Annotated in this window: 57 protein-coding genes and 2 tRNA genes (2 of these 59 only partly in view); 18 read left to right on the forward strand and 41 right to left on the reverse strand. The window is 67.1% G+C overall.

The genetic code is table 11. The annotated features are described in order from the left end of the window. The 3 genes from ligD to KX816_10505 all read right to left on the reverse strand — a co-directional run. On the reverse strand, positions 1–164 hold the 5' end (the start) of the coding sequence (gene ligD / locus KX816_10495) for a DNA ligase D (protein ID QXQ04745.1). It extends 2,422 nt beyond the left edge of the window; 164 of the gene's 2,586 nt are visible here — the first part of the coding sequence; its start codon is at positions 162–164; its stop codon lies beyond the left edge, outside the window. Next, a complete protein-coding gene (locus KX816_10500) occupies positions 161–1,042 on the reverse strand; it encodes a Ku protein (protein ID QXQ04746.1) in 882 nt (293 codons plus the stop codon). Before KX816_10500 ends, ligD begins: the two co-directional genes overlap by 4 nt. Before the next feature lie 81 nt (positions 1,043–1,123). Continuing rightward, positions 1,124–1,375 (reverse strand): hypothetical protein, encoded by a 252-nt coding sequence (locus KX816_10505; protein ID QXQ04747.1) that lies wholly within the window; start codon positions 1,373–1,375, stop codon positions 1,124–1,126. Positions 1,376–1,535: 160 nt separating this feature from the next. On the opposite strand from KX816_10505, the gene KX816_10510 reads away from it, so the two are divergent. Then, complete coding sequence (locus KX816_10510) at positions 1,536–2,810, forward strand: dipeptidase (GenBank protein QXQ04748.1); 1,275 nt, start codon at positions 1,536–1,538, stop codon at positions 2,808–2,810. Positions 2,811–2,818: 8 nt separating this feature from the next. Beyond that, positions 2,819–3,508 carry an ATPase gene (locus KX816_10515; GenBank protein ID QXQ04749.1) on the forward strand — a complete coding sequence of 230 codons (690 nt, stop codon included), beginning with the start codon at positions 2,819–2,821 and terminating at the stop codon, positions 3,506–3,508. Positions 3,509–3,619: 111 nt separating this feature from the next. Here the strand turns inward: KX816_10515 and KX816_10520 are convergent, their stop codons facing one another. After that, positions 3,620–4,168: a hypothetical protein gene (locus KX816_10520; GenBank protein ID QXQ04750.1), complete on the reverse strand. Its 549-nt coding sequence runs from the start codon at positions 4,166–4,168 to the stop codon at positions 3,620–3,622. A gap of 104 nt (positions 4,169–4,272) precedes the next feature. On the opposite strand from KX816_10520, the gene KX816_10525 reads away from it, so the two are divergent. The 4 genes from KX816_10525 to KX816_10540 all read left to right on the forward strand — a co-directional run bounded on the left by KX816_10525 (position 4,273) and on the right by KX816_10540 (position 9,324). Continuing rightward, entirely contained in the window at positions 4,273–5,799 is a 1,527-nt protein-coding gene (locus KX816_10525) for an acyl-CoA carboxylase subunit beta (protein QXQ04751.1), read from the forward strand. A gap of 234 nt (positions 5,800–6,033) precedes the next feature. Continuing rightward, positions 6,034–6,927 (forward strand): hypothetical protein, encoded by an 894-nt coding sequence (locus tag KX816_10530; protein QXQ04752.1) that lies wholly within the window; start codon positions 6,034–6,036, stop codon positions 6,925–6,927. Between the two features lie 33 nt (positions 6,928–6,960). Further along, entirely contained in the window at positions 6,961–7,251 is a 291-nt protein-coding gene (locus KX816_10535; GenBank protein QXQ04753.1) for a hypothetical protein, read from the forward strand. Between the two features lie 84 nt (positions 7,252–7,335). Continuing rightward, a complete protein-coding gene (locus KX816_10540; protein QXQ04754.1) occupies positions 7,336–9,324 on the forward strand; it encodes an acetyl/propionyl/methylcrotonyl-CoA carboxylase subunit alpha in 1,989 nt (662 codons plus the stop codon). A gap of 14 nt (positions 9,325–9,338) precedes the next feature. Here the strand turns inward: KX816_10540 and KX816_10545 are convergent, their stop codons facing one another. The 4 genes from KX816_10545 to KX816_10560 form a co-directional block, all read right to left on the reverse strand. Then, the gene (locus tag KX816_10545) at positions 9,339–9,821 is read right to left on the reverse strand and encodes a VOC family protein (protein QXQ04755.1); all 483 of its coding nucleotides are present in this window, start codon (positions 9,819–9,821) and stop codon (positions 9,339–9,341) included. A gap of 34 nt (positions 9,822–9,855) precedes the next feature. Then, entirely contained in the window at positions 9,856–10,968 is a 1,113-nt protein-coding gene (locus tag KX816_10550) for a methylated-DNA--[protein]-cysteine S-methyltransferase (GenBank protein QXQ04756.1), read from the reverse strand. A 75-nt stretch (positions 10,969–11,043) separates the two neighbouring features. Continuing rightward, positions 11,044–11,889: an LOG family protein gene (locus KX816_10555; protein QXQ04757.1), complete on the reverse strand. Its 846-nt coding sequence runs from the start codon at positions 11,887–11,889 to the stop codon at positions 11,044–11,046. A 151-nt stretch (positions 11,890–12,040) separates the two neighbouring features. Then, on the reverse strand, positions 12,041–12,688 hold the full coding sequence (locus KX816_10560; GenBank protein ID QXQ04758.1) for a hypothetical protein: 648 nt from the start codon (positions 12,686–12,688) through the stop codon (positions 12,041–12,043). 162 nt (positions 12,689–12,850) lie between these two features. Between KX816_10560 and KX816_10565 the strand changes: the two genes are divergently transcribed. The 5 genes from KX816_10565 (at position 12,851) to KX816_10585 (ending at position 18,572) form a co-directional block, all read left to right on the forward strand. After that, positions 12,851–13,975, forward strand: a complete 1,125-nt coding sequence (locus KX816_10565; GenBank protein QXQ04759.1) for a phosphoserine transaminase — start codon at positions 12,851–12,853, stop codon at positions 13,973–13,975. Between the two features lie 145 nt (positions 13,976–14,120). Further along, complete coding sequence (serA, locus tag KX816_10570; protein ID QXQ04760.1) at positions 14,121–15,701, forward strand: phosphoglycerate dehydrogenase; 1,581 nt, start codon at positions 14,121–14,123, stop codon at positions 15,699–15,701. Beyond that, complete coding sequence (locus tag KX816_10575) at positions 15,698–16,798, forward strand: ATP phosphoribosyltransferase regulatory subunit (protein QXQ04761.1); 1,101 nt, start codon at positions 15,698–15,700, stop codon at positions 16,796–16,798. Before serA ends, KX816_10575 begins: the two co-directional genes overlap by 4 nt. Before the next feature lie 12 nt (positions 16,799–16,810). Beyond that, positions 16,811–18,100: an adenylosuccinate synthase gene (locus KX816_10580; protein ID QXQ04762.1), complete on the forward strand. Its 1,290-nt coding sequence runs from the start codon at positions 16,811–16,813 to the stop codon at positions 18,098–18,100. A 28-nt stretch (positions 18,101–18,128) separates the two neighbouring features. Then, entirely contained in the window at positions 18,129–18,572 is a 444-nt protein-coding gene (locus KX816_10585; protein QXQ04763.1) for a hypothetical protein, read from the forward strand. On the opposite strand, the gene KX816_10590 is transcribed toward KX816_10585, so the two are convergent. The 5 genes from KX816_10590 to KX816_10610 form a co-directional block, all read right to left on the reverse strand. Beyond that, the gene (locus KX816_10590; GenBank protein QXQ04764.1) at positions 18,569–18,838 is read right to left on the reverse strand and encodes a TM2 domain-containing protein; all 270 of its coding nucleotides are present in this window, start codon (positions 18,836–18,838) and stop codon (positions 18,569–18,571) included. The genes KX816_10585 and KX816_10590 overlap by 4 nt on opposite strands. 52 nt (positions 18,839–18,890) lie before the next feature. After that, complete coding sequence (gene aroC / locus KX816_10595) at positions 18,891–19,964, reverse strand: chorismate synthase (GenBank protein ID QXQ04765.1); 1,074 nt, start codon at positions 19,962–19,964, stop codon at positions 18,891–18,893. Next, entirely contained in the window at positions 19,964–22,846 is a 2,883-nt protein-coding gene (locus KX816_10600) for an SLBB domain-containing protein (protein QXQ04766.1), read from the reverse strand. Before KX816_10600 ends, aroC begins: the two co-directional genes overlap by 1 nt. A gap of 52 nt (positions 22,847–22,898) precedes the next feature. After that, positions 22,899–23,180 carry a hypothetical protein gene (locus tag KX816_10605; GenBank protein QXQ04767.1) on the reverse strand — a complete coding sequence of 94 codons (282 nt, stop codon included), beginning with the start codon at positions 23,178–23,180 and terminating at the stop codon, positions 22,899–22,901. Between the two features lie 137 nt (positions 23,181–23,317). Continuing rightward, on the reverse strand, positions 23,318–24,202 hold the full coding sequence (locus KX816_10610) for a branched-chain amino acid aminotransferase (protein QXQ04768.1): 885 nt from the start codon (positions 24,200–24,202) through the stop codon (positions 23,318–23,320). Positions 24,203–24,272: 70 nt separating this feature from the next. Between KX816_10610 and KX816_10615 the strand changes: the two genes are divergently transcribed. Then, positions 24,273–24,776, forward strand: a complete 504-nt coding sequence (locus KX816_10615; protein QXQ04769.1) for a MarR family transcriptional regulator — start codon at positions 24,273–24,275, stop codon at positions 24,774–24,776. On the opposite strand, the gene KX816_10620 is transcribed toward KX816_10615, so the two are convergent. The 17 genes from KX816_10620 to nadC all read right to left on the reverse strand — a co-directional run bounded on the left by KX816_10620 (position 24,773) and on the right by nadC (position 40,171). Further along, positions 24,773–25,354: a hypothetical protein gene (locus KX816_10620; protein QXQ04770.1), complete on the reverse strand. Its 582-nt coding sequence runs from the start codon at positions 25,352–25,354 to the stop codon at positions 24,773–24,775. The genes KX816_10615 and KX816_10620 overlap by 4 nt on opposite strands. 9 nt (positions 25,355–25,363) lie before the next feature. Beyond that, positions 25,364–26,158 (reverse strand): pyrroline-5-carboxylate reductase, encoded by a 795-nt coding sequence (gene proC, locus KX816_10625; GenBank protein ID QXQ04771.1) that lies wholly within the window; start codon positions 26,156–26,158, stop codon positions 25,364–25,366. Positions 26,159–26,203: 45 nt separating this feature from the next. After that, positions 26,204–27,643, reverse strand: a complete 1,440-nt coding sequence (locus tag KX816_10630; protein ID QXQ08511.1) for an esterase-like activity of phytase family protein — start codon at positions 27,641–27,643, stop codon at positions 26,204–26,206. A 107-nt stretch (positions 27,644–27,750) separates the two neighbouring features. Continuing rightward, on the reverse strand, positions 27,751–28,269 hold the full coding sequence (locus KX816_10635; GenBank protein QXQ04772.1) for a YbjN domain-containing protein: 519 nt from the start codon (positions 28,267–28,269) through the stop codon (positions 27,751–27,753). Between the two features lie 100 nt (positions 28,270–28,369). Then, entirely contained in the window at positions 28,370–28,654 is a 285-nt protein-coding gene (locus KX816_10640) for an accessory factor UbiK family protein (GenBank protein ID QXQ04773.1), read from the reverse strand. A gap of 2 nt (positions 28,655–28,656) precedes the next feature. Next, a complete protein-coding gene (locus KX816_10645) occupies positions 28,657–29,181 on the reverse strand; it encodes a tryptophan-rich sensory protein (protein QXQ04774.1) in 525 nt (174 codons plus the stop codon). Between the two features lie 39 nt (positions 29,182–29,220). Continuing rightward, a complete protein-coding gene (locus KX816_10650) occupies positions 29,221–29,790 on the reverse strand; it encodes a glycine zipper 2TM domain-containing protein (GenBank protein ID QXQ08512.1) in 570 nt (189 codons plus the stop codon). A gap of 180 nt (positions 29,791–29,970) precedes the next feature. Further along, positions 29,971–30,045, reverse strand: a tRNA-Val gene (locus tag KX816_10655). Positions 30,046–30,109: 64 nt separating this feature from the next. Further along, positions 30,110–30,382: an HU family DNA-binding protein gene (locus KX816_10660; GenBank protein QXQ04775.1), complete on the reverse strand. Its 273-nt coding sequence runs from the start codon at positions 30,380–30,382 to the stop codon at positions 30,110–30,112. A gap of 111 nt (positions 30,383–30,493) precedes the next feature. Further along, positions 30,494–32,884, reverse strand: a complete 2,391-nt coding sequence (lon, locus tag KX816_10665; protein ID QXQ04776.1) for an endopeptidase La — start codon at positions 32,882–32,884, stop codon at positions 30,494–30,496. A 138-nt stretch (positions 32,885–33,022) separates the two neighbouring features. After that, complete coding sequence (locus tag KX816_10670) at positions 33,023–34,207, reverse strand: CoA transferase (GenBank protein ID QXQ04777.1); 1,185 nt, start codon at positions 34,205–34,207, stop codon at positions 33,023–33,025. Positions 34,208–34,223: 16 nt separating this feature from the next. Beyond that, positions 34,224–35,870, reverse strand: a complete 1,647-nt coding sequence (locus KX816_10675; GenBank protein QXQ04778.1) for an MFS transporter — start codon at positions 35,868–35,870, stop codon at positions 34,224–34,226. Between the two features lie 30 nt (positions 35,871–35,900). Next, positions 35,901–36,593 (reverse strand): amino acid racemase, encoded by a 693-nt coding sequence (locus tag KX816_10680; GenBank protein ID QXQ04779.1) that lies wholly within the window; start codon positions 36,591–36,593, stop codon positions 35,901–35,903. After that, the gene (locus tag KX816_10685; GenBank protein QXQ04780.1) at positions 36,590–37,582 is read right to left on the reverse strand and encodes a D-cysteine desulfhydrase; all 993 of its coding nucleotides are present in this window, start codon (positions 37,580–37,582) and stop codon (positions 36,590–36,592) included. Before KX816_10685 ends, KX816_10680 begins: the two co-directional genes overlap by 4 nt. 43 nt (positions 37,583–37,625) lie before the next feature. Next, entirely contained in the window at positions 37,626–38,660 is a 1,035-nt protein-coding gene (locus KX816_10690; GenBank protein QXQ04781.1) for a DUF2855 family protein, read from the reverse strand. A 22-nt stretch (positions 38,661–38,682) separates the two neighbouring features. Continuing rightward, positions 38,683–39,348, reverse strand: coding sequence for a ribonuclease T (locus KX816_10695; protein QXQ04782.1), 666 nt, complete (start codon positions 39,346–39,348; stop codon positions 38,683–38,685). Beyond that, the gene (gene nadC / locus KX816_10700; protein ID QXQ04783.1) at positions 39,341–40,171 is read right to left on the reverse strand and encodes a carboxylating nicotinate-nucleotide diphosphorylase; all 831 of its coding nucleotides are present in this window, start codon (positions 40,169–40,171) and stop codon (positions 39,341–39,343) included. The genes KX816_10695 and nadC overlap by 8 nt, the downstream gene beginning before the upstream one ends. Before the next feature lie 81 nt (positions 40,172–40,252). Between nadC and KX816_10705 the strand changes: the two genes are divergently transcribed. Then, the gene (locus KX816_10705) at positions 40,253–41,479 is read left to right on the forward strand and encodes a TCR/Tet family MFS transporter (GenBank protein ID QXQ08513.1); all 1,227 of its coding nucleotides are present in this window, start codon (positions 40,253–40,255) and stop codon (positions 41,477–41,479) included. Here KX816_10705 and KX816_10710 read toward each other — a convergent pair. The 9 genes from KX816_10710 to KX816_10750 all read right to left on the reverse strand — a co-directional run bounded on the left by KX816_10710 (position 41,442) and on the right by KX816_10750 (position 50,363). Further along, positions 41,442–41,600 (reverse strand): DUF3309 domain-containing protein, encoded by a 159-nt coding sequence (locus tag KX816_10710; GenBank protein ID QXQ04784.1) that lies wholly within the window; start codon positions 41,598–41,600, stop codon positions 41,442–41,444. The genes KX816_10705 and KX816_10710 overlap by 38 nt on opposite strands. 171 nt (positions 41,601–41,771) lie before the next feature. Beyond that, positions 41,772–42,530, reverse strand: coding sequence for a PepSY-associated TM helix domain-containing protein (locus KX816_10715; GenBank protein ID QXQ04785.1), 759 nt, complete (start codon positions 42,528–42,530; stop codon positions 41,772–41,774). 8 nt (positions 42,531–42,538) lie between these two features. Further along, complete coding sequence (locus KX816_10720; GenBank protein QXQ04786.1) at positions 42,539–43,210, reverse strand: Fe2+-dependent dioxygenase; 672 nt, start codon at positions 43,208–43,210, stop codon at positions 42,539–42,541. Continuing rightward, positions 43,207–43,953: a sel1 repeat family protein gene (locus KX816_10725; protein ID QXQ04787.1), complete on the reverse strand. Its 747-nt coding sequence runs from the start codon at positions 43,951–43,953 to the stop codon at positions 43,207–43,209. Before KX816_10725 ends, KX816_10720 begins: the two co-directional genes overlap by 4 nt. A 1-nt stretch (position 43,954) precedes the next feature. Continuing rightward, a complete protein-coding gene (locus tag KX816_10730; protein QXQ04788.1) occupies positions 43,955–46,456 on the reverse strand; it encodes a TonB-dependent receptor in 2,502 nt (833 codons plus the stop codon). Positions 46,457–46,538: 82 nt separating this feature from the next. After that, entirely contained in the window at positions 46,539–47,603 is a 1,065-nt protein-coding gene (locus KX816_10735) for an acyltransferase (protein QXQ04789.1), read from the reverse strand. 79 nt (positions 47,604–47,682) lie between these two features. Then, positions 47,683–47,757 (reverse strand) — tRNA-Thr (locus KX816_10740). 237 nt (positions 47,758–47,994) lie between these two features. After that, a complete protein-coding gene (locus KX816_10745) occupies positions 47,995–48,537 on the reverse strand; it encodes a glutathione peroxidase (protein QXQ04790.1) in 543 nt (180 codons plus the stop codon). A gap of 17 nt (positions 48,538–48,554) precedes the next feature. Continuing rightward, positions 48,555–50,363: an aminopeptidase P family protein gene (locus KX816_10750; protein QXQ04791.1), complete on the reverse strand. Its 1,809-nt coding sequence runs from the start codon at positions 50,361–50,363 to the stop codon at positions 48,555–48,557. A 91-nt stretch (positions 50,364–50,454) separates the two neighbouring features. Between KX816_10750 and KX816_10755 the strand changes: the two genes are divergently transcribed. Next, on the forward strand, positions 50,455–50,655 hold the full coding sequence (locus tag KX816_10755; GenBank protein QXQ04792.1) for a hypothetical protein: 201 nt from the start codon (positions 50,455–50,457) through the stop codon (positions 50,653–50,655). 451 nt (positions 50,656–51,106) lie between these two features. Continuing rightward, positions 51,107–51,883, forward strand: coding sequence for a PEPxxWA-CTERM sorting domain-containing protein (locus KX816_10760; protein ID QXQ08514.1), 777 nt, complete (start codon positions 51,107–51,109; stop codon positions 51,881–51,883). A 68-nt stretch (positions 51,884–51,951) separates the two neighbouring features. On the opposite strand, the gene KX816_10765 is transcribed toward KX816_10760, so the two are convergent. Beyond that, complete coding sequence (locus KX816_10765; protein ID QXQ08515.1) at positions 51,952–52,161, reverse strand: PEPxxWA-CTERM sorting domain-containing protein; 210 nt, start codon at positions 52,159–52,161, stop codon at positions 51,952–51,954. 898 nt (positions 52,162–53,059) lie between these two features. Here KX816_10765 and KX816_10770 point away from each other — a divergent pair. After that, positions 53,060–55,129, forward strand: coding sequence for a S9 family peptidase (locus KX816_10770; GenBank protein ID QXQ04793.1), 2,070 nt, complete (start codon positions 53,060–53,062; stop codon positions 55,127–55,129). 127 nt (positions 55,130–55,256) lie between these two features. Beyond that, on the forward strand, positions 55,257–55,898 hold the full coding sequence (locus KX816_10775; GenBank protein ID QXQ04794.1) for a PEPxxWA-CTERM sorting domain-containing protein: 642 nt from the start codon (positions 55,257–55,259) through the stop codon (positions 55,896–55,898). A 67-nt stretch (positions 55,899–55,965) separates the two neighbouring features. Here the strand turns inward: KX816_10775 and KX816_10780 are convergent, their stop codons facing one another. Further along, complete coding sequence (locus KX816_10780; protein QXQ04795.1) at positions 55,966–56,160, reverse strand: hypothetical protein; 195 nt, start codon at positions 56,158–56,160, stop codon at positions 55,966–55,968. Between the two features lie 99 nt (positions 56,161–56,259). Between KX816_10780 and KX816_10785 the strand changes: the two genes are divergently transcribed. Beyond that, positions 56,260–56,797, forward strand: partial view of a methyltransferase gene (locus KX816_10785; protein ID QXQ04796.1) — the 5' portion only. It continues 254 nt past the right edge of the window; the window shows 538 of its 792 coding nt (coding positions 1–538); it begins with the start codon at positions 56,260–56,262; its stop codon lies off the right edge, out of view.

Genomic DNA, 56,797 nt, shown 5'->3' on the forward strand with positions numbered 1-56,797 from the left:
AGCAGCACGCCGTCGAGTTCCAGGCGGAAGTCCCAGTGCAGGCGGGTCGCCGCGTGCTTCTGGACCATGAAGCTGTTGCCGGTCGCGCGCCCGGCCTCGCCGGCGGGCTCGCGCGTCTTCTTGAAGTCGCGCTTGGCGTTGTAGGTCGCGAGGCTGTCGCTCACGCCCGCTTCCGCGCCGGTGCCTTGGCTGGAGTGCGCCGCGCCGGGGTTTTCACCGGCCTGGGCTTGATATTCGGCGCGGCGGGCGCATCGCTGCCGCCGCCCTTTTCGATCGACGCCTTTAGCGCCGCCATCAGGTCGATGACGTTAGACGCCCTTGGAGCGGTCTCGTCGGTCTCGACGGTCGCGCCCTTCTTGCCTCGCTTGACGTCGATCAGCGCCTTGAGCGCGTCCTCGTAGCGGTCCTTGAACACCGACGGGTCGAACTTCTTTGTGCGCTTGTCGATCAGCGCGCTGGCCAGCTCCATCAGCTCCTCGGGCGGGGCCTCGTCGGAGATAGCGCGGAAGAAGCCGCTCGCCTTGTTGACCTCCTCCTCGTAGCGCAACGTCTCGAGGACCATGCCGCGCCCGCAGGGCTTGAGGCTGACCAGATACTCATGTCCGCGCATCGCGAGCTGGCCAAGGCCAATCTTTTTGGCCGAACGCATCGCGTCACGGACGACACGGAAGGCTTCCTCCGCTAACTCGTCCTTGGGCACGACGAAATACGGCTTCTCGAAATAGATCGCGTCGATCTCGCTGGCATCGACGAACTGGACGAGCTCAAGGGTGCGCTTGCTTTCGAGCTTAAGGCCCTCGACCTCCTCGTCCGAGATCAAGACGTACTGGCCCTTCTCGACCTGGTAGCCTTTGACGATCTCGTCGGGGTCGACCGCGCCGATGCCGGGGACGGTCTTCTCGTACTTGATACGCTTGCCGGTGGGTTCGTGGATCTGGTTGAGGGCGATCGTCGCCGCCGACTTGGTGGCGGAATAGATCTCGACCGGGATCGAGACCAGCGCGAGCCGCAGTTGTCCCGACCAATAGGCACGTGCTGCCATTGCAACTCCTCCAGCCGGCCCAAACGGACGACGGCGCGCTCTCGTTCCGATAGTGGACCGTTAGCGCGCCGTATCCGGCGACTACCGGTAGCGCCAGCCGTTGTGGTGACGGTAGCGGTGCTGATAATAGCGCCGCCCGTCCCAATAACCACGGCCAGGATAGAACACGCCGACGGCCGGGCGCACGACCACGACCTCGCCGCCGCGGTTCGGTCGGCAGTGGCCTGCCGGGCCGCGGTGGCCGTCGCGACCGCAGCCATCACGGGCGCTCGCTGCCGAGGTGCCGCCGACGACAACCGCTGCCGCAAGGGTGATGGCAAATAGCTTGTTCACGCTGTCTCCTCCCAATCCTTCGATCCGGCCGTTACGCGCCGGTCCCATGAAAACACCTGTATCGCCTAACCGTTCCGGGCGCGGCACGGCGTTGCGGCGGAGCAACCTTGCCACGCGCCCGCGACACTGTGACAAGACCGACATCAAGCTGGGAGCGACGATGCGCACGATTGGAATTCTGGCTCTGGCACTCGGCCTGGCAGCCCCGACGATGGCGGCGACGCCCTATGACACGCGCATCGACCGGGTGCTCAAGGCGACGCCGCTTATCGACGGGCACAATGACTGGGCCGAGAACCTCCGCGAGGACTTCGGCGAGGGCTGGTGGGCGGTCGACCTCAGCGCCGACAGCCGGACGTTCAAGCACCCGCTGATGACCGACATCCCGCGCCTTCGCGCCGGCCACGTCGGTGGGCAGTTCTGGTCGGTCTATGTCGACGCGCGGCTGAGCGGTGCCGAGGCGATCAAGGCGACGCTCGAACAGATCGACATCGTCCGCGGCATCGCCGCGCGCTATCCCACGGTGTTCGAGATGGCCTACACCGCCGCCGACGTACGCCGCATCCACAAGGCCGGGCGCATCGCTTCGCTGATCGGAGTCGAGGGCGGCGCGCAGATGGGCGAGTCGATGCCGGCGCTGCGGGCCTATTACGCCCTCGGCGCGCGGTACATGACGCTTACCCACGCGCTGACGACGAAATGGGCGGACAGCGCCACCGACAACCCGCAACACGACGGCCTGACGCCGTTCGGCAAGGCGGTCGTGGTCGAGATGAACCGGCTCGGCATGCTGATCGACCTCAGCCACGTTGCGCCGTCGACGATGCGCGCCGCGCTGGCGGTGTCGAAGGCTCCGGTGATCTTCTCGCACTCGTCGGCGCGCGGCCTCGACGACCACCCCCGTAATGTCCCCGACGACGTGCTCAAGCTGCTCGCGGCGAATGGCGGCGTGGTCATGGTCAACTACGCCACGACCTATGTCTCGGCGGAGCGCAACGCGTGGGACTCGGCGCGCGCCGGGGCCAAGGCGAGCTTCAACACGCCGCCGTTCTCGGGGCTGTACATCGGCCAGCCCGAGCGTGCAGCAGCGGCGCTCGTGGAATGGGAGAAGGCGCACCCGAAGCCGCCGGTGACGCTGGCGCAGGTCGCGGACCACATCGAGTACATCGTCAAGGTTGCCGGCCACGACCACGTCGGCATTGGCGGCGACCTGGACGGCATCCCGGAGACTCCCGAGGGGCTGAACGGCGTCGACACCTACCCGGCGCTGTTGGCCGAGCTGATGAAGCGCGGCTGGAGCGACGTCGACATCGCCAAGCTGGCGGGCGGCAATGTGCTGCGTGCGCTGGAGGGCGCCGAGAAGGTCGCGGCGTCGATGAGGGGCACCGCGCCGACCACCCGCACCATCGCGACGCTCGACGCGCCCGCCAAGTAGGCTGGCCGATGAAGCGCTTCTACACCGCGGCGGCGGCGGTTCCCGTCGACGGCGGCTGGAGCATCGCCCTCGACGGCAAGCCGGTGCGCACCCCGGCGCGGGCGACGCTGGTGCTGCCGACGCCGGCGCTGGCCGACGCCGTGGTCGGCGAGTGGGCGGCACAGGGCGACCGGGTCCAGCCCGCGACGATGCCGCTGACCGGGCTGTCGAACGCCGCCATCGACCGCATCGCGCCCGAGCATGCCGCCTTCGCCGCCAGCCTCGCGGCCTATGCCGGGACCGACGTGCTCGCCTACCGTGCCGAGGGGCCGGCGCCGCTGGTAGCGCGGCAGGCGGAGCTGTGGGACCCGCTGCTGGCGTGGCTCGCGCGCCGCTACGACGTCGCGCTGGTGCCGACCACCGCCATCGCCCACCAGCCGCAGCCACCGGCGACGCTGGCCCGGATCGGGACGGCGTATGCGGCCTTCGACGCCTTCCGGCTGGCGGCGCTGTCGCAGGTGGTGACCATCACCGGGTCTGCGGTCATCGGGCTGGCGTTCGCGGAAGGGGTAATCGAGCCGGATGCGGCTTGGGCGGCGGGCGAGCTCGACGAGCTGTGGCAAGCCGAGCAATGGGGGGCCGACCCGCTTGCCGAGAAGCCGCAAGCCGCGCGCCGGGCGTCACTGGCGGCGGCCAGAGCCCTGCTGCGGCTCCTGTAGGTCGGCCCAGAATTGTCAGAGTTGACACCCATGATGGGTCTGTTCAAGTCGATGGCTTGAGTGTTATCAATATGTTAGGATGCTTACTGTTAACACCCGGTTAGGGTCGCCCTAGCGCAGCCCGGTCGACCGCCGAGTCACGAACCAGCGTGCCATGACCAGCCCCCCGGCGCTTAGGATGACGAGGTCCGCTACCGACTTGAACACCGCGTTGCGCCAGTCGGCGTGATACCAGACCGGGTCCGCGAGGTGGATGTAGACCACCGCCACCGCGGCCAGCCCGATCACCACCCGCGCCTGCCCGATGAAGTCGACCCGCGCGCCGAGGCCGTGCAGCAGCCAGCCCAGCATCGCCGCGACGACCGCGAACTGCACGAACCCACCGATGAACGTCGCCGGGTCGACCATCGGGTACCCGCGAGCGTTGTAGACGACCTGCGCAATCGGTCCGGACGCATGGGCGGCCATCATCGCCGGGGTCTCGCCCATAGGGATCGCGTAGCTGCCGGTGTGTGGGAGCGCTTTCAACGCCGACTGGATCGCCAGTTGCGTCGCCTCGGGCGCCGTCGCCCAGCCGACATCGAACAACAGCCCGTAGAACACGAAGCCGAGCAGCCACATCACCGCGCCCGCGACCAGACTGCCGATGACGAACCGCATGACCCGTTCCCCGAGACCCGAGCATCAAAGACCCGAAACAAGTCTGCCGCACGCGTGACAATTCCGCCAGCCCCCTGCTAAGCCCCCTGCACACAGGAGGCCCGATGCTCAAGACCCTCGTCGAACTCGAACGCCGCCGCGAAGCCGCTCGCATGGGTGGTGGCCAGGTCCGCATCGATGCGCAGCACAAGAAGGGCCGCCTCACCGCCCGCGAGCGCCTCGACGTGCTGCTCGACCCGAACAGCTTCGAGGAGCTCGACATGTACGTCGAGCACAACTCGGTCGACTTCGGCATGGAGAAGCAGAAGATCCCCGGCGACGGTGTGGTCACCGGCTCCGGCACGATCAACGGCCGACTAGTGTTCGTGTTCAGCCAGGACTTCACCGTCTTCGGCGGCTCGCTGTCGGAACGCCATGCCCAGAAGATCTGCAAGATCATGGACATGGCGATGAAGGTCGGCGCGCCCGTCATCGGCCTCAACGACTCGGGCGGCGCGCGCATCCAGGAGGGCGTCGCCTCGCTCGGCGGCTATGCCGAGGTCTTCCAGCGCAACGTGCTGGCGTCGGGCGTCATCCCGCAGCTCAGCCTGATCATGGGGCCGTGCGCCGGCGGCGCGGTCTATTCGCCAGCGATGACCGATTTCATCTTCATGGTGAAAGACTCGAGTTACATGTTCGTCACCGGTCCTGACGTGGTCAAGACCGTGACCAATGAGATCGTCACGCAGGAGGACCTCGGCGGCGCGATCACCCACTCGACCAAGTCCGGCGTCGCGGACCTCGCGTGCGAGGACGACATCGACGCGCTGCTGCGGACTCGGACCTTCTTCGACTATCTGCCGCTCAACAACCGCGACGGGACGCCCTTCCGCCCGTCCGCCGACGACCCCGAGCGCATGGTGCCGAGCCTCGACACGCTGGTCCCGGCGTCGGCCAACCAGCCCTACGACATGCACGAGCTGATCCAGAAGATCGCCGACGAAGGCCAATTTTTCGAGGTCCAGCCCGCCCACGCCGCCAATATCATCATCGGCTTCGCGCGCATCGACGGCCATTCGGTCGGCATCGTCGCCAACCAGCCGATGGTGCTGGCCGGCGTCCTCGACATCAGCAGCGCCAAGAAGGCGGCACGCTTCGTGCGGTTCTGCGACGCCTTCAGCATTCCGATCGTAACCTTTGTCGACGTTCCCGGCTTCCTGCCCGGCGTGGCGCAGGAGCTTGGCGGGATCATCAAGCACGGTGCAAAATTGCTTTTCGCCTACGCCGAGGCGACCGTCCCCAAGATCACCGTGATCACCCGCAAGGCCTATGGCGGCGCCTACGACGTCATGGCCTCCAAACACCTGCGTGGCGATTTGAACTACGCCTGGCCGACCGCCGAGATCGCGGTGATGGGGGCGAAGGGCGCGGTCGAGATCATCTTCCGGGGCAAGTCCAAGGAAGAAATCGCCGAGCGCACCGCGGAGTACGAGGCGCGCTTCGCCAACCCGTTCGTGGCGGCCAGCATGGGCTTCATCGACGAGGTCATCATGCCCCATTCGACCCGCCGGAGGATCGCAGTGGGCCTGCGCAAGCTGCGCACCAAGAAGCTCGAGAACCCTTGGAAGAAGCACGACAATATTCCGCTTTGAGTGCGTCAACTCACGCGGTTAGTGTGCAAGGCGTACCGCGCCGGGGCCGAACTGGAGTTATCTGACCCGGCTCAACCCGGGGAGATATCGATGCCTGCACGGACCATGAAACCGACTGTGCTGCTCCTGACCGCGGCGCTGCTGGCGGGCTGCGCGACGAACGCCACTCGGCTCGACCGGGGCCAGACACTCGGGGCCGCGGGCGCGGCTGCGACCAACGCCACGAGCGGGTTCATGGACCGCGTCCGGACTGCGCGCGAAAACGCCAATATTGCCCTGGTGGCGAATTCTCCGACCTGCGCTTGGACGGAAGAAATCATACTGCGGGGGGACGAGGTCGCGTCGCGCCACGCCTCGAACGCGCTTACCTGCCGCCCCTTAGGTACAGCGGCCGCAGCCGGTGACGAGACGGTTTCGCTCCGGCCTATCCGCGAACAGGCATTGAAGCCGACCACCGAGACGATTGCCGCTCTTGCGGCCTATCTCGACGCGGTCAATGCCATAATGAGCGCCGAAGCACCCGATGTCGGTGCCCGGCTCGGCGAAGCCTTTGGCTATGCGACCAAGGCGCAGGCAGCGCTCAATGCCGTCACCAAGGGCAAGTTGGCGGTCATCCCGACGCTGACCGCCGAGCAGGGGAACGCGATAAAAGACCTGGTCAAGCTGATCGGCGACCTCGCCGCCGAGCAGCACAAGGTGCGCGAACTCGGCCATGTCGTGGCCTTGCAGAATAAAACGGTGGGCAAGTTGATCGCCAGCCTCAAGAAGCAGGTTGCGGAGTGGGGCAATGCCAGCCTTACCGGCGACCTCCAGCTCAACGATGCAGCGCTGACCGAACTCGGCCGCGGACTCGCCGGTGGACGGCCGCCCGATCCGGAGAGCCGCGCGGAACTGATCCGGACAATTATCGAGGCAAAACGCACCACCGACGCGGTGCCGACCCTGCTCGCGGCAGTCGATACCTCGCTCGACGACATGGCCACGGCGCAGGCGGACCTGTTCAAGGCGTACAGCGATCATCCCGACTGGACCAAGGCGGAGCGAACCAAGCAGGCAAAGCTCAATCGTGAACGGCTGCTCGGCGCGCTCGAAGCGGTGGCCGCCGTCGCCGGCACATTCGTTCTTTAAGGGGACACTGGGATGACCACGCTAGTTGCACTGATGACCCAAGTTCGCGCCCTGCGCGACGAGCTTCACGACCGGCTCGACGACAACGTCACCAACCGGGTGTTCAAGCAGCTTCGGCTCCGGCACGTCGCGGCCGTGATCCAGGCCCGCCGGGAGGTCGAAGATCCGTCGTTGCCCAGCCAGAGCCCGAAATATACCGCTCCTCAGGCCGATTTGACCGCGGCAACCTCAGCGGTTGCTGCGGCTATCAGCACCGACGAGCCCGCGATGCTCGCCGCCATCAGCCTGGCGCAGGCTGCGCTCGCCCTGGTTGCCGCCCTGTAACGACGATTGCGCACGGGGGCCGCGCGCGCTCGCTTGACGCGTCGGGCGCGACCCGCTTCAACGGCGGCGCAAGGGAGCCGCCAGTTGTTCACCAAGATTTTGATCGCCAACCGCGGCGAAATTGCGTGCCGCGTTATTAAATCCTGCCGGGCAATGGGGATCGCGACCGTCGCGGTCTATTCCGATGCCGACGCCGGCGCACTCCACGTCGAGATGGCCGACGAGGCCGTTCGCCTCGGGCCACCGCCCGCCGCCGAAAGCTACCTGCTGGCGGATGCGATCATCGCGGCGTGCGTGTCCACTGGCGCGCAGGCCGTCCACCCGGGCTATGGGTTCCTGAGCGAGCGTGCCAGCTTCCGCGAGGCGTGCGACAATGCCGGGATCGCTTTCATCGGACCGCCAGCCAAGGCGATCGCCGCGATGGGCGACAAGATCGAATCGAAGAAGCTCGCCAAGGCCGCCGGCGTGTCGGTCGTGCCGGGCTTCATTGGCGAGATCGACGGGACCGAACACGCCGTGCGCATTGCCACCGAGATCGGCTTCCCGGTGATGATGAAGGCGTCGGCAGGCGGCGGCGGCAAGGGCATGCGGCTGGCGTGGAGCGAGGCCGATGTCCGCGAAGGCTTCGAGGCGACCAAGCGCGAGGGGCTCGCCAGCTTTGGCGACGACCGGGTGTTCATCGAGAAGTTCGTCGAGCAACCGCGCCACATCGAGATCCAGGTGCTCGGTGACCAGCAGGGCAACATCGTCTACCTGAACGAGCGCGACTGCTCGATCCAGCGCCGTCACCAGAAGGTCGTCGAGGAGGCCCCCTCCCCGTTCGTGACCCCCGAGATGCGCAAGGCGATGGGCGACCAGGCGGTCGCACTCGCGCGCGGCGTCGGCTATTTCTCCGCCGGCACGGTCGAATTCATCGCCGGCGCGGACCGCTCGTTCTACTTCCTCGAGATGAACACCCGGCTACAGGTCGAGCATCCAGTCACCGAACTGATCACCGGGCGTGACCTCGTCGAGGACATGATCCGCGTTGCCTACGGTGAACCGCTGGGGTTCGAGCAGGCCGACGTCCAGCTCGACGGCCACGCGATCGAGACGCGAATCTATGCCGAGGACCCGTACCGCGGCTTCCTGCCCTCGACCGGCCGCCTGACCCGGCTGGTGCCACCCGAGGGCCACGGAATCCGCGTTGACACCGGCGTCGTCGAGGGCAGCGAAATCAGCCGCTTCTACGACCCGATGGTCGCCAAATTGATCACCCACGCCCCGACCCGCGAGGCCGCGATCAAGCTGCAGGCGGCGGCACTCGACGCCTATCTGGTCCGCGGCATCAGCCACAATATCGACTTCCTCGGCGCGCTGATGCGCCACCCGCGCTTCGTCGCCGGCGAGGAGGTAACCACCGCCTTCATCGCCGAGGAATATCCGGACGGGTTCCACGGCCGTCCGGTCGACGATGCCGCGCGCTCTGCACTGATCGCCACGGCGGCGGTGATCCACGCTACCATCGCCGAGCGCGCCCAGCTCATCGACGGCCAGCTCGACGGCAGCGGCGCGGTGTTTGGCACCGACTGGATCGTCCAGCTCGAAGGCACCGACCACGCAGTCAATGTCGAGGATGCTGGCGACGGCTTCGCCCTGACCATCGACGGCGAAGAGCATAGGCTCAGCACCTCGTGGCGCGTCGGCGAGCCGCTGTTCACCGCTCGCCTAGACCGCCGCACTATCGCCGTCGCGGTCGACGGGCTCGCGGTCGGCTACCGGTTGACGACCGCCGGCGCGAGCCATGTCGTCCGCGTCCTCAGCCCGCGTGCCGCTACTCTCGCCAAGTATATGATCGCCAAGGTAGCGCCCGACATGTCGCGCTACCTGCTGTGCCCGATGCCCGGCCTGATCGTGAAGCTCGACGTCGTCGCCGGTGACAAGGTCGAGGCCGGCCAGCCGCTCGCCACCGTCGAGGCGATGAAGATGGAGAACATCCTCCGCGCCGAAAAGTCGGGCGTGATCAAGGAGGTACGCGCCAAAGCCGGCGACTCGCTGGCGGTGGATGCGGTGATCCTGGAGTTCGAGGTCTAGGCTTCCCCTGCGCCCTAGTGGCCGTTCGCTGCCGTCTCGAGCGCGGCGATGTCGATCTTCACCATGTCCATCATCGCGAGCATGGCGCGTTTCGCCCGGGCCGGGTCCGGATCGTTCATCAACTCGGTCAAGCGTTTCGGCACGATCTGCCACGGGATACCCCAGCGGTCGTTGAGCCAGCCGCACTGGATTTCCTTGCCGCCATCGGCGGTCAGCGCGCACCACAGCCGGTCGGTTTCGGCCTGGTCGGCGGTTTCAACGGAGATAGACGCAGCGCTCGAAAACTCGGCCATCGGCTTGCCGCCGTTAAGCCCCTGCATCGCGTGCCCGCCAAGGGTGAACCGCACCAGGAGCGGGTCGCCCGCCTTGCCCGCCGGATAGTCGGTGGCGGCGCGCTGGACGTGATCGATGCGCGAGTCGGGCAGGAGCGAGCAGTAGAGTTCGGCTGCGGCCTCGGCATCCTTCTCGAACCACAGGCACGTCGCAACTATCGGCATGCCAATTCCTCCCCAGGATTGTTGCCTCGACGTATCAGATCATGGCCCGGTTGGGCAGCGCGCCTTCGTGCTCCAGCAGCCATTTCTTGCGCTCGACACCGCCTGCATAACCGGTCAGCGCACCGTTCGCGCCGATGACGCGGTGGCACGGCACGACGATGCCGATCGGATTCGAGCCGTTGGCCAGCCCGACCGCCCGCGCCGCTCCGGGACGCCCGAGCATCGCCGCCAGCGCGCCGTAGCCGGTGGTCGTGCCTGCGGGAATTGCGCGCAGCGCTGCCCACACACCGCGCTGGAAATCGCTGCCGCCGGTGCGGACCGTGAGTCCGTCGAGCGCCGTCAGGTCGCCGTCGAAATAGGCGTTCAGCGCCTGGCCGATGGCGGGCGGGATCGGGCCATCGCTCAATTCGAAGCTGCCGTAGTGGCGCGCCAGCAACGTCCGCATCCGCGCCTCGTAATCGACGAAATCGAGCGCGCGGAGGGCGCTGTCGGCATCGCTGACGACGAGCAGGTCGCCGACGGGGGACGCATAGGCTGACAGGACGAGTTGCATGGTCGCTCCTTCTTTGGCCCGGCGGCGGCGCTGGCCCGGGGTTTCGCCGTAGATGCCGGCGTAGACTTCGTTGAAGCGGCGGATGCTGCCGAAGCCCGCGGCGAGCGCGACTTCTGCCATCGTCAACGCGCCGTCGTCGAGCAGCGCAGCGGCAGCAGCGAGACGGCGGGCCTGTGCAACCGCGACCGGTGAGGCACCGAGGTGGCGCTTGAACAGGCGGCGGACCTGCCGCTCGCCGAGCCCGAGCTTGTCGCCGAGGCCTTCGCTGCGCCCATCGTTCTCAGCATCGAGCGCGCCGCCCTCGATCAGTTTCAATGCGCGGCTCACGCTGGATGCGCTACCGACCCACGCCGGGCTGCCGGGGACACTGTCTGGGCGGCAGCGCTTGCAGGAGCGGTAGCCGGCAGCGACCGCTTCCGCAGCCGTAGCGACGAAGCTGCAGTTCTTGAGGTAAGGCGGCCGCGCCGGGCAGACGCTGCGGCAGTAGATGCCGGTGGTTTTCACGCAGGTGAAGAACTGCCCGTCGGTCGCCGGGTCGCGCGCCAGGATTGCGGCGTAGCAGGCGTCCCGGTCGGTGTGGAGGGCGGTTTGCATACCGGTGTTCTAGCGCCGCTAAGCTGGCGAGTCTGGCGGTTTTCGGACAGGGTTGGTCGTGCTCGCCCTGCCCCTTCAGATCCCGTAATGCTCCCGCACCACCGCCCAGCCCTCGGCCGCGGTGTCGACGATCTTGAACAGGTCGAGGTCGCTGCGCGCGATCACACCCTCCTCGGCCATCGCCTCCCAGTTGATGATCCGCGCCCAGAATTCGCGGCCGTACAGCAGGATCGGCAGCGCCGCGATCTTGCCGGTCTGTACCAACGTCAGCAGCTCGAGGAACTCGTCGAGCGTGCCGAAGCCGCCGGGGAACACCGCGACGGCGCGCGCGCGCATCAGGAAATGCATCTTCCGCAGCGCGAAATAGTGGAACTGGAAGCTCAGGCCGGGGGTGACATAGGGGTTCGGTACCTGCTCGAACGGCAGCACGATGTTGAGCCCGACAGACGGCGCGCCGACGTCCGCCGCACCGCGGTTGGCCGCCTCCATGATCGACGGGCCACCGCCAGAGCAGACGGTGAACCAGCGCTCCTCCTCGCCCTCGCCCGACGCGAGCCGCGCCAGCTTGCGCGCTTCATCGTAATAGCGCGAGTTCTTCGCCAGCCGCTCGGCGATGACGAGTGCCTCGGGCGTTTTTGCGGCGTCGATCAAGCCCTGCGCATCCTCGGGTGCCGGGATGCGGGCCGAGCCGTAGAACACGAACATCGACTTGATGCCCGCCTCCGACAGCGCGAGGTCGGCCTTCGCCATCTCGAGTTGAAGCCGCACCGGCCGCATCTCGTCCTTGAGCAGGAAGTCCTTGTCTTGAAAGGCCAGTTCGTACGCCGGATGCTCGGTCTGCGGCACGCTGGTCGGGTGCCCGGCCTTGGCCACTTCGGCGCGAGCGGTCGGGAACAGTCGATCGGGAAGATTGGGATGCATGGCGGGCTCGCGAGCGGACGGGGCCGCGGGGTCTAGGCTTTTGGCGAGCGGAGGCCAAGTCTAGGGGCGCTTCTGTCGCCATCTCGCGCTTTGCCCATTTCGCGAAGGAGTCGAGACCCAGGCGGAGAAACGAGCAGCGCGGTCGCTGCTGTCAGGGTACGGCGGAGGCGTTCGCGACAATCGCCCCACTTGCGAAGACCGGATCGCCCGCCATGTCGTTGAGCGCGTGCGCCAGGCTTTGCTCGACGATCGTCTTGATCGCGATCACGTCGCTCTTGACCTTGTCGGCGTGCTGCGGCGCAGCTTTGGCCCCGAGCCTGGTGTAGATCGCGTGCTCGACCGAGCGCGTAATCGGCAGCGACGATGACACCGGCAGGTATTCGACGGTGGTGCGATACTGGTCGGTGACCACGGTGCCGACCAGTCCGAACGTCATCCCGACGACGGCGCCCCTGGCGACCGCGCCCTTCTGCGGCATGTTGTTGACGGTCACCCTGAGTATGCCACCGCTGGTGACCGGCGCGCCGCTGACCGCCGAGAACATGCCACTGCCGCGAACATCCGCCTCGACCGCCGCCTGCAGGAACTGGGTCGCCTCGTTGTCGGGCTTACCGTTAGTCTGGAAGAGGAAGACGAGCTGGGCCGGCTGCGGCGCCGTGATGACGACGCGCTTTTCCGCCGCCACGACACCGAGCCGGTTGTCGACGTAGACGGATGTGTTCGCAGGAACTGCGGTGCCGAGCACGACGAACGCCAGCGCCGAACAGCGACTCCAAAAGCCCTTGCGGTGCCGATTCATTCCGTGTCCCCCGATTAACCTCGGCGCAACTATAGCTAAGGATCGGAGACAAACAATACGGATACGTAACGTTCTTGCGCTTGACCGCAGCGTCCGCGTCTCTACAAACGCCGACGGGCCACGCCGCCCCAACGCGGCGCGTGCTCTCTGTGAGGAGAGACCATGATTGAACGTCCTACCGTGCGCCCCGCGCGCGCAAACTTTTCGTCCGGGCCTTGTGCCAAGCGTCCCGGCTGGTCCGCCGCCGGATTAGCCACCGACAGCCTCGGGCGCTCACATCGCTCCAAGATCGGCAAGTCGCGGCTCAAGCTCGCGATCGACCTGACCCGGGAAGTGCTGCAGGTCCCCGACACGCACCGCATCGGCATCGTGCCCGGCTCCGACACCGGCGCCTACGAGATGGCGATGTGGACGATGCTGGGCGCGCGCCCGGTCACCATGCTGTCGTGGGAAAGCTTCGGTGAAGGCTGGGTCACCGACGCGCTGAAGCAGCTCAAGCTGCCCGCGGAAACGATCTCAGCGCCCTATGGCGAGCTGCCCGACCTGACCCGGGTGCCGCAGAGCCACGACGTCTGCTTCACCTCGAACGGCACAACGTCGGGGGTACGCATTCCCAATTACGACTGGATCCGCGACGACCGCGAAGGCCTGATGCTCGCCGACGCGACCAGTGCGGTGTTCGCGCAGCCCGTCGACTGGACCAAGGTCGATGTGCTGACCTTCAGCTGGCAGAAGGCGCTCGGCGGCGAGGGCGCGCACGGCGTGCTGATCCTCGGGCCGCGCGCCGTCGAACGGCTGGAAAGCTACACGCCGGCATGGCCGCTCCCCAAGGTCTTCCGCCTGACCTCCAAGGGCAAGCTGGTCGAGGGCGTGTTCAGCGGCGAGACGATCAACACGCCGTCGATGCTCGCGGTCGAGGACTGCATCGATGCGCTCGAATGGGCGAAGTCGATCGGCGGCCAGGTCGAAATGGCCGCGCGTGCCGACGCCAACGCCGTCGCGCTCGACCGCTGGGTCCAGGCGACGCCGTGGGTCGAGCATCTGGCGGCTGATGCGCACACGCGCTCCAACACCAGCGTCTGCCTGACGCTGCCGGGCGCGGGCGAGGACGTCCCCAAGGCGATCGCCGCGCTGCTCGAGAAGGAGGGTGTGGCCTTCGACATCGGCGGCTACCGCGACGCGCCGCCGGGGCTTCGGATCTGGTGCGGCTCGACGGTCGACACGACCGATATCGAGGCGCTCGGGCCGTGGCTCGACTGGGCGCATGACCAGGTGACCGGCGCGTAGCCTCACCCTCCCCTTCAGGGGAGGGTCTGAGAGACGGCGCGCTTGCCCCGGCCCGCGGGTGGAGCCTTCCCACCCACGAAAGAAGCAAGTTCCCACCCCCGGCCCCTCCCCTGAAGGGGAGGGGAGCAGGAAGAAAGATCACCCAATGCCCAAAGTCCTCATCTCCGACCAGATGTCCCCCAAGGCCGCCGAAATCTTCCGTGCCCGTGGCGTCGAGGTCGACGAAATCACCGGCCTGTCCAAGGACGAGCTGCTCAAGATCATCGGCAACTACGACGGTCTCGCGATCCGCTCCTCGACCAAGGCGACCCGCGAGGTCATCGCCGCCGCCATCAATTTGAAGGTCATCGGCCGCGCCGGCATCGGCGTCGACAATGTCGACATCCCCGCCGCGTCCGCGGCCGGCGTCGTCGTCATGAACACCCCGTTCGGCAATTCGATCACCACCGCCGAGCACGCCATCGCCCTGATGTTCGCCCTCGCCCGCCAGCTGCCGGAGGCCGATGCTTCGACCCAGGCCGGCAAGTGGGAGAAGAACCGCTTCATGGGGGTCGAGCTGACTGCCAAGACGCTCGGCCTGATCGGTGCCGGCAACATCGGCAGCATCGTCGCCGACCGCGCGCTTGGCCTCAAGATGAAGGTCATCGCCTACGATCCGTTCCTGACGCCCGAGCGCGCCGAGACGCTGGGCATCGAGAAGGTCACGCTCGACGAGCTGCTGGCGCGCGCCGAGTTCATCACCCTCCACACCCCGCTGACCGATTCGACCCGTAACATCCTGTCGGCCGAGAACCTGGCCAAGACCCGGCCCGGTGTGCGGATCATAAACTGCGCGCGCGGCGGCCTGATCGACGAGGTGGCGCTGAAGGCCGGCCTCGACTCGGGCCACATCGGCGGTGCGGCGCTCGACGTCTTCGTTGAGGAACCTGCCAAGGCCTCGCCGCTGTTCGGCACCCCGAACTTCATCTCGACCCCGCACCTCGGCGCCTCGACCGACGAGGCGCAGGTCAACGTCGCGATCCAGGTCGCCGAGCAGATGAGCGACTTCCTGCTCACCGGCGGCGTCACCAACGCCCTCAACGTGCCGTCGTTGTCGGCCGAGGAGGCGCCGCGGCTGCGTCCGTACATGGCGCTGGCTGAGAAGCTCGGGCTGCTCATCGGCCAGCTCAGCGGCGAAGGCCTGAGCGCGGTTACCGTAGAGGTCGAGGGCGCAGCGGCCGAACTCAACATCAAGCCGATCACCGCAGCGGTGCTGGCGGGACTGATGCGGCCGCACTCCGACACCGTCAACATGGTCAACGCGCCGTTCCTGGCGCGGGAACGTGACATCGAGATCGCCGAGGTCCGCCACGAGCGCGACACCGACTATCACACGCTGGTCCGGGTCACCGTCCGCACTCCGGACGGCGAGCGCTCGGTCGCGGGGACGTTGTTCGGCAACCGCGATGCGCGGCTGGTCGAGATCATCGGCATCAACATCGAGGCCGAGCTGAACGGTGCGATGCTGTTCGTCGTCAACGAGGACAAGCCGGGCTTCATCGGCCGCATCGGCACGACGCTGGGCGAGGCCGGGGTCAACATCGGCACCTTCCACCTGGGTCGCCGCAATGCGGGATCGGAGGCGGTGCTGCTGCTCTCGGTCGACGGCAATATCTCGGAGCCTCTGCTGTGGAGCGTCTGCCGCCTGCCGGGCGTGAAGACCGTCAAGGCGCTGTATTTCCCGTGAGCCAGGGCCTCCTCCCCGAGGGTATTCGCGACCGGCTCGCCCCGCAGGCGGACGCGGCGGTGGCACTGACAGCGACGCTGATGAGCGTCGTCGGCAGTCACGGCTACGAACGCGTCCAGCCGCCGCTGGTCGAGTATGAGGAGAGCCTCGCCGGGCGCCTCGGGGTTGGATCGGGGCGGCGCGCGCAGCTGATGCGCTTCGTCGATCCGGTCACGCAGCGCACGCTCGCGGTGCGGTCCGACATCACCGGGCAGGTCGGGCGCATCGCAGCGACCCGGCTGGGGCACGTCGAGCGGCCGCTGCGGCTGAGCTACGCCGGCCCGGTGCTGCGGGTTAAAGGCACGCAACTGACGCCTGAGCGCGAGATGGTGCAGGCGGGTGCTGAGCTGATCGGCAGCGACAGCGTCGCCGCGGTGATCGAGGTGCTCGGCGTCGCGGTCGAGGCGCTCGCCGCTACCGGATTGAGCGGGATTTCGGTCGACATCACGATGCCCGATATCGTCCCGACGCTCGCCGACACGGTCATGGAGCCGGAGCGGATCGAGCGGCTGCAGGCGCTGCTCGACATGAAGGATGCGGGGGCGATGGCGGCGGAGGGCTTCGGCCACTGGCTGTCGCTAACCGCGGCGACCGGCCCGCTGCAAAGCGCCCTGCCCCAGCTTCGCGCCTTCGATCATGCCGGGTTACTGAAATCGCGAATCGACGGGATCGCCGCACTGGCAGCAGCGCTGAGCGGCGTCCGCCTGACCCTCGACCCGACTGAGCGCCACGGCTTCGAGTACCAGAGCTGGATTGGTTTCTCGATCTTCGCCGATGGCGTTCGTGGCGAAATCGGACGCGGCGGCAGCTACGCGGTAGTGGCCGGCGACGGGGCGCGCGAGCCTGCGGTCGGCTTCTCGCTCTACATCGACGGGCTGGTCGACGCCGGGCTCGGACAGGTCGAGCCGCGCCGGGTCGCGCTGCCGTTCGGCGCCGCGCCGGATATCGGGGAACGCCTGCGCGGTGAAGGCTGGACGACGGTCGCGGCGCTTTCCGAGGACGCGACCGTTCCGGGCTGCACCCACCGCTGGAACGGTGTAGAGCCGACCGCGATCTAACAAGGATACAGAATGGCCAACGTCGTCGTCATCGGTGCGCAGTGGGGCGACGAAGGCAAGGGCAAGATCGTCGACTGGTTGTCGGAACGCGCCGACGTCGTCGTGCGCTTCCAGGGCGGCCACAACGCCGGGCACACGCTCGTCATCGACGACAAGGTCTACAAGCTCAGCCTACTGCCGTCGGGCATCGTCCGCGGCGCGCTGTCGGTGATCGGCAACGGCGTCGTCTTCGACCCTTGGCACTTCAAGGCCGAGGTCGAGAAATTGCGCGGCCAGGGCGTCACCATCACGCCGGAGAATTTGCAGGTCGCCGAGACCTGCCCTTTGATCCTGCCGCTCCACTCCGAACTCGACGGGCTGCGCGAGGATGCCAGCGGCGCCGGCAAGATCGGCACGACCCGGCGCGGCATCGGCCCGGCGTACGAGGACAAGGCCGGGCGGCGCGCGCTGCGGGTCTGTGATCTCGCGCACCTCGACAAGGCCGGGCCGCAGCTCGACCGGCTGCTCGCGCACCATGACGCGCTGCGCGTCGGCTTCGGCGTGCCGCCGGTCGACCGCGAGGCACTGGTCGCCAGTCTCGCCGAGATCGCGCCGTTCGTGCTGCCGTTCGCGGCGCCAGTGTGGGCGGCGCTCGGCGACGCACGACGGGCGGGCAAGCGCATCCTGTTCGAGGGCGCACAGGGCGTGCTGCTCGACGTCGACCACGGCACCTATCCGTTCGTGACCTCGTCGAACGTCGTCGCTGGGACGGCCGCCTCCGGATCGGGCCTTGGGCCGGGGGCGCTCCAGTATGTGCTCGGCATCGTCAAGGCGTACACGACGCGGGTCGGCAGCGGGCCCTTCCCGACCGAGCTCGACGACGCTGTCGGGCAGCGCCTTGGCGAGCGGGGGCATGAGTTCGGGACGGTCACCGGGCGCAAGCGGCGGTGCGGCTGGTTCGACGCGGTCCTGGTGCGCCAGTCGGTCCAGGTCTCGGGCGTCCGCGGCATGGCACTGACCAAGCTCGACGTCCTCGACGGGTTCGAGGAACTGCGCATCTGCACAGGCTACAAGCTCGGGGGCCGCGTTCTCGACCACTTCCCGGCCCATGCTGCCGACCAGGCCGCGGTCGAGCCGATCTACGAAATCTTCGAAGGCTGGAGCGAGTCGACCGCCGGTGCCCGCAGCTGGGCGCAACTGCCGGCGCAGGCGATCAAGTACATCCGCCGGATCGAGGAGCTGACCGATTGCCCGGTGGCGATGGTCTCGACGAGTCCGGAGCGGCAGGACACGATTTTGGTGCGCGACCCGTTCGTGGATTAGGGAGGCCCCAGTGTCCGACCACGAGAAGTTGCTCGAAAGCGAGTATCTCAAGCTTCAGGACATCGTCGAGCGCAACGACGACCGTGCGCTGCAGATCAAGGGCTGGAGCGTCACGGTATCGCTGGCCGGTGCTATCGCGGCGATCGTCTCCGACAAGATTTCAGATCAGCAGCGGGGTTATGCGCTGATCGCCTGTGCAGCGGCGGCGGCGGGATTCTGGTTGATCGAGACCTATTGGAAGCTTTTCCAACGCGCCTTCTTCGGTCGCATCAACGAAATTGAGGACGCCTTGCGCGCTGGCACAGCTGACACGGTACGGTCATTCCAGATCGGTCGGAGTTGGCAAACCTCGTTCCAGCAATACGGCGTTGCGATGTTCCTCCACGTCGCGCTCACGGCCTCGGTGGCGCTGCCTCATGTCCTGATCTTGTTGATATCGTCGCTTGGAGCCGCGAACTATCTGCTCCGCTAGCGCCGCTCCCGCACCCAGCCCGGGATAAGCAGCGCATCGAACAGCCACCAGATGCCGACGAAGCCCCAGATCAGGAAGCCGAGGCCAAACCACCAGGTCAGCCAGCCAAGTCCGTGAAGGAGCAGCATCACGAGGCCGGAGCCGACACGACCGGTAATGAAGCGGTGGCCGCCGAGGTTGCCGAGAAAGAACCACACGACATAGGTCAACAATGTCGAGACGACCGGGTCGCCGACGGGGTTGGTGCGGTACTGGTCGATCGCCATTGGCGGCACTCCGAGTGTGTTACTCGACTAACATAGTGGAGCGGGTGCGGATTTAAAGCCCTGTCTGCGCCCGGTGCTGCAGTTTCGCGTCCGCCAGCACCAGCGCGACCATCGCCTCCATTACCGGAGCGGCGCGGATGCCGACGCAGGGATCGTGGCGGCCCTTGGTGACGATTTCGGAGGCGGAGCCGTCGCGGGTGATGGTTTCGACGGGAGTCAGGATCGATGAGGTCGGCTTCAGCGCCATCCGCACGACGACCGGCTGGCCGGTCGAGATCCCGCCCGCGGTGCCGCCGGCGTGGTTGGCGAGAAACTCCGGCCGGCCGCCCGCGCCCGGTCGCATCGGGTCGGCGTTCTGTTCGCCGCGCAGGCGGGCGGCCCCGAAGCCATCGCCGATCTCGACGCCCTTCACCGCGTTGATGCCCATGCAGGCGGCGGCGAGGTCGGCGTCGAGCTTGCCGTAGACCGGGCTGCCCCACCCTGCCGGAACTCCGGTGGCGACACACTCCACGATCGCGCCGAGCGACGAGCCATCCTTGCGGGCGGCGTCGAGAGCCGCTTCCCACTGCGCGGCGGTGCCGGCGTCGGGGCAGAAGAATGGGTTGGCGTCGATCTGGGCATCGTCGAAAGCCGTGCGGTCGATCGCGATGCCGCCGAGCTCGACCAGATAGGCGCGGAGGCTTACCTCGGGCATGACCAGACGCGCGACCGCTCCCGCGGCGACCCGGGAAGCCGTCTCGCGCGCCGAGGAACGACCCCCGCCGCGCGGGTCCCGGAAGCCGTATTTCGCGTCATAGGCATAGTCGGCATGGCCCGGGCGATAGGCGCGCGCGACCTCCGAATAGTCCTTCGAGCGCTGGTCGACGTTGTCGATCATCAGGCTGATCGGCGTGCCCGTCGTGCGCCCTTCATAGACGCCGGACAGAATGCGGACCTGATCGGGCTCCTGGCGCTGGGTGGTGAAGCGCGAGGTGCCGGGGCGGCGGCGGTCGAGCCACGGCTGGACGTCGGCCTCGCTCAGTATCAGTCCCGGCGGGCAGCCGTCGACCACCGCGCCGATCGCCGGGCCGTGGCTCTCGCCCCAGGTCGTAAAGCGAAAGACGCGCCCGAAGCTGTTGAAACTCATCAGTTCGTGGCGAGAATCGCCAAGGTCGCCAGCGACGAGAAGAGGGTACCGACGATCGAGGTGACATCGCGCGCCACATCGAGCGTGAACAGCGGATCGATGTTCTTGGGCACGATGATCGTCGAGCCCGGCGGGATCACGCCGATCGCACCGCTGCGGGCCCAACGGCCCTTCCGCAGCGGTTGCGACGAGCCGTTCGGCAGCACCACGAAGATGCGCTTTTCGTCGGCGGTCCACTGGGTGCCACCGGTCTCGGCGAGATAGTCCTTGGCGTACTTGCCCGAGATGAACTGGAGCGCGCCGGGGTTGTTGACGTCGCCGAGCGCGAGCACGAAATTCGGGCGCTTGGGCACGTAGATCGCGTCGCCGGACTCGAGCACGGTGTCGAGGTCGGGGCGCAGACCGAGGACGCGCGGGTCGGCTTCGACCACGACCCGCCCCGGGGCCTCGGCGGACGACAACTGGCTGATCAACGACTGGGCCGCGAGCAGGGAGTCGCCGGTCTGGCCGGTCTTGCGTGACGATGCGGCAAGTAGCCCGTTGGTCAGCTCGCGCCCGGTGCGGCGGAAGCCCTCCTGCTGGAGTTCCTTGACGCTGCGGCGGGTAAAGATCGTGCCGTAGGGATAAGCCAGGGTCGACAGGCCGCCGGCGCGAGCCATCAATTGCGACAGCGTCTCGCCCTTGCGGATCGAATACAGGCCAGGCCGCGCGAACTCGCCGGTCAGCAGTACGCCACCGGGTTCGGATTGCGGCTGCGAGCCATTGAAGCGCAGGTCATCACCGGCGCTGACGCGGGTCAGCGACAGGGCATCGGCGGCGACGCCCGGGGCGATGCGCTCCTGGGTGCTGGTGTCGCCGTCGCTGCGGGTAACGTCGAGAGTCAGGCGGCTGGCGTTGACCAGCAAACCTTCGGCAGCGGCGGCGAGGTCGCGCGCGGTCTCGCTGCCGGCAATCGGGTAGGCGCCGGGACGGCGGATCGAACCGCCGACCGAGACCGAGTTCTCGATCAGCACCGGGAGCAGCTCGGGCTCCTCCTCGAACACTGCCGCGCACTGGCGCGGATCGCGGGTGCTGCGGAGTGCGGTACCGGAGCTCAACGTCGGGTCGCGCGTGTACGCGGTATCGCGGGTGTCATCGCGCTGGTCGTCGCTGGTGTTGTCGGGTGCCTGGCTGTCGACATCGGCGAGCGCGGCCTGCTCGCCGGTCACCGCAAGACGGCGGTCGGGAGTGGTGTTGCTGGTGCTACCGTTGGGTGTCACGCGATATTGATCGCCTTCGGTGCGCAGGGCCTCGTCGCCGCGGCGGTTGCTCTGGAGGCCGCCGACCGCGGCGACGTCGCTGCGGCCCGCACGCTCGACGATGAAGGTACCGCGGGTGACGGCATTGAAGCGCGACGACTGGGTGTTGCCGACAAGGGCCTGAAGGCGCTCGAGTGAACTGCACTGGGTCAGATTGTTGGGCTGGCCGAGGATGATGCGCCGGACGACGTTGCGGTTCATGAAGTCGATGTCGGCGCGGCTGAAGACGAACAGCCGATCGTCGCTGCGCAGCGGCACAGGGTTCGTGGTCAACGCACTGAGCAGATTGATCGGCTCGAAGACCCGCGACGAAGTGTTGGGATCGCGGCGGATCAGGACGGCCATCGGCAGATACGTGTCGAGGCGCAGGTCGCGGACTTCACCGAGCAGGTCGCGGACGGTCGGAGCGGAGCCGAGCGAGCGCGGCCCAGGATTGGCGACGAAGCCACGAAGCTGGACCCGGCCGGCGGCACCGCCGGCGCTGCCGCTGGTCAACTGGACCGCGTCGCCCGGGATCACCGCACTGGCCAGAGCGGCCGAGCGCACGAACTGCTCCGAGCCGTCGGGGTTGATCCGGCTGATCGCGATGGCGTTGCCGCGCGGGCGCAAGGCACCGCCGGCGTAGTCCAGCAGCGCGCCGACCGTAGTGCCCTTGCGGGATTCGTAGATGCCGGGGCGGGCAACGTTGCCGGCGATCGCGACGGTGTCGCCGATGACCGGCACGATGATGCGGTCGCCGTCGCGCAGGCGGATTGCGGGCGGGCTGCCGATGCCAAGCAGGCCGTACAGGTCGACGACGACGGTGCCGCCGCCGGCGTGGACGACACGGACCGTCCGCAGGCTGCCGGTGCGGCGGATGCCGCCGGCCTGGGCGAGCGCGGCCGAGATATCGGAGAGCGAGGTCAGCTGGAACTGGCCCGGGCGCACGACTTCGCCGCCGACGAACACCGTCGCCGAACGTGCGCTGCCGAGCGAGACATAGACGTCGGTGCCGAGCAGGGTGCGGCGGGTTGCGGCCGCGAGGTCATTGCGGATCGCGCCGAGCGAGCGCCCGGCGGCCTGGATCGGCGGCACGGCGCCGACGACCAGCCGGCCCTCGCGGTCGACACGCGTTGTCCGGCTGTCGTTGGTCGCGCCCTGAAACTGGACGACGATCTCGTCGCCAGGGCCGACGATATAGCTGTCGCTGACGGTCCCGGTGAGCGGGCCGCTGCTGCCGGTAACCGACTGGAACAGCTCATAGCCGAATTGGCGCAGGGTGCGGTCCGACAAGCGGTCCTGAAACTCGCGTTCGATCGGCGAGGGGCGGTAAAGGCGTGCGATCGCCGCGCGCGACTGCAGGCGGCGGAGCTCCTGCTCTTCGGCGGTGTCGACCTTGCCGGTGCGCTGCGCCGCGAGGTCGGACTCGCTCGGGCGCTGCTCGGTCTCGCGGGCACGGTCGAGCGCGCTGCCCTGCTGGCCGCCGGCACCGAGCTGGCTCTGGACCTGGCTGAGAACGCGGGGATCGATCGACTGCCCGGTCGCCGGCAGGGCAATAGTCGCCGCCAACGCCAGCACGGCAACCTGTCCGAGCCTTTTGATCATCAAGTAGTCCACCCGCTTACGACGCGGGGTTTAGGGTTGGTGTGTCACCGCGTCAATCGACGCGGGATGCCGCCGCAATGCGGGTACCACGCACGTCCGCCAGCGACTCAGGCTGGACAGTGGACGCGATCGCCGTCTCGACGCGCGCATCGGCACCAAGCAAGGCGAGACGAACCTGATCGGTGGTACGGCCGGTCTCGACCAGCTCCTGATCTGCGTGCCCAAAGCGCTCGCCGACCGTCACCATTCCCTGGCTGACGATCGACGGCACAACCCACAGCCCTGCCGCTATCGCGAAGACGCTGAGCAAGGGGAAAAAGCGCTGGATCATCATCTCTCGACTGAAACGGGTACGCACCAAGCAACGGTAATCACTCATGTACGCTAATGCGGTGTATTTATTGCCGTCTCATGAACAGGATGCCGGATCGTTTAGTTTCGACGGTAAATGGCCGAAAATACAAAAGAAAATCAGTTAGTGTGCCTTCCGCGCACCAAGTCTGCATAGTCTGCCTGAAGCTGGCGGGTCATTGCACCGACTTCGAACCGCCATGGTCCAATCTCTGCCAACGGCGTCACTTCCGCTGCGCTGCCGGTGAGGAACGCCTGCTCGAATGTCTCGAGTTCCTCGGGCCAGATCGCGCGCTCGACGACCTCGATGCCGCGCTGCTGCGCGAGGCCCATGACGGTGCGCCGGGTGATGCCGTTGAGAAAGCAATCGGGCGTCGGCGTGTGGAGCTTGTTGTCCTTCAGGAAGAAGATGTTGGCGCCCGTCGCCTCCGCCACCTGGCCGCGCCAGTCGAGCATCAGGGCATCGTCGTAGCCGGCGTCGGCGGCCGCGTGCTTGGACAGGGTGCAGATCATGTACAGCCCAGCCGCCTTCGACTGGGTCGGCGCGGTGTATGGGGCGGGCCGGCGCCACTTGGCGACGTTGAGGCGGAGGCCCTTGGCAAGTGCCTCCTCACCGAAATAGGCGCCCCATTCCCAGCACGCGATGGCGAGGTGGGGCTTGGTGAGCTGGGCGGCGACGCCGATCTGCTCCGAACCGCGCCAGGCGATCGGGCGGACGTAGCAGTCGCTCAGGCCGTTGGCGGCGACGACCTCGTTGGTTGCGGCGTTGATCTGATCGCGGGTCCATGGGATGTCGAAGCCGAGCAATTTCGCTGAGTTCAGCAGGCGGTCGCTGTGCTGGTCGAGCGCGAAGACCTTGCCGCCATAGCAGCGCTGGCCCTCGAACACCGCACTGGCGTAATGCATCGCGTGAGTCAGGATGTGGATGTTGGCGTCGCGCCACGGTCGCAGCGCGCCGTCGAACCAGATGAAGCCGTCGCGGTCGTCGAAGCTCGCGGTCGTCATCCCTCGTTCCTTATCGTTTTATGTCGCGATTGCGTTGCGCCGGGTAACATTCTGTGCGAAATACGTCAACATGGTTGACGCAGTTTCTCTTCGCTCGAACGCCGCCTCGCCGCTGTTCCTGCGCGAAGCCGAAATCCGCCGGGGCATCGAGCTGCTTTATTTCGGCTACACCAACATGGTTCGTGGTGCCGACGACATGCTGGCCGCGGAGGGCTTCGGCAGGGCCCACCACCGTGCCCTCTACTTCATCGCGCGGGCGCCGGGAATGCCGGTCAGCGACCTGCTGCAACTGCTCAACATCACCAAGCAGTCGCTTAGTCGCGTTCTCGCCGAACTTCAGGCCGAGGGGCTGGTGTCCGCCACCGTCGGGCCGCGTGATCGCCGCCAGCGGCTGCTCGACCTGACCGATGCGGGAAAGACGCTCGAGGCGGCACTGTTCGAGGAGCTGCGGCGCGGCATGGCGGCGGCCTATGCGGCGGCCGGCCAGGGTGCGGTGACGGGCTTCTGGGCGGTGCTCGAGGGCCTGATCCCGGAGGCCGACCGCCCGATGATCGAGGGTCTCGCGACCCGCTAGCCGGCGGCCGCGGCGGAACGCTGGCCCGGCCGCCACTTCGCCCAGCGTTCGGCGCGCTCGAGGTCGGTGTCGAGCGCCTTCATCGTCGCCGCGAGGTCGGGATCGGCATCGTCGAGCCAGGTCCGTGAGGCGTGCAGCACCAGCGCGGTCAGCGCCTCGACCCGCAATGGCCCGAGCAATCCGCTGGTTTCGACGCCCGCTGCCGCAGCGATGCGCGCCACCGACACGACCAGCGTCCCGAGCATCACCGCCGCCAGCGCCGGATCGCGCTTCGCCGCCTCGCCGAGCGCACGGACCGCGGCCTTGTGGGCGTCGCCGGCATCGAAGCGCGCCATCAGCAGCGCGAACAGCCGGTCGCGGACGCTGGTATCGGGGTCGCTGGCGGCCTCGGCGAGCGCGGCGCGGTCGAGACGGCGTCCGAATGCCGACAGGGCGCTCCAGCGGTCGGGCAGCACCGCCGTGAGGTCGGTCGCGGTCAATCCGGCCAATGCGGCGGCGGTATCGGGACGGGCGTCGCGCCAGCCGTCGCGGGCGATCGCCGCCATCCAGCCGTCGAGAACCTGATCTTCGCTTGTCATGGGATCTGCCTACACCGGCTCGCCGAGTTCGCGCGAGCGCCGTGCTGCCGCAGCGACGGTGCCGGCGACGAGCGCTCCCAACTCGGGCTGCAGCACGCCAAGACCGGCAGCGGTGGTGCCGCCCGGGCTGGTCACCGCGATGCGGAGCTCGGAGGGAGTCGCGTCGCGCAACGCCGCCAGCGCCCCTGCCCCCGCGACCGTCCGCAACGCCAGCGCGTCGGCGAGCGTCGCGGGCAGACCCGCCGCCCTGCCCGCCGCCGCCAGCGCCTCGATGAAGGCGAAGACGTAGGCCGGGCCCGACCCCGACACCGCGGTCACCGCGTCGAACTGTGCTTCGTCGTCGAGCCACACGCACTCGCCGGCCGCCGCCATCAGCGCTTCCGCCTCAGCTTGCCCCTCGGCGCCGGTGGAATACAGCGCAGTGACGCCGTGCCCGATCCGCGCCGGGGTGTTGGGCATGGTGCGCACGACGCACCGCCCCCCGAATGCCGCCGACACCGCCGCGAGGCCGACCCCCGCCATGATCGACACGACCAGCGTATCGGGCTTGAGCCGCGCCGCCACCGGTGCCGCCGCCGCCGCGAGCAGCTGCGGCTTGACCGCGACGACGAGGATGTCGGGCCCCTCCCCCGCCGGCGGTTCGGCGCCCGCGGCGATGCCGTCGGGCAGCGCGCGCGGGTTCGGGTCGATCACCGCGATGCCGGTCATCCCACCCGCCATCCAGCGGTGCAGCAACGCTCCGCCCATGTTGCCACACCCTAGCAGCCAGAGGGAGCCGAGGTCGGTGAGGTGCGGCGTGGTCATCACCGCAGTATCGAAGAACGCGGGCGCGAGCGCCAGTGCAGTGGCTCAGGCCAGCACAGCGCCCCCGCGACGGCGGCGCAGCAGGCTGCCCGCGATACCAAAACCAGCGATCATCGATAACCAGGTCGACGGCTCCGGCACCGACGCCGCCAGCTCCTGCGCGATGAAGTTCGGCAGGTCGCTATCCTGGAAGCCGAATACGAAGAACTGGTTGGCTCCCGCGACATCGGGCACGAAGTCGTTGTCATTGGCGACGAACAGCGTGTGATAGATGCTGCCGAGGTAGGTCACGTCCTGGCCGAAGGCGAAGCCCTCGATCTTTGCCGGCACCTGTGCGGTGCTGAGACCATTGGCCGTAAGCGCGGTGACGATGTCGAGGAATTCCGTCTTGCCGACGACCGCCGCGATGGCAGCAGCTCCACTCAGGCCCGTGATGTCGGTCGCGCCTGCCAGGTCGATGGTGAAGGCCTGCTTGACCGCGGCATTACTGCCATCGCCAAGGCCCTTGCCGTCGCGCTCGTCGACCAGGAACTCGGTATTGCTGATCGCGACGATGTCGCTGACGCCCGAGCCGCTGGTCAGGTTGTAGCCGTATTCATGGGTCGCCCCGGTGGCGATGTCGATGGTCACGATGCGCAGCAGCTTCTTGGTCTTGCTGTCGGCTGCATCCTGGATCAGCGGTGCCTGCATGATGCCGACCAGGGTCTTGCCGTCGGGCGTGATGGCGAGCCCCTCCATGCCTTTGTTGGCGACGCGGCCAGAGGTGTTGCCACTGATTTCGGTCGCACCGTTCGGCGACAGATTGGCGACGTCCAAGTTGCCGGGCAACGCGAAGGTCTTGATCAGCGAACCGGTGTTCCGATCGAACTGACGAACATAGGGGCCGTATTCATCCGAGATGAAAACGCTGCGGCCGTCGTTCGAGACGCGAACCGATTCGGGGTCGAAGCGGGCATTCGACGCATTGCCCGAGTTACCCGTCCCGTAGTTGTCAGACCGCCCAGTGAAGTAATTCAGACCGGCAGAATTCGCGCCCGGGACCCCGGAGCCGACACCGAGGCCGGCGCCGGTACCGTAGTTGAGGGGGCTCTTGCTGGACAGCAGCGTCGTGCCGGTCAGCTTCGTCGAGAGCGAGAACGGCAGCGAACCGCCCGCACCGGCGACCAGGCTCAACTTGAGGGTCTGGAAACGGGCGATGTACGAGGTCGTATCGTCGACGGCCGAATTATACGGGGTGGCGTTGGGGCCACGGTCAGGCGTCGCGATGAAGGTGTTGTGCCCTGCGTACGCGATGCCCGAACCAAGGCCACCAAGGAAGTTGCCGGCAACGCCGTTCTCCAACGCGCCGGTCAGCCCGGACAGGTCGGTGTTCACGCCGGCGCTGCTGCCGCTGATCGAGCCGTTGGCGAGCAGGACCACGTTACCCGACGCAGGCATCGCGACGATCGTCGCGAGCATCAGGGCCGGCAGATACTTCTTGGACATCGAGGTTCCCCGCTTGTTAGGACAATACCTAACAGCGCTTAACCGCGATTTATTACAGTTCGGCGTACCGGCAACGCCCGCCACCGGGCGCGTCCCAGCGGCCGATCTTACGCCTCGCCGACGGTATCCAGCAGCGCCGCCTGCAGCGCGTCGGCGGGCGACTTGCCGGCCCACAGGACGAACTGGAACACCGGGTGATAGCGGTCACACTCGTCGATTGCGGCTTCGACGAGCATCTCGGCCTGGCCCATGGTCAGGTCGATGTCTTCCTCATCGTCCTCGCTGTCGAGGAGCGTCGCGTGGCGGAACAGCAAGGCGCCGTCCGCCGACCACATCTCGAAGTGGCCGATCCACAACTGCTCGTTGATCAGCCCGATGGTCTCGTAGATCGCGGCGCGCTTGTTGTCGGGCACCCGGACGTCGGGCAGCGCGATGAGCTGGAGGACATGCTCCTCCTCCCGCCACAAGGCGCGAAGCTCGTAGGTGGTCCACTCGCCGGCGATCGAAGCGGTGATCTCCTCGTCGCCGGTGCGCTCGAAAGCATGGCCGTGCGCGTTGAAATAATGCTCGAGCATGTCGATCGGCGCGGCGGGCGCATGGGTGAAGGCGAAGTCGACTGATGTCATGTCCGGTTCCCCCTACTGGACGTGGGTGGACGCTGACGCGAACGGTGCGGAGGCGCAATGGCGCGACTCGGCGACCCTGTGCGAAAGCTGTGGATAAGCGTCATACGATGGGGGCATCCGCCGGTGGCGCGGCGGGCTGCGGAGCCATGGCGGCGCGCAGCGCGGCGATCTCGGAGCGCAGGGCCTCGACCTCGGCGCGGGCGTTGGCGGCCATCGCCTTGACTGCCTCGAACTCGTCGCGGTCGATCATGTCGAGTCCGCCGACGGCCTCGCGCAGGCGGGAACGGGTCGCGGTCTCGATCTCGCGGCCGACGCCAGCGAAGGTGCCCATCGCCGATGTCGCAACCTTGGCGAGGTCGGCGAAAATGCGGTTCTCGGTCTGCATGTCTATCGCTCCTGCGCTAGGACGGTCGGGCCGCCGTGGGGGTTGAGTTGCCAGATGTCGAAGTTTAGCCCGGAAGCAAAACCCAGCCAGCATAGATAAGGTACCATGAGCCAAGCTGCGACCCGGTTGACGCGGCCGAACGCGAAGGTCGTGATCAGCGCCGCCAGCGCCACGATGCCGAGCAGGACCAGGCTGTAGAATATCTGGTGCTCGCCGAAGAACAGCGGCGCCCAGGCGAGATTGAGCGCCAGTTGCGCCGCGAACAGCCCGAGCGCGATCCAGCGGCCGCTAACCTTGGTCGCCCAGACCAGCGCGGCGGCGATGCCCATCAGCGAATACAGCGCCGTCCACGCGATCGGGAAAGCGATGCCCGGTGGCTGCGCTGCGGGCAGGGTCAGGGCGTTGAACCAGGCGCTGTCACCAGTCGGGCCGCTCAGTCGCGCCGATGCACCACCCAAAAAATTGAGCAGCGGCACGAACACTATGGCGGCACGAAGGGCGGAGCCGCGGGCGGCAGGGGCGGGCATCGCCCTCCCCTAGCCTAACTCGACGCGGCTGCGAACCCGTTAGCGACAGGTAACGTTGCGATCGACCGAACGACCCAGCAAGCCGCCACCGACTGCGCCGAGCACGGTGCCGAGCGTGTTCGATCCGCCCGACGCGATGACGTTGCCGAGCACGCCGCCGCCGATCGCGCCGACGATCAGCCCGGTCGTGCCGTCCGAGCGGCGGCAGTAATAACGGTTGTCACGACCACGGTAGATGCGGTCGTTCGGCCCGAGCCGGCGTGGCTGGTAATAGCGACCGTCGCGGTAATACTGGTCGGCGTAATAGGCGCGCTCGCCGCGCGGCAGGCGGTTGTAGTCGTAGTTGCGGTAGCTCCGCCAATCGCCGCGTCCGCGATCGTCGCGTCCGCGATCATGATCGCGGCGGTCGCCGTCGTCCCGGTAGCCGCTATCGCGCCGGTCGTCGCCACGGCGGTCATCTCGGCGATCGTCACCGCGGCGGTCGTCACCACGGCGGTCCTCACCACGGCGGTCGTCACCACGGTCATCGCGCCGGTCGTCGCCCTGATACTGGCGGTCACGGTAACGGTCGTCGCGGTCGCCGTTCTGGGCGGTTGCAGCGATCGGCATCGCCAGGATCGAAAGCGCCGAAACCCCAAGGATAAGAGTGCGGAACATGATTTTCTCCGTCTTGCACATCGCTCCGGCGCGTTGGTCGCGGCGGTTGGCTGGTGTAACGAAGATGCGCCGCAGACGGGTGCACCGTCCGGCGCAGGCTAGCCCTGAACGGTGGTGATCGATTGCGGAAACTGGTGGGCGCGGCAGGGTTTGAACCTGCGACCCCTCGCGTGTGAAGCGAGTGCTCTACCGCTGAGCTACGCGCCCGCCGCCAGCGAGGCGCTCGTCTAGACGGCACCACCCCGGGTGTAAAGGTGGCGGCCGTGCGCGCCTAGTTGACCGCGTCCTTCAAACCCTTGCCGGCACGAAACTTGGGCTGGTTCGCGGGTGCGATCGTCATCGGCTCGCCGGTCCGCGGATTGCGGCCATCCGAGCCCTTGCGCTGGCTGACGACGAACGTCCCGAAGCCCACCAGCTTCACCTCGCCGCCGCCCTTGAGCGTCGCAGTGACCGCGTCGAGCACCGCCTCGACCGCTCGCCCGGCATCGCCGCGCGGGAGGCCCGTGCTCTCGGCCACTGCCGTGACCAACTCCTGCTTGTTCATTTGCCCTCCCCTACTACGCCCGCCCCCGGGGTAACGCATGAGGCCCGGCCGCGACCCCCAAGTCAAAGGGATTCGTTCCCCTTTGTGGGATTCGCGACCGGGCGCTTCAGTCTAGTGACGGACGGCGAGTTCCTCGACGACCGCAGCGTCGGGCAACGCCGCCAGTTCGGCCGGCTCGACCCACTCGATCGGTACCAGCGGCAGGGTCAACGCCTCCGCCAGCACCTGGTCGGCGTGGGCGACGGGGATGATCCGCAGCTGCTCGGTGACGTTCTTCGGGATGTCCGCCAGATCCTTCTCGTTGTCCGCCGGGATGAACACCGTGGTGATCCCGCCGCGCAACGCCGCCAGCAGTTTCTCCTTCAAGCCGCCGATCGGCAGGACGCGGCCACGCAGCGTGACCTCGCCGGTCATCGCGATGTCCTTGCGAACCGGGATGCCGGTCAGCGTCGAGACCATCGCCACGACCATCGCCACACCGGCAGAAGGACCGTCCTTGGGAGTCGCACCTTCGGGGACGTGGACGTGGATCTCCTTCTTCTCGAACACCGACGGCTTGATGCCGTACTGGAGCGACCGCGCCTTGACGAAGCTCAGCGCCGCCTGGATCGACTCGGTCATCACGTCGCCGAGCTTGCCGGTCGTGCGGATCGTGCCCTTGCCGGGCGCGGTGACGGCCTCGATGGTCAGCAATTCGCCGCCAACCTCGGTCCAGGCGAGACCGGTGACGGCCCCGATCTGGTCCTCGACCTCGCCGACGCCGAAGCGGAACTTCTGCACGCCCGCGAACTCGTGGAGGTTGTCGACGTCGACCGTGACCGAGATCGCCTTGTTCTCGAGGATGCGACGCAACGACTTCCGCGCCAGCTTGGCCAGCTCGCGCTCCAGCGTCCGCACGCCGGCTTCCCGCGTGTAATAGCGGATCAGGTCGCGCAGCGCGCCGTCGGTGACCGCGAACTCGTGCGGCCTCAGGCCGTGCGCATCGTACTGCTTCGACAGCAGGTGGCGCTTGGCGATCTCGACCTTCTCGTCCTCGGTATAGCCCGACAGATGGATGATCTCCATGCGGTCGAGCAGCGCCTGCGGCATGTTGAGCGAGTTCGCGGTCGTAACGAACATCACGTCCGAGAGATCATAGTCGATCTCCAGGTAGTGGTCGTTGAACGCCTTGTTCTGCTCCGGATCGAGCACCTCGAGCAGCGCCGACGACGGATCGCCGCGAAAATCCTGGCCGAGCTTGTCGATCTCGTCGAGCAGGAACAGCGGGTTCGAAGTCCCGGCCTTCTTGAGGTTCTGGATCACCTTGCCCGGCAACGAACCGATGTAAGTCCGCCGGTGGCCACGGATTTCCGCTTCGTCACGGACGCCGCCAAGCGACTGCCGGATGAACTCGCGGCCGGTCGCCTTGGCGATCGAGCGCCCGAGCGAGGTCTTGCCGACGCCCGGGGGGCCAACGAGGCACAGGATCGGACCCTTGAGCTTGTTGGTTCGCACCTGTACGCCGAGATACTCGATGATCCGGTCCTTGACCTTCTCCAGCCCGTAGTGGTCGTCATCGAGGACCTTCTGCGCCAACGCGATATCGCGCTTTATCTTCGACTTCTTGTTCCACGGCAGGCCGAGCAAAACGTCGAGGTAATTGCGCACGACGGTCGCTTCCGCGGACTGCGGAGCCATCGCCTTGAGCTTCTTCAACTCGGAGATGGCGCGCTCGCGGGCCTCCTTCGGCAGGCGGGCCCGCGCGATCTTCTCCTCGATCTCGGTGACCTCGTCCTTGGCCTCGTCGCCCTCGCCCAGCTCGCGCTGGATCGCCTTCATCTGCTCGTTGAGGTAATACTCGCGCTGGGTCTTCTCCATCTGGCGCTTGACGCGGCTGCGGATCTTCTTCTCGACCTGCATGACGCCCATCTCGCCTTCCATGAAGCCGAAGATGAGTTCGAGCCGCTTGGCGACGTCGGATTCGCCCAGGATCGTCTGCTTGTCGGCGATCTTGAGGTTGAGGTTGGCGGCGACCGTGTCGGCAAAACGCCCGGCGTCGTCGATCTGGCCGATCTGCACGGCGATCTCGGGCGCGGTCTTCTTGTTGAGCTTGACGTAGCCCTCGAACTGCTTGGCAGCCGAGCGGACCAGGGCCTCGATCTGGGTGGCGTCGCCGATGACGTCCTCGACCGGCTCGAGCGTCGCCGACAGATACTCGCCGCTGGCGTCGAGGCTGGTGAGCCGGGCGCGCGACTGGCCCTCGACCAGCACCTTGACGGTGCCGTCGGGAAGCTTGAGCAGTTGCAGGACGGTGGCAACGGTGCCGACGTCGTAGAGTTCACCCGCGGCGGGGTCCTCGTCGCCGGGGTTCTTCTGGCTCAGCAGGAACACGGTCTTGTCGCCGTGCATCACCGCCTCGAGCGCTTTCACGGACTTATCGCGGCCGACGAACAGCGGCACGATCATCTGCGGAAAGACGACGATATCCCGGAGCGGCAGGACAGGAAGGGTCTGGTCGGTCATCTGGTTACTCCCACGCCCGAAGATACGGCGGGCGGCTTGAGAACGATATGGGGATGGTGCACCGCGTCATCAATCCGCCATGCCCGTTGCCCTTACGCAACGGTCCTAACGGAACGGAAATCGATGGTTCAGACGTCTTCAGGCGGCGAGGACCGCGCCGGTCGCGATCAACGCATCGATCGCTGCGTCGTCGCGGCCGAGCTCACGCAGGACGGCACGGCTGTGCTCGCCCATGTGCGGCGCCGGACGCAGGGTTGCGTCGCCGCCCGCGCCGAACCGAGCGGCGGGTCGCGGGGTCTGCACCCGGCCCTCGGCACCATGGTCGATTTCGGCGACGATGCCGTTGTGGCGGACCTGCGGATCGTCGATGACGCGGTCCAGCGTGTTGACCCGCCCGCCGACCGCACCCTCGCGGATGAACGCCGCCATCAGCGTGTCGAGGTCGGTCGCCTTGAGCGCCGCCGACAGCTTGGGCGTCCACTCCTGACGGTGCGCCATGCGGCCGCCGACGCTGCGCAGCCGCTCATCGTCGGCAAGCTCGGGCAAACCCACTGCACGAGCCAACGCGAAGAACTCGCTGTTCTGCAACGATCCGACCGCGACCTGGCCGTCAGCCGCCGTCCATAGCCGCATCATCGAACCGTACTCCGGGAAGGGCGGCGGTGCATCGTCGACGAAGCAGTGGTTGTACATCCCGTCCGCCCAGTTGAAGGCGACCGCCGCGTCGAGCATGGCGATGTCGACGCGCTGCCCGATGCCGGTGCGCTCGCGCTGGAACAGGGCCGCGGTGATCGCCTGCGCCGCGGTCAGGGCGGTGACCTTGTCGGCGATCAGCGAGCGGATCAGGCCGATGCGGCCATCGGTGTCGACCTGCGTCGCGGCGAGGCCCGACACCGCCTGCACGACCGGATCATAGACCCGGATATTGGCATAGGGACCGTCGGGGCCGAAGCCGTTGATCGAGGCGAAGACCAGCCGCGGATTGATCTCCCGGCAGCGCTCGTAGCCGAAGCCGAGCCGTTCGATCGCGCCGGGACGGAAGTTCTCGAGCAGCACGTCGGCGCCCTTGATCAGGCCGCACAGGATGTCGCAGGCGGCGGGCTGCTTGAGGTCGAGGACGATGCCGCGTTTGCCGCGGTTGACCGTGATGAACATCGACGACAGGTCGCCCTTGCGCGGGCCGAGCGTCCGCACCGGGTCGCCGCCGGGAGTTTCGACCTTGATCACGTCGGCGCCCTGGTCGGAGAGGATGCACGCCGCCATCGGGCCGGAGACGATCTGGCTGAGGTCGACGACGCGGATACCGTGGAGGGGGCCGGTCACTTCCGTTGCAACAAGATCATGCGCAGATATCCCGCTTCCGGGTCTCCGGGAGGAACAGCACGGTCACCACCAGCGCCACCGCGACGACAGCGAACGTGTACCAGAGCCCGCCGAAGATGTTGCCGGTCTTGACCACGATGAACTGCGCCACGAACGGCAGGAAGCCGCCAAAATAGCCGGTGCCGATGTGGTAGGGCACCGACAGCGAGGTGTAGCGGATGCGCGCCGGGAACAGCTCGACGAGAACCGCAGCAACCGGCCCGTAGGTCATTGCGCTGAGCAGCCCGAGCATGACGCAGGCGAACAGGATGACGAGGTCGTTGCGCTCCGCGGGGTCGGCGCGCAGGTCCCACTTGCCGGTCGCGGGATCCACAGAGCCCGGGTAGCCGGAAGCGCGCAACGCCGCCTCGAACTTCGCGGGCACGAGGCCCTCCATGCGGTAGCCGCCGATGGTGACGATCGGGATCGGCACGACCTCGTCGCCGCTGCCCTTGATCTTGCGGTAGGGCACGCCCTTCTTGGCGAAATAGTCGAGCACCTGCCCGCAGACACTGTCCTGCTTGCCGCTGGCGAAGGGGTTGTAGCCGCACGCTGCGTTCCCGATGCGGACCGGCGCGCGCTTCGAGGCTGCTGCGAGCGCCGGGTTGGCCGCGTCGGCGATCATGTGGAACAGCGGGAACAGGAAGATCAGGGTCAGGCCGTAGCCCGCCACGATCAACGGCTTGCGGCCGATCTTGTCGGACACCCAGCCCGCCAGAACGAATAGCGGGGCCGAGATGCAGGCCGCGATGCCGAGGATGATCTGCGCGCTCATCTGGTCGACCCGCGCCGCCTGCTGGAGGAAGAACAAAGTCTGGAATTGCGCGGTGTACCAGATCACCGTCAGTCCGGCGGCGATGCCGAACAGCGCGACCAGCACCGGGCGCAGGTTGCCGGGCTCGCGCAGGCTGTCGCGGATCGGGTTCGCCGACGCCTTGCCGGCGGTCTTCATCGCCGTGAAGATCGGGCTCTCCTGGAGCTTGAGCCGTATCCACAGCGACAGCGCCAGCAGGAACAGCGAGAAGATGAACGGAATGCGCCAGCCCCAGGCGACAAAATTATCCTTGCCGACCAGCGCCGTCACCCCGAGCACGACGATGATCGACAGCAGGAAACCGCCGACGACCGAGGCCTGGATGAAGCTGGTGTAAAAGCCGCGCTTCTCGGCCGGGGCATGCTCGGCCACGTAGATCGCCGCGCCGCCGTATTCGCCGCCGAGCGCGAGGCCTTGCAGGATGCGCAGCGCGAGCAGGCCCGCAGGAGCCCACAGCCCGACCTCCTGGTAGGTCGGCAGCACGCCGACCAGCGCGGTCGCCAGCCCCATCAGGGTGATCGTCGCGAGGAAGGTGTACTTGCGTCCGACACGGTCGCCGAAATAGCCGAAGACGATCGCCCCGAGCGGCCGCACCCCGAACCCGACGCCGAACGCCGCGAGGCTTTTCAGCAGCGCCGCACCGCTGTTGTCGGAGGGAAAGAAGTAGTTCCCCAGCAGCGCCGCGAGCGTGCCGTAGACGAAGAAGTCGTACCACTCGAAGACCGTGCCGAGCGACGACGCGAGGATGACCAGTCGATCGCGCTTTACGTCGAGCGTTATCGCCCCGCCATCCATCGCTACCGTCGCCATCCCGTCTCCCCCACGCAAGCCGTCGACGTGTTACGTTGGTGTGACGGGTGCGACAAGAGCGCGCGCGAGGACAGCGCCGACCAGCGCGGCGGTCGCGTCGACGAACGGCACCGTGACGTCGCCCTGCCCGAGCACCAGCGGCACCTCGGTACATGCCGCCAGCACCGTGTCGGCACCCTGGGCGACCAGCCCGGCCGCCAGCCCGGCCATCGCGGCGCGGAGTTCGGGGCCGGTGTCGCCACTCTTGATGCGCATGATCAATGGCATGACCGCGGTCGGGTCGACGTCGATCACCCCGACGCCGCGGGACGCAAGCGCGTTGCGGTACAGGCCCGAGCGCAGCGTCGCGTCGGCGGCGAGGACCCCGACCCGCTTCGCGCCGCTCGCGGCGATCACGTCGGCGGCGGCGTCGATCATGCTGACGAACGGTACGTCGACCGCGCCCTGGATATCGCCCGCCCAGACGTGCGCGGCGTTGCACGGCATCGCCAGCAGCTCCGCTCCCGCGTCGACCAGCCCGCACGCCATCCGGACCAGCCCCCGAAAGGGCGACGGCCCGTCGCCGCGCAGCGCCGCGTTGCGCCCCGGGATACGCGGATCGGAATCGGTGAGCACGCGCAGATGATCCTCGTCGCCCGTTGCGGGCGTCGCGGCGTGAAGCTTTTGCAGGAAATCGAGCGTCGCCGCCGGGCCCATGCCGCCCATCACCCCGACCGTCATCATGAGCGCAGCACCCCGGCATAAGCGTGAAGGACCGGCGCGCCGCCGGTGTGGACGAACAGCGCGCGCTCGCCCGGCGCGATCTCGCCGCGTGCGATCAGCCCGAGCAGGCCGGCGAAGGCCTTGCCGGTGTACACGGGGTCGAGCAGGACGCCTTCGCGGCTCGCGGCGGTGCGGACCGCGGCGATCATCTCGGGCGAGGGCAGCGAATAGCCCGGGCCGACCCAGTCATCGAGGCACTCGATGGCGTCGCGCGGCGGCGGCACGACCCCGAGCAGCGCGGCGGTTGTCTCGGCAAGCGCGAAGACATTGCCCTCCTGCTCGGCCCGCGGGCGGCGGACGTTGATCCCGGTCAGGCGGCCGTCCCAGCTTGCGGCACGGAGCCCGACCGCGAGGCCCGCGTGGGTCCCGGCGCTGCCGCTAGCGACGACGATGCGGTCGAAGGCGACGCCTTGCTCGAACGACTGCGCGATGATCTCCTGCGCGCACGACACATAGCCGAGCGCGCCGAGCGGGGTCGAGCCGCCGCCCGCGATCAGATACGGCTTGCGGCCGGCGGCGCGGACGATCTCGGCCTCCGCGCCCATCGCCGCGGCAAGGTCGGTGCCGGCGGGAACGACGGTCCTGGCCTCGACACCCATCAGGTCGAACAGCAGGTTGTTGCCGATCGCCGCGGCGTCGTAGCTGCCCGCGACGCGCTCCTCAATGACGAGGCGGCAACGCAGCCCCTCGTGGACCGCGGCGGCCAGGGTCAGCCGGCAGTGGTTCGACTGTGGCGCACCGACGGTGATCAGGGTGTCCGCCCCCTGCGCCAGCGCGTCGGCGACGAGGAATTCGAGCTTGCGGGTCTTGTTGCCGCCGCCGGCCAGCCCGAGCTGATCATCGCGCTTGATCCACAGGTCGCAGCCGGTGTCATCGGACAGGTGCCGCATCGGCTCGATGGCAGTGAAGCCGGGCGTGTAGCGGCGGCGCGGGAAGCGGGCGAGGTCCATACGCCGGACTAGCACCCCTCTCGCGCTCGGGGGAGGGGGAAGGTCAGACCCGTACGACCAGTCCCTCCGCCGGATCGACATCGCCACTCGCCATCCGCGTCCAAGACGCCCGCGCCGCCTCTACCCCCTCGACCGCGACCACCCGCAGCCACGGCGCGACCGCGGCAGTGAACCCCTGCCATCCCACGGCCAGCCGCTCGTCGAAGCCCGCCTGCCCCCATTCCGCCAGCCGTTCCGCCATGATCGTCGGGGCGAAGAAGAACTCGGGGCGTGGGCCGGGCAGCGGCTGGCCGGCGCCGCTGACCTCCCAGTGCGTGTCCCCGACGACGATGCTCGACGCGAGGGCATCGGCGAAGCGGTTGTGGACTGCGGCGCGCACCGCGCCGTCGCCGGCGAAGTCGACATAGACATTCCGCCCCGCGACCTTCAGACCGTCGACCTCGTCATAGAGGGCGACGCTGTCGTACAGCCCGGTCGCCTCGACGAAGCCGAGGTTGCGCTCCGACGTCAGGCCGATGACCGTCCAGCCGCCGCGCGCCTTCAGGGCATGGGCAAGGCCCATCGCGGTCTTCGACGAGGCGCTCGACAGGACCGCGGTGCCGCCGTCGCCACAGGCCAAGTCGAGCAGGAACGAGGTCACGTAGAGCGGCCGGAACAGCATGTGCAGCGCCTCGTCGCCGGGCAGGTCGGTGGCGCGCCCGTAGCCATTGTAGACCGCCGCGAGTTCGCTGCGATGCGCGGCACCATCGACGAAGCCACGCCGCGTGACCTTGACCGGGGTCAGCACGACCGCGTCCGCCATCGGCCAATAGCCATAGAAGCGCTCCCCGATCTCCAAGCCCTCGACGTTCGAGGCGGTGACGCGCCCGAAGCCCCAGACCGGCACGACGCCCCACTCGCCGGGAGCCGAGAAGAAGTCCCAGTAGCGCATGTCGACGCCGTGGGCGGCGTAGGTGACGTTGTTCGAGGTCAGGGCGAAGCGCTCGACGGCGAAGGCCGCTTGCCCCGGGCCAGGCTCGGCGGGACGCTCGACGGCGCGGGTAACGCGCAGGTCGTCGCGGCTCACTTCGATGATCATGGCTCGGTCCTCGTTGGCGGGTTCAGCGCGGCCGTACCCGCACCGGCACGCGGTCGGCGGCACCGACCTTGCCGTCCTCGCACGGCATCGGGCGATAGCTGACGTTGAGGCAGATGCGGACTTCGGTCAGCCACTGCTTCTTGGCGGTGCCGACGAAGATCGCCTCGCGCGGCAGTTCCGGGTTGGCGGTGACAATGGCGTCACGGATGTCGCCGGCGGTGAGTTTGCCCTTCAACTTGTCGAGCTCGGGCATCGGGTATTTGTCGTAAAGCCGGCGTTCGTCGGCGAAGAAGGCGTCGGCGTTGGGCCAGAAGCAGGTGCCGTGCTTGGCCCACTCGTGCTGGAGCAGGGTGACGGCCGGGGTCATACACCAGTTGGCGCGCACCGTGGCGACCGGGAGCGCGGTCGGGGTGCGGCAAAACTGCGGCCAGGTCTCGCCTGCCCCGTCGGGCCACAGGCCGTGTAGCTTCAGGCCGAAATGCTGGCTGCAGCCCTCACCCGGATACTGGCGGCAGTTCTCGGGCCACCAGTAATAAGCGAGCACGAACTTCTCGACCGGCAGGATGCGCTGCTCCTCCGACGGTCCGACGGGTGCCGGGGTCAGGTTCGGCGGGATCGCGCAACTGGTCGCGGCCTGCGCCGCGCTCGCTGCGATCAGGACGACGAACGCAACGATCTGCTTAAACATAATCCATCCCGATATCGGCGGCCGGCGCGCTTTGGGTGATGCGCCCGACCGAGATGTAGGTCACGCCGGTTTCAGCGATATTGCGGATGGTCTGGAGATTGACGCCGCCCGAGGCCTCGGTCGGCACCAGCCCGGCAACCAGCGCCACCGCCTCGCGCAGCACCGCCGGCCCCATGTTGTCGAGCAGCAGCCGATCCGCACCGGCCGCCAGCGCGGGCGAAATCTGGTCGATGCGGTCGACCTCGACGACGATACCCTTCAGCCCCGCCGCCTTCGCCGCGCGCACCGCGGCATCGACCCCGCCCGCGACCGCGATGTGGTTGTCCTTGATCATCACGCCGTCGTCGAGGCGCATCCGATGGTTGGTCGCGCCGCCGGTGCGGGTCGCGTATTTCTCCAGCGCGCGCAGGCCGGGCAGCGTCTTGCGGGTATCGAGGAGGATCGCGCCGGTCCCGGCAATCGCGTCGACATAGCTCCGGGTGACAGTCGCGATGCCGGTCAGATGTTGCGCCGTGTTGAGTGCGGAGCGCTCGGCGGCGAGCAGCGCGCGCGCGTTGCCCTCGACCCGCAGCAGCGGTGTGCCCGGCGCGACGGCGGTGCCCTCGGCGACCAGGATCTCGACCGTGGCTGCGGGGTCGAGCGCGGTGAAGAACGCCGCCGCGATCGGCAGCCCGGCAACCGTCACCGCATCACGGCTGGCGAGCACTGCCGACAGGCGCGCGTCGGCGGGAATGACCGCGTTCGAGGTGACGTCGCCGCCCCTTCCCAAATCCTCAGCGAGGGTGGCGGCAACGAACGCGTGGAGGTCGAAGTCAGGGATCATGCTCCCGCCTAGCCGTGCGCCGCCTCGCCCGCTAGACCTGCCGGCTTGGCGGGAGTGCCCCTGATGACCGAAGCAACCCCGATCCGGCACGCGCTCGCCTTCATCTTCGTGACAGTGCTGATCGATTCGATCGGCTTCGGCATCGTCATCCCGGTGTTTCCGCAGCTCATCGTCCACCTCACCGGGCGCACGGTCGCGAACGCGGCGATCGTCAGCGGCTGGCTTGGGCTCGGCTATGCGGCGATGCAGTTCGTCTGCGGGCCGATCATCGGAGGGCTGTCGGACCGCTTCGGGCGGCGGCCGGTGCTGCTCGCCAGTCTCGCGGCGTTCGGGCTCGACTATATCGCAATGGCGTTCGCGCCCACCCTTGCGTGGCTGTTCGCGTCGCGGCTGGTGGCGGGCGCGACCGGCGCGTCGTTCGGCACCGCCTACGCTTATATCGCCGACGTCAGCCCGCCCGAACGCCGCGCCGCCAACTTCGGGATCGCGGGCATGGGCTTCGGCCTCGGCTTCATCATCGGGCCGGTGCTGGGCGGCCTGCTGGCGAAATACGGCGCGCAGGTGCCCTTCCTCGTCGCTGCCGGGCTGGCGCTGCTCAACGTCGCCTACGGCTGGTTCGTGCTGCCCGAGAGCCTGGCACCCGAGCTCCGACGCCCGTTCGACTGGAAGCGCGCCAACCCCGTCGGCGCCTTGCTCCGCCTCAAGCGCTACCAGCCGGTCGTGCTCGGGCTGGCAGCGGCGACCTTCCTGTGGGTGATCGGCTTCCAGTCGCTGCCGCTGATCTGGAATTTCTACACCATCGCCAAGTTCGGCTGGTCGCCCGACCAGGTCGGCTACAGCCTCGCCTTCGTCGGGCTCGTATCGGTGCTCATGCAGGGCTTCGTGTCGCGCAAGCTGCTGCCGAAGTTCGGGGAGCGCCGGGTCATTGTGACGGGCGCACTAAGCGGCATCGCGGCCTACCTGACCTATTGTTTCGCGCAGACAGGTTGGCAGCTGTATGTCGGCATCGTCGTCGGTGCGCTGTCGGGCCTCGTCTACCAGTCGCTGCAGGGCCTGATGTCGAGCCAAGTCGGCCCGAGCGAACAGGGCGAATTGCAAGGCGCAATCTCGAGCGTCTACGCGGTCGCTGCAATCATCGGTCCGGTAGCAATGACCCAGGTGTTCGCGCACTTCGCAGCCCGGGACACCGTGCCATACCTGCCCGGCGCCCCGTTCCTGCTTTCCGCCGTGCTCAGCGTCGCAATGCTAGCGGTCTTCGTCGTGCTGAGGCCTAGAGGCGGCCCATCAGGAACAGCACCAGCACGATAACGACGACGACGCCGAGAATGCCCGACGGGCCGTAACCCCAGCCGCTCGAATAGCCCCAGTTCGGCAGCGCGCCGATCAACAGCAGGATGACGACGATGAGGAGAATGGTACCAAGCGACATCTGAAACCCCTTGTGGTTGCGCCGACGTAACGCGGGGTGCGCAGAAATGTTGCGATGGCGATTGTGCGAACCGGGGAATTGTCGTCTCGGGCCTGACCCGGGACCGGCTTCTTCCGAGACCGGTCAGCTGGGTTAGCTGGGTCCCGGGTCAAGCCCGGGACAACAACGTCCCTAGAGGTAGGGCGCGACCCCGGCGACCGCGACGCCGAGGCTGACCGCGACAATCCCGCCCGCCAGCAGCCGCCCGCCGTGCAGCCGCGACCACAACAGGAACCCGGTCAGGCTCATGGTGATCAGCGCGCCTGCGACGGTGTCGATGAACAGCACCCAGAGGACGCTGAGCCCGACGCCCTTGTGCAGGTTCTTCATGGTGTTGAGCGCGCCAGCGTCTTCGCGCTTTGCCGAGACGAAGCTGGCACCGGGAACGTACTCGACGGTCACCTTGCCGTCGGCGAGGTTGAAGACCCGGGTCCACTGTTCGATCTCGGGCAGCTTGCGGCCCATGAAGCGGCGGTCGGGAGCGGCCTCGCGAGCTGCGCCCTCGCCGCCTTCACGACCGGCGCGCTCGCCGCGACCGCGTCCGGGGCCGTCGCCGCGCCCGCGACCACCATCACCGGGACCAGCGCGCGGCGGTCTGGCTTCCGCGTGCATGCCGAGCGCCTGCTTCGCCCAGCGGCCCAGTCCATCGGCGTCGGTGATCGTCCCGGGCGCGACGGCGATCGTCATGGCATTGACCTCGACCGGCTTGCCGGTGTCGATCTTGAGGGTGTCGCGGTGGTTGAGCAGGAAGCCGCTCGCGCCCATCAGCAGGAAGATCAGCGCGCCCCAGAAGCCGGTCCACGCGTGGATACGCTTGAGCCAGTTGATGACCTTGGCGCGCTGCCAGCTCTTGGGGACGAACAACAGGCCGGACTGGTTGAGGCGTATCACGGGTGTTCCTAAAGCTCGGCGCAGCGGCGCAACAGATTGTGGTAGACGCCGGTGAGGCGGACGATCTCCGGGTGGCCTGCGCCCTGGAGCGCACCGAGCCCCTGTACGGCCTGGTCGAGTTCGAACAGCATCGCGCGGTCGCTTTCGGAACGCACCATCGACTGGACCCAGAAGAATGAAGCAACGCGGACGCCGCGCGTTACCGGCTCGACCCGGTGGACGCTCGATGCGGGATAAAGGACCATGTCGCCCGCGGCGCCTTTGACACCGCGGCCATTGCTGACGACCAGCTCGCCGCCGTCGTAGCTGTCCGGGTCGGCGAGGAAGAGGGTTGCCGACAGGTCGGTGCGGATGCGGAAGTCGCGGCCGCGCCGGATGCGGACCGCGCTGTCGACATGGTCGCCGAAGCCCTGCCCGACCCAATAGCGATTGAACAGCGGCGGATAGACCCGGAGCGGCAAGGCGGCCGCGACGAACAGCGCAGAGCGTGCCAGCGCATCGAGGACGAGGTTGCCCGCCGCACTCGCCGCGTCGCTATCCTCGGGGAGTTGCTCGTTGGTCTTGGCGAGCGCCGACTGGCTGCCTGAGGTGACGTTGCCGTCGATCCACTCGGCCGGATCGACGAGAGCGCGGATCTCGGTAAGCTCGGCGGGAGTGAGCACGGCAGGGATGATCATCATGACGCGCCGCGGCGAGCATCGTCATGGCCGCGAAGGCGGGGATGACGGGAGAAATCGGGAACATGCTCCGCCAGCCACTCCCCCGCCTGCCCCCGAAACCGCTCGGTCCCGCCCGCCAGCGCCCGCTCGAACCAAAGCCGTGCATCCTCGACCCGGCCCGCCGCGACCAGCATCCGGCCGTGGTTGAACTGCCCGCGGAAGTCCCCGCCGGCAGCCGCTCGCTCATAGAATTCCGCTGCTCGGCCGACGTTGCGCGGCACGACCCAGCCATCCTCGTGGAAGCTGCCGATAAAGTTCACCGCCTTGGCATTGCCGAGCACTGCCGCTCGCTCGAACCAGCCAAGCGCCGCCGCCTTGTCTTCGGGCACGCCGGCACCGAGCGCGAGCGCCGTCCCCCAATTGTACATGCCCCAGTCGAGCCCGCGCTCGGCGGCGCGCTTGAACCAGCGGGCGGCGGAAACCTTGTCGACCGGTGTGCCCCAGCCGAGGTCGTGGCAGCGTCCGACCATGTTGATCGCCGCGAGATGGCCCTGCGCCGCCGCGACGCCGAACCAGCGCAGTGCAGCAACCGGATCGCGCGCCACGCCCTGCCCGTCGAGCAGCAGTTGGCCATAGGTCGCGCAAGCTTCCGCCGATCCCGCCGCCGCGGCCTCGCCGATGAAGCGCGCCGCCTGTTCGGGCGAACCCGACAGGCGACGCGCGACTTCATCGGGTCGCAGCGCGTTGATCGCGGCGATCGTCACCTCAGTAGTGGACCGCGAGAGTCCCGAAGGCGCTGCGGCCCGCGGCGATGCTGGCGTAGTGGCTGGTGTACGCCTGGTTGAAATAGACCTTGTCGGTCAGGTTCTGGACGTTGGCCGAGATATCGATGTGGTCGTTGACCTTGAAGGAGACGCGCGCGTCGAACCGCCAGTAGCTCGGCACCGAACGCTCGATGATCTTGGTCGCGGGGATGACGGTAATGACGCCCGCCGCGGTCTGGCTCGCCGAGCGGTTGTCGGCATAGCCGCCGAACACGCTGCTCGAATAGAAGGCGCCGCCGCCGACGGTCAGCCGCGAGGTCACGTCGAGATTACTCCACACCGTGAAGCTGTGCTTGGCGGTCTGTGGGAACTGCCGCCCGGTGTTGACCGAGTCGACCTGCACTGTGGTGGCCTTGGCCGCTCCGTTGGCCGCGACCGCCAGCGCCGTCGAGCCGCCGTCGGTGATCTTGGCGTCGAGGTAGGTGTAGCCACCGAACACCGTCCAGCCCTTGAGGATCTGGCCGTTGAAGCCGAGCTCGACACCCCGGATGCGGCGCTTGCCGATAAAGGTCACGGTGTTGGCATCGCTGGTGACGCGAGCGTTGGCGGTCTTGGTGTCGAACACCGCGGCAGTCAGCGACAGATGCTCGTCGAACAGGTCTGCCTTGCCGCCGATCTCCTTGGACTTGGTCTTCTCGACCTTCAGGAGATCGAGCGTAGCAAGGCTGGCGGCCGTATTCGTCGTACCGAGGCTGTTGCCCTCCTGGCCCTCGCCGAGCAGGCTGTTCGGCGGCGTCGCGGCGGTCGCGTACGAGGCAAAGACGCTGGTGTTCGCGGTCGGCTTGAAGACGGCACCGACCTGGTAGTTGAACAGATTGTCCTCGCGCCGAAGCGTGAAGCTGCTGGTCGCCGTGATCGGCTGGCCGGGCGTGACCTTCGAGGTAAAGCTGTCGTAGCGCGCGCCCAGGTTAAGGATCAGCCGGTCGGTCAGCGAGATCGAGTCGAAGGCATAGACCGCCTCGGTGTACGCATCGTTCTGCGTCTCGGCGACGGGCAGGTTCTTGACGATCGGCGCGACGGTGTTCGACGTGTCGCTGGTGTAGTTGACCCACGGGGCATCGGGGTTCGGCGTGAAAATGCTGACGCAGTAATAGCGCGAGATGGTCGTCGCGTTGCAGCGCGGCGTGATCGTCGAACCGGTCGACAGCAGCTCGTTACCCGCTGCGTTGACGAAGCCGCGCGTGACGTAGGCGCCGCGCCGCGCCTTCTCGACCGACAGCTCGACGCCGGCGGCGAAGTTGTGGTGGATGCTGCCGGTATCGAACTTGCCGTACAGGTCGGTCTGGTTGACCAGGCTCTTGGTGTAGCCGTAGCGCGTGTTGGCCCGGGTCCACAGGTAACCGCCCGCGGTGCCAGGGCTAGCGGTGCTGGTGCCGAAGACGTTGCCGGTCGAATCGTCGGGCAGCGTGAAGATGTAGCTCTGGTTGGTGTCGCTGTAGCGCGAGGTGTTGCGGATGGTGATGCCGCCGCCGAGGTCATGCTCGAACCGCGCCGTCGCCTGGTCGGTGGTGGCGTGGCGGAAGTCGCGGTCCTTGAGGCCGTAGAAGGTCGAGCGGTCGACGTGGCCGGTCACTCCGCCGAGCGTCGTCACGTTGCCGATCGCCGGCTCCGAGTAGCTGACGCCCAGGTTCGGCGTATTGCCGATGGTGTAGAGGTACGGAATGCCGCTGTCGGGCAGCTCGTTGCTGGTCAGGTGGTAGTAGGACAGCGTCAGCCGGGTCGGGGTGCCGAGCCCGACGGTGATCGACGGCGCGATGCCCCAGCGCTTCTGGAAGATCTCGTCGCGCCCGGCGACATCCTGGTCGTGCCATGCGCCGGCCATGCGCACCGCGATGGTGTCGGTCAGCTTGTAGTTCACGTCGGCGGTGACGCGCTTGTAGTTGGCGCTGCCGTAGCTGACGTCGGCCTCGGCAAAGTTGCGGGCCTTCGGCAGCTTCGAGACGATATTGATCGTGCCGCCCGCCGAGCCGCGCCCGCCGAGCGTCGAGTCCGAGCCACGAACGATCTGGATCTGGTCGACCGCGAAGACTTCGCGGCTTTGCGCGCCGAGATCGCGGACGCCGTCGAGATAGATCGAGCCCTGGCTGTCGAAGCCGCGGATAAAGGGCCGGTCACCGATCGGGTTGCCGCCCTCAGCCGCGCCAAAGGTGATGCCGGGCACGGTCCGCAACGCCTCGACCAAGGTCGCCGAGCCGGTTTCCTTGATGACTTCTTTGTCGATCACGACGACCGAGCGCGGCGTATCGAGCAGCGGTGCCACCGCCTTGACGTTATCCATCTCGGCCCCGGCGATCGCCTTGCCGTTGACGATGATCGTACTGCTCTGCTCGTCGGCGCTGGCGTCCGCGGCAAGCGCACGGTCGGTGGCGATGAAGCCGACGCACGAAAGCGCCAGCCAGGCTGGGAGATTGTTCGATGCGCGGGTCGTGTCGGTCTCGGTCACTTGATGCCCCTTGTGCCTAGGGGCCTGCTATCGCGACACGTTCTCAACGTCAACGCAAATGCGAGACGTTCTCACTAATAACTCAGGGCGCTGCTGCCTCGGCGGCGCGTCTCCTGGTCACTCTCCGCAGCCATGAGCGGATCGGCTCATCATAGCTGCTGGCGAGCCACAAGCTCAGGGGCACCACGCAAATCAGCGCGACGAAGGCGGCGATACGGTTCGAGATGCCGGCGCTGACGGCAAAATATTCAGTCAGCTGCTGCACAGGCCGGTGGATTGCGTACAGCGGGTAGGAAAGCGCGGCGAGCTTGGTCCCCACCTCGACGCCGCGCCCTGTCGGTTCAGTCATTGAGCCCAGCATCACCAAGAGCGGCGACAAGATCAGCACGAACGCGACATCGTAGAACGCCCGCGGAACGCCTGTGAGCTGCGGAAACAGACAGATGGCGACACCGACGAGTATCAGCGGGGACGGCAATTGCGGGAGTAAGGAAGCCCAGCGTGAGCGCGTCCGCCAGAGCAGGATGCCTAGGAAAAATGAGAACCCGACCCGGGCCACGCCGACCGAGGCATTTGGGAACGAATGACCCAGATTCAGTTCTCCGTATGCACGTGCCGCAACTACCAAGCCGCACGCTGAAACTACGATGATGGCAATGAGGACCGCCTGGGTGAGCCATCGCCAAATCAGTGCATACACCAGGTTTGCGACCCACTCGAAAAACAGTGACCAGGCGGATGAGTCTGCCGAAAACAACGCGACCCGCCCGTTTCCGAGATAGGGTAGCAGGAAAGCGTTGCAGGCGATCAGCGTCGCAAGTTCGGGAATTGTAAAACGCCCGACCAGCAGCTGGTAAATGCCTCCGATCGCGACGCCGATCCAGATCATGGGCAAGAGTCGGATCGCCCGAATTTTGAAGAATTGGCCGATCGTCATACCAGCGGCGAGCTTGCGATCGTAGCTCAGGGCGATGACGAAGCCGCTTAGAACAAAGAACAGATCGACGGCCAGGTAGCCGCTTTGGAAGCAGTAATCGCGCACGCGCCACGGCAGGGTGTACTGGAAGTGGTAGAGCGCGACGACAAGTGCAGCGACGCCGCGCATGGCGTCGAGCGTCCTGAATTTATGATCGACGATGGCAGTCACGGGGGCAACCTATTGGGGTCGGGAGAGCTTGGCTAGCCGGCGTGCCAGCGTTGGCGAGGTTGACGACATCGTCTGCGAATGGTGCTGCCGGGGAGGATTGAACTCCCGACCTCAGCCTTACCAAGGATGCGCTCTACCACTGAGCTACGGCAGCCCATTCGCGGGCGTCACGTCACGGGGCCCGGCCCCGGCGTGCGGGCGGCTATGGGGGAGCGGTGTCGGACTTGTCAAGGCGAGTGCAGCGGGATTACGCCATTGCGGTGGACAAGCCCCCTGCCCCCGATCCGAAAGCCGAGCGGCTCGCTGCCGCCCTCCGTGCCAATCTGGCGCGGCGCAAGGCGCGCGACCGGGCGACGCCGCTGCCACCGGAACCGCCCGCTGAGCCGCGCGACTAGGCCGCCAGCGCAGCCTCGATTGCCGCCTTGACCTGCGGATCGCCCGGCTGGACCTTATTGCCGAAGGCGCGGATCAGGCGACCGTCCCTGCCGACCAGATATTTGTGGAAATTCCACGTCGGAACGTTGTCGGGGCCGAGCGTCGCGGCGGCCCAGCGGTAGAAGGGCACGGCGTCGGGACCTTTGACATGGCCGGTCTCGGTCATCGGGAACTTGATGCCGAATTTGGATTCGCAGAAGGTCTTGACCTCCTTGTTGGTGCCGTACTCCTGCCCGCCGAAATCGGGCGACGGCACGCCGATGACCGTGAACCCCTTGGGCGCATAGGTCTCGTGAAGTTTCTCGAGGCCTTCGTACTGGGGGGTGTTGCCGCACATGCTGGCGGTGTTGACGACCAGCAGGACCTCGCCCTTGAACTTGGCGAAGGGCAGCGGTGCGCCGTCGATCGAGGTCATCGTGACGTCGTAGGCGGACGTCACCGCGGGTGCGGCGGCAATGACCGCAGTTGCTGCGGCGACGACGGCGAGGGTCCTGAACATTCCTGCTACTCCTGCAATTACAAAGGGGCGGTCATCGTGGCGAGCCATGCGGCAGCCTCGGGCTCGAGGTGCGGGCCAACTTCGGCTGCAACGCGCGCGTGATAGTCGTCGACCCACCGGCGTTCGGCGGGGCTGAGCAGGTCCAGGTCGATCAGCGCGCGGTCGATCGGGGCCAGGGTCAGGGTCTCGAACCCGAGCATCGACTTCTCCGCGCCTGCAACTTCACGCGGCACGATCAGGACCAGGTTCTCGACCCGGATGCCGTACTCGCCGGTCTTGTAGTAGCCCGGCTCGTTGGAGACGATCATGCCCGCCGCCAGCGGTTCGTCGCCGCCCGCCTGCCCGCCTTGCATCGGCGCGATGCGCTGCGGCCCCTCGTGGACAGCGAGGTAGCTGCCGACCCCGTGCCCAGTGCCGTGGGCGTAGTCGAGCCCCGCCTCCCACAGGAAGCTGCGCGCAAGCACGTCGAGCTGGCTGCCGCGCGTGCCAACCGGGAAGACCGCGCGTGACAAGGCGATGTGGCCTTTAAGGACGCGCGTGAAGCGGTCGCGCATTTCCGGCGTCGGGGTGCCGACCGGGAGCGTCCGGGTCACGTCCGTGGTGCCGTCGCGGTACTGGCCGCCCGAATCGACGAGAAACAGAGAGTTCGGCTCGATCCGGCGGTTGGTCTCCTCCGAGACGCGGTAGTGGACGACAGCACCGTTCGGACCGGCACCGGAGATGGTGTCGAAGCTCAGGTCCTCGAGGCTGTTGGTCAGGTCACGGAACTGGCGCAGCTTGGCCGCCGCGCCGATCTCATCGAGCTCGCCGCGCCCCTCGGTAATCGCTTTTGCCTGCCCAGCGAACCAGTGCAGGAAACGCGTCAGCGCCGCGCCGTCGCGGCGGTGCGCGGCCTCGGTGCCGGCGATCTCGACCGTGTTCTTGATCGCCTTGGGCAGCGCGCACGGGTCGCGCGCCTCGACGATGCGCGCGCCACCGCGCTTCAGGGCCTCGAAAATCGCGGCGACGGCGCTGGCCGGGTCGGCAGTGACGGTCTTGCCGCCAAGGCCCTCCAGGGCCGCGATGAACGCCTCGCGCGGGCGAATGCGGACGCCCTCGCCAAGGTGCGCGCGGACTGCGTCGTCGAGCTTCCCGGCGTCGATGAACAGGTCGGCGGTCGCGTCGTCGTGGAACAGCGCGAAAGCCAGCGCGACCGGCGTATGCTCGACGTCCTTGCCGCGCACGTTGAAGGCCCAGGCGATCGAGTCGAGTGCCGACACCACCGCGACGCTGGCATTCTGCTGCTTGAGCCACGCCGCGATCCCGCTGCGCTTATCGGCCGCGTCCTGCCCGGCCAGCGCCACCGGATGGACATCCAGGGGTGCCGGCGAGCGCGCCGGACGGTCGGTCCAGATCTGGTCGACAGGGTTGCGCTCGACCGCGACGAGGCCGGCACCACGCTCCTCGAGTCGCTTCGAAGTCGCCGCGACCCATGCGGCGGTGTGCAGCCAGGGGTCGTAGCCGATGCGGTCGCCGCTCGCGACGTGGGTGCTCAGCCAGTCGGCGACACTGGTCTGTGGCACCTGCGCGAAGTCGTAGAGGTCGCCCGCGACCTGCTCGCGGACCTGCAGTGTGTAGCGCCCGTCGGTGAACATCGCCGCTTTTGAGGCGAGGACCGCCGCCGATCCGGCGGAGCCGCCGAAGCCGGTCAGCCAGGCCAGGCGCTGAGCGTAGCCACCGACGTACTCGCTCATGTGCTCGTCGGTCAGCGGTACGACGAAGCCGGTCAGCGCCTGCTCGTCGAGTTCGGCGCGAAGGGCGGCGAGGCGGTCGGCGTAGGTGGACATCCGCGATGGCTCCGTGGAAACTCTTGGACACCGTTATACGCCCCGACGACGCCGGGCGGAAGCGCGGCAGGAAGCGGCAGGGGAGATCGGGATGCGCGACACGACGAAGCTCCAGCCGGGTCGATTGCCGCGGCTCGGCACGCCCCTGGAGGACCCGGTCCTCGAGCCGCGCCACGTCGACGGGCTGCCGGTATTCCAGCCGGGCGAGCTCATCACGGCGGACATGCTGAACCAGCTCGTCGGCCGGCTGAGTGAGCTTGAGGATCGAGTGCGGAAGCTGGAGGATCGCTAGCCGTATTGGGACTAATTCCTGTTTCACGTGAAACGGAACGGTTCGTGGGGACGGATTTTTGGAACTTCCGGGTCGGCGCCTGTGGTGGGTTTTGCCAGATTGATTTCAGGGCTGGCTCATGCGTTAACAGCACGCAACTACCCTCGAGTGTTACTTCGGAAACCATGGGCGTGGCACGAAGCACAGGGCTCGAGCGAGATGTTTTGCAGTCGGAGGCATGCCAATGCGCAGTCGGTTGGCCAGATCGTCGATTTTCGCTTTTGTCGCATTGCTCACCGCCGCGCAGCGCGCGGACGCTGCCCCGCCGACGCTTTACGGGCTTATCCAGACGCCGAGCTTCAACGAGGTGACGGCGTATGACCTGACGCAGACCGGCGGCTTCGGCTACGATGCGACGTCGGTCATCCCGCTCAACATCACCAACCTGCTGCCGCAGAACAGCATCACCTCGATGGCCGTACAGGGCACGACCCTGTACGGGCTGATCAGCACGCCGGGTTTCAACGAGCTGACGACCTACGACCTGACGCAGACCGGTGGCTTCGGCTATGACGCGGTGTCGGTCATCCCGCTCAACATCACCAACCTCCTGCCGCAGAACAGCATCACCTCGATCGCCGTGCAGGGCACGAACCTGTATGGGCTGATCCAGACGTCGGGGTTCAACGAGTTGATCACCTACGACCTGACGCAGACCGGTGGCTTCGGCTACGATGCGGTGTCGGTCATCCCGCTCAACATCACCAACCTGCTGCCGCAAAACAGCATCCGGTCGATCGCCGTCGTCGGGACGACGCTGTACGGGTTGATCCAGACGTCGGGCTTCAACGAGCTGATCACCTACGACCTGACCCAGACCGGTGGCTTCGGCTACGACGCGGTCTCGGTTATCCCGCTCAACATCACCAATCTGCTGCCGCAGAATAGCATCACCTCGATCGCGGTCGACGGGACGAACCTGTACGGGCTGATCAGCACGCCTGGCTTCAACGAGCTGACGACCTATGACCTGACGCAGACTGGCGGCTTCGGCTACGATGCGACGTCGGTCATCCCGCTCAATATCACCAACCTGCTGCCGCAGAACAGCATCATTGGAATTGCCCTACCTTCTGCCGAAGGCGGCGCCTCGGTCGTGCCCGAGCCAGCAACATGGGCCATGATGCTCGTAGGGCTGGTTAGCGTCGGGCAATTGTCCAGGCGACGTGCAAGGCATACCGTAGCCTAGTCGATGTTCCCAGCCGACACGGACCGCCGTTGGCTAGACCAACGCCAACTCCGCGCATTGCCTCGCCCCTAGCGGTAGGCCGGCGAGCGCCAGCTCCGCATTGCAACGCCGAGGGCGCCAAAGCCGATCACCATCAGCGCCCAGCTCGCCGGCTCGGGTACCGCGCCGCTTTCGATGATGAAATTGCCGCCGAGCCACGCGCCGTTGGTGCCATCGGTTACGGTCGGAAAGCTGAACGCGGAGTCGAAGTTGCTGTACCGGTCGCCGTAATAATTCAGGTTCGGGTTGAGCGCCGCGGTGCCACCCTGCCCGGTCGCCCACGACGTCGCATTGTCACCGGGTTCGAACGCCCCGACGATATAGTGTTTGCCGACGGTCAGGGCGAAGGGCGTGATCGCTGCATAGCGGAACGTTTCATCGAGGGTTCCGCTGGTGCCGGCGCCGACCGTCACTGAAGTCAGCAGGTTACCGGCGGTGTCCCACAAGCCGACGAACGCCCGACCGGCGAGGCCATCCTTGCCCTCGTCGTACGCGCCGAGCGAGGTCACCACCTGATTGTTCAACGCCGAGAATTCGAAACCGAGCGTGTACTGTGCGCCACTGTAAAGCGTGCCCGGCGTGACCAGCCCGATTGCGCTGGAAGCCGATGCCGCCGTGCTCGATACCAACAACACGGTCGCCGCAAGTGTTTTGAGCGTGCGCTTCATCATGTTTCCCCTAGATTGGTGCCCACCGCTGACCATCGAAGGTCTACACTATCGCTATCATCGTAATGAGTCATTTACAAGTGTGAGGGACTGGTCATTCAAAATTAGATGCGATCGCAGCACTCGTAATATTGTTTAGTCGATACGAGCTCCTCGAATAGATCTCGATTTAACACGTGTTAGATTGAGATGATGTGTTCGGATAGGTATCAACAGTTCGCTACATAAGTCGTTCATTGACGAGATTCCAAGATGTGCCGATAGCAAGGTCGTTTCGTTGCGATAATATCTTTGCTCGATACGAGCCGTATGGCGTCATTCTGTCAAAACTCGAGTTGTCACACGAACGACCCAGCGGTTGCTTCGAGCTGCATTCACCGTTCGGCCTCGGGAAGGGAGCCGGGTCTCAGGTCAGGCCTGCGGTGACAAGACGGGTTCTTCCCTCCCCTATCTGTTGTAGGAGCGCGCGATGACCTCCGCACCCATCGCGCCGAAGCGCCCGTACGTTACCAGCCACCACGGCATCGACCGCGACGACTCCTACCACTGGCTCCGCGATCCCGGCTTTCCGGAGGTCACCGATCCCGAGATTCTCGCGCACGTCGCTGCCGAGAATGCGTGGTTCGAGGGCTGGCTCGCGCCCCACGAGGCGACGGTCGAAACACTGTTCGAGGAGCTCAAGGGCCGGGTCAAGCAGGACGATACCGGGGTCCCCGTGCGCGACGGCGCTTGGGAATACTGGTGGAAATTCGCGCCCGGCGGCCAATACCGGATCTGGTTGCGCGCGCCCGCCGGCGGCGGCGTCGAGCAAGTCATCCTCGACGAACCGGCGCTGGCAGCCGACCACGAGTATTTCCGGCTTGGCGGATCGGCGGTGAGCCCCGATGGCAATTGGCTCGCTTATGCCATTGATATCGATGGTTCGGAGCGCTTCGCGTTGTATATCCGCAACCTCGTCACCGGCGAGATTGGGGTCGCAGTCGCACCCAACAGCATCGGCACGCCGGTGTGGGCCGCCGACAGCGCGCGGCTGTTCTGGACCGAGGTCAACGACCAGTGGCGACCGTGGCGGGTGCGGCTCCATACGCGCGGCAGCACGGACCTGGGCGCGATCGTCTACGAGGAGACCGACGGCAGCTTCTTCGTCGGGCTGGGTCGCAGCCAGGACCGCAGCCGCGTCATCATCCGCAGCGCCGACCACGTCACGGCGGAGGCACGGCTGATCGACGCCGCCGCACCCGACCCCACGCCGCTACTGGTCCGTCCGCGCCAGGCCGGGGTCGATTATGAGGTCGATGTCGCCGACGGCACGCTGTTCGTCCGCGCCAACGACACCCACGTCAACTTCCGCGTCGCGACCGCTCCCATCGGTGATCCGGGCGCGTGGACCGAACTGATCGCAGGCAGCGACAGCCATTATATCCGCGGGCTTAGCGCCTTTGCCTCACACCTCGTCATAGAAGAGCGAGTCGACGGCCTGGATGCAATTCGCATTCGCAGTCATGACGGCGGCGAGCATCATATCGCGTTCCCGGAGGCGAGCTTTACCGCGGGCCTGAGCAGCAATCCGATGCCCGACCAGCCCGTGCTGCGCCTGCACTACAGCTCGATGGTTACCCCGCAGACGGCGTTCGACTACGACATCGCGAGCCGCACGCTGGTCCCGCGCAAGGTGCAGGAAGTGCCGTTGGGCTATGACGCCAGCCTCTATGCGACCGAGCGGCTGTGGGCGACCGCTGCAGACGGCGTGCGGGTGCCGGTGTCGGTGGTCTGGCGGCGCGACCAGGCGCGCGGCGCGCGCTGTCACCTCTACGGCTACGGTGCCTACGGGCTGGCGATCCCGCCAAGCTTTTCGGCCAGTCGGCTCAGCCTGCTCGACCGCGGCTTCGCCTACGCCATCGCCCATATCCGCGGCGGCGACGACCTCGGCTACGGCTGGTACCTCGGTGGCAAGATGGCGCACCGTACCAACACCTTCAACGACTTCGTGGCGGCGGCGGAGGCACTGGTCGAGGCCGGCTACGCGACCCCGGGCGCGATTTCGACCTCGGGCGGCAGCGCCGGCGGAACGCTGATGGGGGTCGTCGCCAACACGCGTCCTGACCTGTGGCGCGCCGTCGTCGCGCACGTGCCGTTCGTCGACGTGCTCGGCACGATGCTCGACGCGACATTGCCGCTGACGCCGATCGAGTGGCCCGAGTGGGGCAATCCCATCCAGGACAGGGCCGCCTACGAGGCCATTGCCGCATATAGTCCCTATGACAACGTCACCGCCCAGCCCTACCCCGCGATGCTGGTGACCGCCGGCCTCAACGACCCGCGCGTCACCTACTGGGAACCGGTGAAGTGGGTCGCGCGCCTCCGCGAGCTCGGCACTGGCGACGCGCCTCTGCTGATGAAGACCAACATGGGCGCAGGTCACGGCGGTAAGTCGGGGCGGTTCGAGGCGTTGCACGAGACGGCGGAGGAATACGCCTTTATCCTCGCCGCGTTCGATGCCGAGCCGGTCCGAGTGTCGGAAGATTTTACACAACCGTGAGGTTTATGTTTCGCCTCCGATCCTAAGTTATTGTTTGCGCGTACAGCGCTTGAATTGGCATGAAACCTGCGTGGGCATTCTGGTTAGGCGATTATGCCAACGGGGGATTACCATGAAACTAGCCTCGATGCTTGCACCGGTGCTGCTTGCGCTCGCCGCGCCGGCTGTCGCCACCACGATCTATGACAATGGCGCGCCGGTGAATTTCTCCGGCAACGAAACTACGGCGTGGGTGCAGGCTGAGGATTTTGGGTTCGCCACTTCGACGACCGTGGGTGGTGCAGGTATCTATGTCGCCGGTATACCGACGATCGCAAGCTACGACGGCAATCTGCAATATTACATTTTCGCTAATAACGGCGGCACGCCCGGCTCGATCCTGGCCTCCGGCAGCGTCACCCCCACGGCCGTCGACATGGGCCTGCCGACGCCGTTCGGGAGCAGCATCTATCTGCTGTCATTCAACTTTTCCTCGGCCTTTACCGCGGTCGGCGGCACCGGCTACTATCTTGGCATCCACGCCAGCGTTGCCGGTGATTTAAACCGTGACGAGGTGTATTGGCTCGGCGCGGCTTCGAACGCGACGCATACTGGGGTCGAAAGCAATAATGGCACTTTCACCAACTGGTCTGGCAACGTCAACGAGCATGCCTTTTTCCTGACCGACGGTGCCAGCGTGCCGGAGCCAGCGAGCTGGGCACTTATGATCGGCGGCTTCGCGCTGACCGGCGTTGCAATGCGCCAGCGCCAGGCCGCCCTCGCCGCCTGAACTACCGACTGCATGCGGCCCGCGCGACTCAGCTCGCGCGGGCCGGCTCGTGACCGGTTCAGAACCGTTATCGCGGCGCGACGCCGAGAACGTGCGCCGCCAGCGCCGCCGCAGCAGCGACCGCAACGAACAGCAGCGGCGTCCAAGGCAGGAGCGCGTGTGCTGCCAGCGGAGTGCGCTGGCGCGCGCGCAAACCGAACCATGCCACGCCCGCCAGCGTGAGCGCCACGGTCAGCGCGATCAGGCTCGTCGGCTGGTCCATGCGCCCCTTCATGTTCGCCGGCCTTGCCGCCCGCTGACGAGGCGCTAGAGAAGGCACCGGCTCTTGACAAGAACCGTCCCTGACAAGCGAGGCTTACCCGTGAACCGACCGCTGATCGCCCTGACCGTCGCCGCCGCGCTGGCTGCCCCTGCCCTCGCCGCGACCGCGTACGACACGATCCTTGCCGGCGCATGGCGGTCCGATGCCAACAAAGCCCGCGACCAGTATCGCCACCCTGCGCAGACGCTGGCGTTCATCGGCGTCAAGCCGACGATGACGGTCGTCGAAATCTGGCCGTCCGGCGGCTGGTACACCGAGATCCTCGCGCCCTATCTGAAGGACAAAGGGCAGCTGTACGGGGCGCTCGGCTATTCCACCGACCCGGCCAAGACCGAGAAGTCGGTCACGACCTTCAAGACCAAGTTCGCCAACGTCCCGGGCGGCGACAAGGTCAAGCTGACCGCATTCGGCAAGGACAGCGGCCCAATCGCGCCCGCCGGCAGCGCGGATGCGGTGCTGACCTTCCGCAATGTCCACAACTGGTACATCGGCGGCTTCGCACCGCAGGCCTTTGCGGCGTTCAACGCGGCACTCAAGCCCGGCGGCATCCTCGGCATCGAGGAGCACCGGCTCCCCG

The organism is Sphingosinicellaceae bacterium, assembly GCA_019285715.1.
Lineage (GTDB): Bacteria > Pseudomonadota > Alphaproteobacteria > Sphingomonadales > Sphingomonadaceae > Glacieibacterium.

Excerpts from the sequence above, each read along its gene's own strand:
- KX816_10500 (QXQ04746.1), bottom strand. The coding sequence starts at position 1,042 with ATGGCAGCACGTGCCTATTGGTCGGGACAACTGCGGCTCGCGCTGGTC.
- KX816_10510 (QXQ04748.1), top strand. The coding sequence starts at position 1,536 with ATGCGCACGATTGGAATTCTGGCTCTGGCACTCGGCCTGGCAGCCCCG.
- KX816_10515 (QXQ04749.1), top strand. The coding sequence starts at position 2,819 with ATGAAGCGCTTCTACACCGCGGCGGCGGCGGTTCCCGTCGACGGCGGC.
- KX816_10520 (QXQ04750.1), bottom strand. The coding sequence starts at position 4,168 with ATGCGGTTCGTCATCGGCAGTCTGGTCGCGGGCGCGGTGATGTGGCTG.
- KX816_10525 (QXQ04751.1), top strand. The coding sequence starts at position 4,273 with ATGCTCAAGACCCTCGTCGAACTCGAACGCCGCCGCGAAGCCGCTCGC.
- KX816_10530 (QXQ04752.1), top strand. The coding sequence starts at position 6,034 with ATGGACCGCGTCCGGACTGCGCGCGAAAACGCCAATATTGCCCTGGTG.
- KX816_10535 (QXQ04753.1), top strand. The coding sequence starts at position 6,961 with ATGACCCAAGTTCGCGCCCTGCGCGACGAGCTTCACGACCGGCTCGAC.
- KX816_10545 (QXQ04755.1), bottom strand. The coding sequence starts at position 9,821 with ATGCCGATAGTTGCGACGTGCCTGTGGTTCGAGAAGGATGCCGAGGCC.
- KX816_10550 (QXQ04756.1), bottom strand. The coding sequence starts at position 10,968 with ATGCAAACCGCCCTCCACACCGACCGGGACGCCTGCTACGCCGCAATC.
- KX816_10555 (QXQ04757.1), bottom strand. The coding sequence starts at position 11,889 with ATGCATCCCAATCTTCCCGATCGACTGTTCCCGACCGCTCGCGCCGAA.
- KX816_10560 (QXQ04758.1), bottom strand. The coding sequence starts at position 12,688 with ATGAATCGGCACCGCAAGGGCTTTTGGAGTCGCTGTTCGGCGCTGGCG.
- KX816_10565 (QXQ04759.1), top strand. The coding sequence starts at position 12,851 with ATGATTGAACGTCCTACCGTGCGCCCCGCGCGCGCAAACTTTTCGTCC.
- serA (QXQ04760.1), top strand. The coding sequence starts at position 14,121 with ATGCCCAAAGTCCTCATCTCCGACCAGATGTCCCCCAAGGCCGCCGAA.
- KX816_10580 (QXQ04762.1), top strand. The coding sequence starts at position 16,811 with ATGGCCAACGTCGTCGTCATCGGTGCGCAGTGGGGCGACGAAGGCAAG.
- KX816_10590 (QXQ04764.1), bottom strand. The coding sequence starts at position 18,838 with ATGGCGATCGACCAGTACCGCACCAACCCCGTCGGCGACCCGGTCGTC.
- aroC (QXQ04765.1), bottom strand. The coding sequence starts at position 19,964 with ATGAGTTTCAACAGCTTCGGGCGCGTCTTTCGCTTTACGACCTGGGGC.
- KX816_10600 (QXQ04766.1), bottom strand. The coding sequence starts at position 22,846 with ATGATCAAAAGGCTCGGACAGGTTGCCGTGCTGGCGTTGGCGGCGACT.
- KX816_10605 (QXQ04767.1), bottom strand. The coding sequence starts at position 23,180 with ATGATGATCCAGCGCTTTTTCCCCTTGCTCAGCGTCTTCGCGATAGCG.
- KX816_10610 (QXQ04768.1), bottom strand. The coding sequence starts at position 24,202 with ATGACGACCGCGAGCTTCGACGACCGCGACGGCTTCATCTGGTTCGAC.
- KX816_10615 (QXQ04769.1), top strand. The coding sequence starts at position 24,273 with ATGGTTGACGCAGTTTCTCTTCGCTCGAACGCCGCCTCGCCGCTGTTC.
- KX816_10620 (QXQ04770.1), bottom strand. The coding sequence starts at position 25,354 with ATGACAAGCGAAGATCAGGTTCTCGACGGCTGGATGGCGGCGATCGCC.
- proC (QXQ04771.1), bottom strand. The coding sequence starts at position 26,158 with ATGACCACGCCGCACCTCACCGACCTCGGCTCCCTCTGGCTGCTAGGG.
- KX816_10630 (QXQ08511.1), bottom strand. The coding sequence starts at position 27,643 with ATGTCCAAGAAGTATCTGCCGGCCCTGATGCTCGCGACGATCGTCGCG.
- KX816_10635 (QXQ04772.1), bottom strand. The coding sequence starts at position 28,269 with ATGACATCAGTCGACTTCGCCTTCACCCATGCGCCCGCCGCGCCGATC.
- KX816_10640 (QXQ04773.1), bottom strand. The coding sequence starts at position 28,654 with ATGCAGACCGAGAACCGCATTTTCGCCGACCTCGCCAAGGTTGCGACA.
- KX816_10645 (QXQ04774.1), bottom strand. The coding sequence starts at position 29,181 with ATGCCCGCCCCTGCCGCCCGCGGCTCCGCCCTTCGTGCCGCCATAGTG.
- KX816_10650 (QXQ08512.1), bottom strand. The coding sequence starts at position 29,790 with ATGCCGATCGCTGCAACCGCCCAGAACGGCGACCGCGACGACCGTTAC.
- KX816_10660 (QXQ04775.1), bottom strand. The coding sequence starts at position 30,382 with ATGAACAAGCAGGAGTTGGTCACGGCAGTGGCCGAGAGCACGGGCCTC.
- lon (QXQ04776.1), bottom strand. The coding sequence starts at position 32,884 with ATGACCGACCAGACCCTTCCTGTCCTGCCGCTCCGGGATATCGTCGTC.
- KX816_10675 (QXQ04778.1), bottom strand. The coding sequence starts at position 35,870 with ATGGCGACGGTAGCGATGGATGGCGGGGCGATAACGCTCGACGTAAAG.
- KX816_10680 (QXQ04779.1), bottom strand. The coding sequence starts at position 36,593 with ATGATGACGGTCGGGGTGATGGGCGGCATGGGCCCGGCGGCGACGCTC.
- KX816_10685 (QXQ04780.1), bottom strand. The coding sequence starts at position 37,582 with ATGGACCTCGCCCGCTTCCCGCGCCGCCGCTACACGCCCGGCTTCACT.
- KX816_10690 (QXQ04781.1), bottom strand. The coding sequence starts at position 38,660 with ATGATCATCGAAGTGAGCCGCGACGACCTGCGCGTTACCCGCGCCGTC.
- KX816_10695 (QXQ04782.1), bottom strand. The coding sequence starts at position 39,348 with ATGTTTAAGCAGATCGTTGCGTTCGTCGTCCTGATCGCAGCGAGCGCG.
- nadC (QXQ04783.1), bottom strand. The coding sequence starts at position 40,171 with ATGATCCCTGACTTCGACCTCCACGCGTTCGTTGCCGCCACCCTCGCT.
- KX816_10710 (QXQ04784.1), bottom strand. The coding sequence starts at position 41,600 with ATGTCGCTTGGTACCATTCTCCTCATCGTCGTCATCCTGCTGTTGATC.
- KX816_10720 (QXQ04786.1), bottom strand. The coding sequence starts at position 43,210 with ATGATGATCATCCCTGCCGTGCTCACTCCCGCCGAGCTTACCGAGATC.
- KX816_10745 (QXQ04790.1), bottom strand. The coding sequence starts at position 48,537 with ATGTTCAGGACCCTCGCCGTCGTCGCCGCAGCAACTGCGGTCATTGCC.
- KX816_10750 (QXQ04791.1), bottom strand. The coding sequence starts at position 50,363 with ATGTCCACCTACGCCGACCGCCTCGCCGCCCTTCGCGCCGAACTCGAC.
- KX816_10755 (QXQ04792.1), top strand. The coding sequence starts at position 50,455 with ATGCGCGACACGACGAAGCTCCAGCCGGGTCGATTGCCGCGGCTCGGC.
- KX816_10760 (QXQ08514.1), top strand. The coding sequence starts at position 51,107 with ATGGCCGTACAGGGCACGACCCTGTACGGGCTGATCAGCACGCCGGGT.
- KX816_10770 (QXQ04793.1), top strand. The coding sequence starts at position 53,060 with ATGACCTCCGCACCCATCGCGCCGAAGCGCCCGTACGTTACCAGCCAC.
- KX816_10775 (QXQ04794.1), top strand. The coding sequence starts at position 55,257 with ATGCTTGCACCGGTGCTGCTTGCGCTCGCCGCGCCGGCTGTCGCCACC.
- KX816_10780 (QXQ04795.1), bottom strand. The coding sequence starts at position 56,160 with ATGGACCAGCCGACGAGCCTGATCGCGCTGACCGTGGCGCTCACGCTG.